This window comes from Streptomyces sp. NPDC107538, assembly GCF_055657445.1.
The window spans coordinates 1-57,671 of the sequence record NZ_JBVKAY010000023.1 but is presented as its reverse complement, the minus strand read 5'-3'; the positions used below and the strand labels follow the sequence as shown (position 1 = coordinate 57,671).

The window sequence follows — 57,671 nt, the reverse complement described above, 5'->3', positions numbered from 1 at the left end:
ACCTATCTGGCTGCCGCGCTCCCGCCCGGAGCCTCACCCGCCACCCGACTGATCGCCCTTCAGTGTGCTTTGCGCATGAACGCCAGCATGAGGGTCAGCCTCCCCCTGGGCCTGTTGCGCAGCCTCCGACTGGGCGGCAACCCGAGCCCCTGGCAGGAACTGGAACAAGCGCGATGGCTGCGCCTCATCCCCGACCACGGGACCGACGAGGTGGCCGCCGTACTGCTGGACGCCGCGCTCCTCGGCCAGGCACCCACCCGCCCCGACCGCTGCCACGCGGCGGACTGGGCACTGCGCGCCAGTTGTCCCAGCCGGGCCGGGCTGCTCGGTCCGCTCCCGCAGTTGATGAGCGTCTACCTCACGGCACACAGTCACCCCGAAACCGGCCACGGACTGAATGAAGTCGACCGGACAGCACACGAGTGCGGTGTCCAGCCTGCAGAACTCCCCCACGTACTGGGGCAGTTGGCGGCGTTGGGGGTGCTGAACTCGTGGCGGATCACCGCTGATGCAGAGGATCTCTACTGGGTGCTGCGGGCTTCGCAGCGGAGGGGGAGTCGAGATCAGGGCGAAGACACGCGGAGGAAGACACAGTGAGGCGCGTTCTTCGCCCATTTCCCGAAAGATGCTCAACTGCCCTCTCGGACCGATGGCTTGTTCGCTCCGCGATGGTCGGGAGGCGTTGCTGATCGTTTCCTCCGCTAGTCCCGCCTCGTTGAAGCTCACGAGCACGTATCCATGCGTAAAAGGGGGCGGCTGTGAGGAGCGGGGAGGTTCTCTCTGTGCTCGGCGTGCTGGACGAAAGAACCCGGGCATCGGTTCACGGCTGGCTGCTGGCTGCGGATGTGCTGCCGTTGAAGCAGAGCGTATGGTCGCTCACGGACCGGGGCCTGGTGGAAATCGCCAGCAAGGAGGACCGGGCGGAGCTTTCGGCCTGGGAGGGTACCCCCGTCCTGTGGGCGGCCCGCGTAGCCCCAGCCGGACACGACCTCCTGCTGTACTCGCGATCTCGCCCCCGCCCCTCGACCACCTCGGAGCAGGAGTCCGTGGGACGGCGACTCGTGAAGTTGAGGCCGTCGCAGATGACAGCACTGCGAATGTTCGTGAGCCTGGCCGACCAGATACGCGTGCCGCTGGCGGAAGGACTGGTCGAGCAGGTGCGCACCGCGCGGTGTGACCATGCGGCGCGGCGGTGGGTGCTGCACCTGACGGACCAGCAGATGATGTCGGTGGCCTACGGCTTCTGGCTGCACCGGATGACCGGCTCGGCGGTGGAGGCCAACCGCTTCGCCCACGACTACGAGATCACCCACCGTCCGGGCCCTCTGCCCCGCCTCACGGAAGCACCTGGCCTGCCCCCATCCGCTGAGAACGGCGGAGGCTGGGGATCGAACGCGGACTCGCTGACGTAGAAGGCCACTTCCTGCTGGATCGGGCAGCGGGATTCCGCCGGAATCGTCCCGGTGCGGTAGAGCCGCAGGTGGCGGCGGACGGTGTTGACGTCTCCACGGTAGCCAAGCTCCTGGATCTCCCGGGTGAGTGCGGCAGCGTTGGTGCAACCCTTCATCCAGCGGTGATGCAGGAAGAGCCGGTAGTCGTCGACCATGCTCGGGCGGTCGGTAGCTGCGCCGAGAAGTTGTTGGACATCGTCGGCGCGGGCGAAGCACAGGACGGTGCCGCGGCTGAGGCAGAGCTCCCGGCGATGCCTCGCAGGCTGTCGCCGCGTTCGATGCGTTCGTCAAACTGCTGGTGGCGCTCGCGGGTGCGGGCCACCAGCGGCCGAAGCCGTCCGTGCCCGTCCAGTTCACCCGGGTTTAGGCTTGGATGCCTGCGGGTTGGTGTATGCCGTTCTGGTCGGCCCGGACCGTGAGGAGTTCGCGCAGATCAGCGCGGTGTTGTCCGACGACGCACTCGACGGCGTCGGCGAGATCGTGCAGCAGGTGCCAGGCGTCGGCCACTTGCCGGGCCTGTGGTGCACCGGCGTGGGCACCGTCGCGGAAGGAGCCGGCACAGTCGCGGCAGACCCCTACCCCAGGGCGTTCGCGAAGCCGGCCGCGAGTGCGGTCCGCGAGGACATCGACGGGCGCCGGGTGTTCATGTCGACGAGGATCGTCGCGTAGGTCCGGCCGCGACGCACGGCGAACTCGTCGACGCACAGACACGGGACAGATACCGGCGCCGGGACGGGCAGGTGCGCGCAGCAGACGAAGCAGAGTGCCTTTGCCGGTGGTCACAGTCAAGCGTCCGCACAGATTGGCTCCCGCACGTCCGCCCAGAAACAAGGCGATGTCCGTGAGCTGAGCGGTGAGGACATACAGCGGCTGCTGAGGACGTCCCGCCGCTGGGGCGTACAAGAAGCCCGGGGAGGCTCCTGGGGCTACCGTGGGTGGTGGGGCCGTTCTTCCCGGAGGGCCGAGCCGTGGCCTTGCGCTCGCACCGCTTCCTGACGCCGGACGATCTCGGACCGCTGCTGCGTATCGCCGCCCATGAGGACAATCGCAGCGTGCGCACCGAAGCCCTCGCGGCGTGCGCCGCGCTCCCGCTGGACGAGGCGGCGGCGGAGGAGGTCGCGGAGCTGGTCCTGAGCCGTTTCCGTGCGGAGCCCCTGGTGCCGGGCTCGCTGGTTGAGGCGGCCGGGCACCTCCCGGTGGTTGAGGTGAGGGCCGTCCTGGAAGGGTGGGCCGCTGACGATGGCTCGGCACATCAGGAGGCGGCGCGGCGGGCGCTGGCCACCCGGTACCGGTCTGCCGTCACACCTTCGGTACGGGGCGGGACGGGCGAGTGGAATTCCGCGCTGGCCGTGGAATCGGCGGTGACCGAACGTCTCCTGGACGGTCGTGGCTTCCCGTCCGATCTGTCCCCGCTCGCCTCCCTCTTCGAACGTGGGAGGCAGCGTCTGCTGTCGGTGCTGATCAGCACCCTCGTAGATGCCGTGGATATGGACGACGACACGCTCCGTGCTGCCACCGAGCGCCTCGGACAGGTCATCGAGGTGCTGCCGGACACGCTCGCGGCGGATCTGCCCGAGCTCCCTCGGGCGGTGCCCGACGGTCGGGCCGACTGGCTCGGCGCGGTGCTGAGCCTCGCGCCGCCGGCCGAGGTGGTCGGCAGTGCCGTCGCACGGCTCAGGGACGGAGATCTGGACGAACGCCTGGCCACGCTGCGGGAACTGTCCAGGGCGGCGCCCCACTTGGGCCGTCCTCCCGTTCGCTGGCCGGAGCCGACCTCCCGCCCCGGCGAACTCGCCCACCTGACACGTCTGCTGGAGCCGACAACCGGATACGAGGCAGCCGACGAGCTGCCCGCAGCCATCCCGCTCCCCGTGTGGGCGCTCGAATCGCCCTCTCTCGAAACGCCCTCACCCCAGCAGCGCAACGAGGCCCCGCAGCCGCCGGCCCCGCCGACCAACCCCCTTGCGCCTCACCCGGCATACGGGGGCGCGGGAGGGAGCGCACGAGCCGAAGGGACAGACCGCCGACCAGTGCGTGGTCACGTCTTGTGGTTGCAGCGTAGGGTCGCCCAGCGTAGGGGGGTTCTCGTCTCAGCCGAGGGGCCTGCGCGAGCGGCTACCGCCCCCACCCGCGAGGCCTACGCCCGTCTCGACGCTCCTCAGCACGTCGTGCCCGACGAAGCCTTCGAGCTGCGCGTAGGGCTGGCCCCGCTACCCACACCTGAGGTCGTCCAGCCCGCTCCCTTCACCATCCCCGCCGATGCATTCACGCTCGACGTCTCCGTACTTGCGCACGGCTTCGCCGTGATCGGCCAGGACCCGCTCACCCTACGCATACGGGTCGGTCCGGACGATGCGTACCCCTACCGGATGCTCAGGCTCCGGGCGGTGGACGATCCGTCCCTGGCCGCGGAGCGGGTGATCACCGCGGTGTACGCGGTCGCCGGCAGCGTCATCGGGGTCGCCCACCGGACCGTACGGGTGGGGGAGGCGCCCGGGGTGCCGGCCGGTGACGAGCCGCGGATGCAGGCGGCCGGAGGCGTATGGGTGCTGCCGGAAGAGGCGGACGCCAGTACCCAGCCGGATCTGGAGATCGTCGTGGCTCCGGGGAACGACGCCGAGGGGCGGCAGCACTGCTGGCTGTACCGCTCGCCGCACCCCGGCGTCGGCGCTTGTGGCAAGCCGCTGGTGACCACGCTCGGAGGTGAGGCCGGCTGGGCCCGTTCCGTCATGCGCGGCGTGCAGGAGCGCAAGGACGCCTACGACCTGGCCCACTACCTCAAGGGAGTCGGCCGTGAGGCGAGCGGCGCAGTGCCGGAGGAGGTGTGGGCCGCCCTGCGCGGCGCAGGGGAATGTGCCGGTTCGCCGAGCGTGCTCCTGGCCACCTGGGACCCGTACATCCCCTGGGAACTGGCCCTGATGTCCGAGCCGTTGGACCCGGCGGCCCCGGCCCACCTCGGTGCTCAGGCGGTCGTCGGCCGCTGGATCTACGGGGACCGGCAGCGCACCCCGGCCCCGCCCGCGCATCTGCAACCCCACACGATGTCCGTGGTGACCGGGGACTACGCCGTCGCCGAACTGAAGGAGGCGAAGGCCGAGGCCAAGCACCTCATCCGGCACTACCGCGCAAACCCCGTCGACGCCACCACCGACCAAGTGCTCATGGCCCTGGAGGGCGAGCGGGGGCCGGACATCCTCCACCTCGCCGTGCACGGGAAGTTCAGCACGGAAGAGTCGGAGGACGGTCTGCAGATGGTGGACGGCACGTACTTGAGCCGACGGTCCGTCAGCGGAGTGGAGGTCAGCGGGGTGCGGCTCGTTTTCCTCAACGCCTGCCAGGTCGGGCAGGGCCGCAGCGAGCTGGGCGCGTACGCGGGCATGGTGCCCGCCTTCCTCGGCATCGGCGCGCAGGCGGCCGTCGCCCCGCTGTGGAACGTCGACGACAAGGTCGCCAAGAACTTTGCCCAGGACTTCTACAAGGCCGTACTCAAGGGCGGCACATCCCCCGCCGAGTACCTGCGCAGGCGGCGTGCCAGAACGTTCGGCGCGGCCGGGGCCGAGCTGTCGACCCCGCTCGCCTACCTCTTCTTCGGCCACCCACGGCTGACCGTCCAGTGGACCGCGGAAGGCGCTCCAGCGCAACGGGAAGGAACCGACGATGCCTGACCTCGAACGGGACGGACGCAGCGAACTCCCCTACGGTCTGGTCCTGCGGTCCACAGAGGTAGGCGGCCGTGTCGGCGAGGTCCGCCGATGGGCCGCGGCCGGAACGCCGGTGCGCGACGCGGCCCCTGGCGCGCTGCCCGAGCAACTCCTCGCCGACCACGTCCCCGAGTCCGCCGCGCGCCTGCTGGGCACCGCGGCGCAGGAGGCTAGGATGCGGCCGGTGCTCACCGTGCCGCTGAGCAACTTGGCCGTGCCACGCCTCCCCGGCGGGACCGATCGGAGCGGCGCTCGTGGCCCGCACCTCCTGATGGAGGCGCCCGAGCCCCCACCGGACGAGGGACAGGTCCTGCTGGAGGCAGATGCGACCGGCGTCCTGCGCTGGGTGTTCCCCGAGACGGCGATGCGGGGCGGCCGCACGGACCGGGCCGCCGGGACGCAGACGTTCCGAGTTCCGCTGCAGCAGTTCGCGCTCCCCACGACAGGGCCGGCGGAGGACCGGGGCATCGTCGGGTTCGGTGTCGGCAAGGTCCTGCACCTGCTGCGGTTCCCGATCGAGCGGGCGGCCGGACTCGCGGCCGACTTCGCGGTCAGCCGGTGGGAGAAGAGGCACCGCCCGTACGGGCTCCGACTGACCACCCCGCAGACATTCCTCGCGACTGGCGAAATGGCGGGTGACGGGGCCGGTGAGGGGTCCGGCATGCAGGTGAGCGCGGGCCGACTCGCCGAGCTCGCCGACCGGCCCTTCCTGCTCTTCGTCCACGGCACGTTCAGCAGGTGCCGCACCGGCTTTCGCGGCATCGCCGACGACGAGCCGCTGCTGCACGACCTCCACCGGCGCTACGACGGCCGCGTCCTGGTCTTCGACCATCCGACCGTCCACCTGGACCCGGTCGACAACGCACGCTGGCTCCTGGAGCACCTGCCCGCCGACCGACGACTCACCCTCGACATCGTCACCCACTCCCGAGGCGGCCTCGTCGCCCGCCACCTGAGCCGGAACGGCCTGGCGGGCGCGGGACGGCCCGCCCCGTCCGTCCGTACGCTCGTCCATGTCGCCACCCCCAACGCGGGCACGGCCCTCGCCGAGAAGCAGCGACTGAGCGATCTGCTAGGGGTCTTCACCAACCTGCTCGGGCTGTTCCCGGAGGAGCTGGTGAGCACCACCCTGGAGGTCGTCCTCGAAGTCGTGAAGCACGGTGCGACTGGTGTCCTCGGCGGGCTGGACGGTCTGGCGGCGATGGACCCCGCGTCGGAGGGGCTCGGTGAACTCAACGCCTCCGCCGTCCCGACCGAGGGTTCGGTGCGCGCGGTGACGTCCGACTTCGAGCCCCCACGGGACGCGGCGTTGACGATGCGCGCGCTCGACGGGCTAGTGGACCGGCTGTTCGGTGTCGGCAACGACCTCGTCGTACCGACCGATGGCGTCCACCACGCCGGTTCGTACGTCGTGCCCGATCCGCTCGTCGTCCCGTCGGCGAGCGCCGTCGTCCACAGCGGCTTCTTCCGGAACGCACAAGTCCGCGCTGGCCTCTCCGAGTGGCTGCCAGGGAGCTGACCGCGCCCCGGACGTGCCGTATGCCGTATGCACCGCTCCGGCCAGCTTTCCTCCGAGCAAGAAGCTCTGGTCGCAGCACTGTTCGACGGCGACTGGACCGACGAGGGCGCGCCTCCAGCGGCCCTGCCGGAGAGGTCTGCGGCTATACGCGGCAGCTGTCGGTGTGGGTGACCTCCCGGAAGTCGGCGATCAGAGGGCTGGCCATCGACTCGCGGTAGACGACGGCGGCGCGACCGTAGGGCCAGGTGATGTCGTCGTGGAAGTCCTGCTGGGCTTCTGCGCAGCTGCCGAACATCAGACCGCGGACGATATCGGTCCAGGCGGCATCGTCCTGGTAGCTCTGCCCTTCGGGGTAGATGCCCGGGCCGAAGGTGACGAACATCGTCTGTGCCGAGGGGTTGAAGGTGACGGTCACCTCGTCGCCCATGTACTGCTGCCCTTGAAGGACGGGAGCAGCGCCCTCGCGCAGGCGCTGCGCGGCGGCTTTCTCCGCCTGTGTGGCCGGTACCCGGGCGGCGGCCCACTCCTCGACGGTGGGCTGGGCGCTGTCGCTGCGGGTGTAGGCGGGGGAGGGGGCAGCCGAGACACGAGGGTTCGGCGATGAGGGCGAAGGTACGTCGGAGGCGGTCAGCGCGGGACCGGCTGCAGGGCTGGCGGACTGCCGGGCCGCAGGCGTGAGGCTGGCGGCCGGTGTTCTCTGACCGGTGGGTGCGGAGGCTGGGCCTCGCGCGCTGGTGGATGACTGCGTGGCGACGAGGATGCCGCCGAGACTTCCCACGAGGGCAGCGGCTGCGACGACCGATAGGTACAGGCGAGTGCGGCTGGCGTGTTTCGAGGGGGAAGGCCAGGTCGGCTCGTCGGACGGCAGATCCCAGTTGAGACCGACCAGGTCGGCTATCAGCGTAGGCTGAGGCAGATCGGCGGGGCCGGTGACGGCTGTGACCTGGCTGGCGAGCAATTCGCCACACGATTCCGCGAGTTCGGATGCTGCCGGCCGGCTGGAGGGTTCCTTCGACAGGGCCTTCGCCACCAGTTGGCGCAGGTCATCGCTCAAGCCGTCGAGGTCGGGCTCGGCGGACAGGACACGAAAGGCCACGGCGTCCGCAGCACCGCTGCCGAAGGGAAGACATCCTGTTGCCGCGTAGGCGATCAGGGCACCCCAGGCGAACACATCGCCCTCTGGGCCGACTGCGCCGGTGCGGTAGTGCTCAGGGCTGATCCAGCCCGGCGTGCCCGTCATCACGCCAGTGCGGGTGACGGAAGTCCCGTCCAAGGCATGAGCGATGCCGAAGTCCAGCACCATCGGGCCCGAAGGCGCCAGGATGACATTCTGGGGCTTCACATCCCGGTGGACGACGCCGACTTCGTGGACCGCGGACAGTGCGGCTGCGGTACCCGCGGCCAAGGCGTACAGGCGGGCCCCGGCCAGGGGCCCGCCGGCGGCCACGTACCGGTCGAGGGTGGGGCCGGGTACGAAAGCGGTGGCAAGCCACGGACTGGGCGCATCGGGGTCGGCCTCGAGCACCGGGACCAGGCAGGGCCCCGCAACACGCTGGGACAGGTAGGCCTCCCGCCGGAACCGAGCACGGAACTCGTCGTCGGCGGCCTGCGCAGGATGCACGACCTTGACAGCCATCCGCTCCCCAGCACCGCTGAGCGCGGCATACACGGTGCCCATGCCGCCGGACCCGAGGCGCCCCACGACGCGGTAGGGGCCGACACGCTGCGGATCACCTTGTTGCAATGACTGAACACGGCTGGACACGGATGCTTCCCCCTGGTGATCAACAGCACGCACACGCCAAAGCGGTGATCAATCGTATCTACTACCTGCACAGCCGGAGGCGGTCCAGACTCCGCCCGCTGATTCACGATCCACGAAGCGGACGGGGACGGTCTTCATCCGGACCAGCGGATCCCGGTTCGAGGACTCCCGGCTCCGCTACTGAAAGCTGGTGGTACCGGCAGGCAACCAGGCTCGGCACGACGGCGACCTGCTCCGCCCTCGATTCGGACCGGGACCTGCGCTGTCACCACGCTTCCTGTTCCTCTTCCTCATCAGGTGTCGTAGGCCCAGGATCGGCCGGTCTGTCGGTACTTCTCAACGGCGATGGGGTCGACGCCGGGCCGCATCCGGTTCAGGTAGAGCAGTCCGTTGAGGTGGTCGATCTCGTGGGCGATGAGCCGGGCGAGGCCTCGCTCGTAGACCGTGGTGACCGTCGTGCCGTCGAGCGCCGTGGTCTCGACCGTCATGCGCAGGGGGCGCGGGACGAGTCCGCGGACGTCGAAGAACGACAGGCATCCTTCGTACTGCTCGTCGGTGCCGTGGGAGGTTTCGGTGACGCGGGGGTTGAACAGCACGATGGCGCCGGCGCCCGCCTCGGGCGGCTGGACGACGGCGGCCGCCCGGCCGATGCCGATCTGCGGGGCCGCGATGCCCATGCCCTTGGCGAAGGGGTGCACCTGGGCGATGCGCTCCATGGCGGTGAACAGAGCGTCCACGGCCTGCTCGGCAGCGTCCCGCTCGGCGGGCAGGACGAAGGTGTGGGCCGCCGCGGTCAGGATCGGGGCGCCGTGCTGGACAACCCCGAGGTTGCGCATCTGCTCACTGGGCCGGACCTCGTCGGTCACCTGAACTCTCCTTGCGTCACGTCCTGTTCGGGCTGGGCCCGGAACCGCCATTCCAGACGATAGCGAGCATGCAGGGCCGGGCGGGCGGTCGACCACGTGAACAGGCGCACCCCGTTCTCCTCGCTCCGTCCGGGCGCGCTGGGCAGCGGGGACGCCTCGGCGGTCATCGAGGTCTCGGTGCCCCACACCACCGGATCGAGCGCGGCAGGGAAGGCCAGCTCGACTTCCAGGTGCTCGGTGGGCAGCCGTACGGCGCGCTGGAACCAGCTGCCCCACTTGCTGTCGCTGACGGTGTAGGCGTACTCGATCCACACCGCATCGCCGGGGTAGAGCGGAAAGCGGCCCTGCTCGTTCTTGAACAGCAGCCAGACCTCCTTGAAGGCGTCCCGGTCGTGCTGGGCCTGCCAGTGCATCGCCTCCCCGCGGCAGGTCGCGGTGAGCGTGAGTTCGTCCCAGGTGAGCGGGTGGGCCCGGTAGTGGGCGTTGGACCGCTCGGGGTCGCCGGGGTAGCGGTCGACGCTGATGCGGATCAGGTAGCGGGTGATCGGGGCGGTGCCGGTGTTGCGCAGCAGCCGGCGCATGGTGAGCCGGTAGCGCCGGCCGTCGTAGTCGAGACGGGCGGCGTCGTGCTCGACGACGATCGCCGAGCCGGTGGCGTAGGGCTGCTCGGTCCGCAGCGGCGCGGGCTTGGCGGCCGCCACGGTGGTCTCGCGGGCACGGGCCGTCTCGTACTCGCCCCACCGGCGCCAGATCGCCTTGCCCGCGTTCAGTGTCTCGTCCGCCCGGCGGGCGAAGTCCTCGGTCGGCTTGGTCCGGCCGGACTCCATGTGGCTGACGTAGGAGGGATGGAATCCCATCTGCGCGGCCAGAGCACGCTTCGACATACCGCGTACCTCGCGCCAGTAGGCGACCTCGGCGGCGAAGTGTTCACCAGCCTGTTCCACGGTGACCGCGTCGTACGCGTCCATCAATGCCCCCGCCCTGCCTGGGTGTTGAGTGCGTGAGTGAACCGTGAGTGAGGACAGTTCACCATTCTGTCGCCATGAACGCTGCCGGTTTGCTCCTCTCACCGGCCCGACCCTCGCGGCCGACGAGAGGAGATACCCCCCATGCCCCGCCTGCTGTACCTGCTCAACGTCTCCAACCCCAACCGACTGTCGGCCGACTCCGGTTTCACCTTCGCCGACCTGCTCACCCCGGCCCTGACCGATGCCGGAGCGGAGGTGACGGTGGCGGCCCCGGTCGCCACGGGGGACGCCCGGGTGGGCTTCGAGCTCACCGCGGCGCCGGCCACGAAGTACCGGGCCCGCTTCGACCCCGGCCTCGGCGACCTGGCGGACCTGATCCGGCGCATCCGGCCGGAGGTGGTGGTGGCCAACCAGATCGAGGCCGCCCCCGCCGTCCGCGCCGCTCTGCTGGAGGCCGGGACGGACGCGCTGATCGCCGGGTACTGCCACTACCTCCCGTTCTCCTTCGCCGACGACGGACGCCTCATAACCGACCCCTCGCTCGACGACCGCGGACTCGGGACCAGCGTCATGCTCGCCTTCGCCGCCGGGCTCGCGGCGTGCGACCGCGTCCTCGTGCACTCCTCGACCGCCGCGTCCTGGACCACGGCGGCCGCCGCCCGGATGGGCGTGGACCTCACGGAGAAGCTGCACATCGTCCCCGCCCCGCGTGACGAGCGCCTGGTCCGCCGCGACCCCGCCGACACCACCGCACCGCAGGGCCAGGCGCGGGCCGTCTACAACCACCGGCTCTACGCCCACTACGGCACCGCCCAGTTCACCGCCCTCGCCCGCCGCCTGGTCGCCGAGACACCGGTGACGCTGACGGTGATGGACCTGTTCGGCACCCGCAGCCCGGAGCGGGTCCGGCTGGACCCCAGCCCCGAGCGGCACCGTGACGAACTCGCCGCCCTCGACGGCGTCACGATCGCCTCCGACCGGGGAGACCGCGTTCGCTACCGCGACCTGCTGGCCGACGCGCACTTCGCCATCGCGCCGTTCCGGGCGGGCTGTCCCTGGTCCATGAGCGTGATCGACTGCCAGGGCATGGGCCTGCCGGTCATCGCCCCGCGCACCGGCTGGCTGGCCGAGCACATCGACGACGACCTCCTCTTCGACATCCCCGACCAGGCCCTGGCCATCGCGACCCGGCTCGCCACCGACAGCGAGTTCTACCGGGTGCACGCCAAACGAGCCCACGCAGCCACCGCCGACTTCGCCCCCGCCGCCGTGGCGGCCCGCTACCTGGAGGCCCTACGATGAACGCCCCCTTCGACGCGGTGATGCTGTCCTACGACGAACCGCTCGCGGACCGGCTCCACGCCCGGCTCCAGCGGATCCTCGGACTGAAGGTCAAACGGCTGCACGGCGTGAACGGGATGCGCCGGGCCTACCGGATGGCCGCCGAGATCGTCGACCAGGAACAGTTCCTCCTCGCCGACGGCGACTTCGTCCTCGCCACCGAGTTCGCCCTCCCCGCCGTCACGCCGCTCGCGGACGGGGTGTCGATGCGGGTGTGGCGGGCCCGCAACCCGCTCAACGGCCTGATCTACGGCTACGGCGGGCTCAAGCTGATCCGCCGCTCGGCACTGCGGCAACTCGGCGACGCCGTCGACGTCCTGGCCGCACTGCCCGGCCGGAGCGAGTTCACCGCCGACATCGCCGGAACCACCCGGATCAACCAGTCCCCCTACCACGCCTGGAAAGCCGGATTCAGGGAGTGCGCCATGCTCTCGCGCGGCAGCGAGTACGGCATGGACGACGCCGAGGCCGCCGAGCGGATCGCCGCGTGGACGGACGGAGGAGAGGGCGAGTTCGCCGAGTTCGCCGTCTCCGGCGCCCGCGAAGGCGTCACCTTCGCCCACGAAGCCGCGCACGTCCCGGCCTGCTTCGACCGGCTCAACGACCCCGGCTGGCTCTACGAGCGGTTCACCGCTCAGCACGGCGAACAGGCCATTGCCGGATGACCGCCGCCTTGGTGCTCGTCGAGCCTGGCGCCCACCGGCCGGGCGGCCACCGCCACCACACCCTGACCGCACTCGCGGCCGCGCACGACAACACGGTCGTGGTGACCCCGTACGGCGTCACCGCCGACACCAGGGCGGCTCTCCGGGCGGCCGGCGCCTACCTGACCGGCCCCACCGGCATAGGACCCACCCTGCTGGCGGCGGCCGGCACCCACACCGAAACACTCGCGGCGACCGCGCGACGCGCGTTCGCCTCCCGCCGCTGGCCCACCCCCGTACGTCGCCTCCCTCACCAGATGACCCTGCTGGCCCGCTGCCTGCTCGAAGCCGCCTGCGTCCGCACCGGCCGCCACCTCACCCAGGGCGCGGGCACGGTGGTGGTCCTCAGCGCGAGTGAGGCCCTGCACGGCGCTGCCGGGCTCCTCGGCGGCCCGCACCGCCGGTTCGTCCACGAACTGGTCACCACCGAGGACGCCCCGCTGCGTGCCCTGGGACGCCTCACCCGCCGCGGCGAGCGGCGGGTGAGGGTGCTCGCCCCGACCGGCTCCGTGCGCGACGACCTCGCCGCCCGCTTCCCCGGCCTGCCGCTGACCGTGCGGTCCTTCGCCGTCGCCGACGAGCGCGACTGGCTCACCGACGACGAACACCGCCGCGCCCGGGCGGCCTTCGCCATCCCCTACGACGAGGCGGCGGTGTGCCTGGTCGGCGGCTGGTGGCCGTACAAGGACCTCGACGTCGTCGACGCCGCCCTCGCCCGGATCGACACCCCCCTGCACGTGCTGGTCGTCGGCGGCCCGGCCATCAACAGGACGCTGAAGCGCTGGGCCGCCCTGGGCCACATCCGCCTGCACACCCGCCCCGGCCCCGTCCCCGAGAACGTGGTCCGCGAGGCGTACGCCGCCGTCGACGCAGCTCTGGTCGCCCGCCTCCCCCGGGTCGCCAAGGAATCCGGCCTGGTGGTCGACGCCGTACGCCTCGGCGTGCCCCTGGTCGTCTCCGACCACGACCCGCACCTCACCAAGACCCTGCAAGGCCAGGACTGGGCGCGCCTCTTCCCCACCGGCGACAGCACCGCCCTGGCCACGGTCCTGCGTGACCTCGCATGGTCCCCACTGCCCCGGCCCGCCCCACGCGCGGCCGCCGACCTCGGCGTGCCCACCGCCGCCGAACAGACCGCCTACCTCACCACCCTGAAGGAGTCGTGCTGATATCCGCCCTGCCTCCGCTGATTGCCGTCGTCGGACCCGTCGAACCTGCGCTGCTCGCCGCCTGGGTGACCCACTACCGCCGGCTCGGCATCGAGCGGTTCCACCTCGCCCTCCACTTCCCTGACCACGTCGACCCCCACCGCCGCGACCTGCTGCACGCCACCTGCCGGGAACTCGGCATCATCCCCGACACGGTGAGCACCGGGCCGTGGCACGAACACACCAACCCCCACCTGCGCGACGCCCTACGCGAACGCGCCGGCACCGGATGGCACCTGCTCGCCGACTCCGACGAACTCCACACCTACCCCGCCCCGCTGCACGAGATCATCGCCGCAGCCGAGAAGTCGGGCACCGGCACCGTGGGCGGGCTGATGCTCGACCGGGTCAGCATCGACGGGTCCCTGACCGGCTGGGACCCGAAGCAGGGCCTCGACCGCGCCTATCCGCTCGGCGGGTTCCTCACCCACCTGCTGCTGCGCGGCGACCCCCGCAAGATCGTCCTCGCGCACTCCAGCGTCGCCGTGGCGTCCGGCAACCACCGCGCCGAGGGACACCGCCCCGCCAACCGGCCGCCCGTCCAGGTCCACCACTTCAAGTGGCGCGACGGCGTACACCGGGACGTCGCCCGACGCGCAGAGCACTCAGCGGACGGCACCTGGAAAACCGCCTCACCGGCCCGGCTGACCGAGGCCCGCCGCCTCCTGGAGCACCTCCAGCGCCACGGCGGGCGGATCGCCGTCGACTCCCCGCAGCTGAACTTCCGGCCCGTCTCCCACGCCACCGTGCCCGACTGGTGGGCGGCGGAGGCCACCAGGCTGGTCACCACATGGCGGCCCCCTGCCCACGGACCGGGTCAGAACGAACCAGCCTCGACGATCTCCTCACCCTCGCCGCAAGGCGGCTCGAACCGCGCATAGAAGTCCTCCAGCGCCTCCGGGGTGACGGTCAGCGCGTTGCCGTCCTCCCGGAGATTGCGCGCCTCCAGACGGCGAAGCAGCTCCTCACGGCCCACCGGGAAGTACAACAGCCGGGGGCGTCCACCCGCCTCGACGACGATCTTCTTCCACTCCTCGCGCGCCGAGTGCAACCACAGACCGTGATCCAGCACAGCGCTCCGCCCGGCCGCGACCAACTTCACCAGCTCCTCGCGGACCTCGGCCACCACCGGGGCCTCCAGTTCGAAGTAGCCCCGCTCCGGGTAGTCGACGCCGTAGCGACCGTGTCTCTCGTGCACCCGCTCGTCCACCGACAGCCGCACCGCCCCGGCCGGCACCAGCCGACGCTCGGCATACGTCGTCTTGCCCGACCCGGTCAGCCCGACGAGCAGGTATACCACCGGACCCGACTCCTGGCCGGACACCGCCTTCATCGAAACTCCTCCGTCGTCTTGAGGCACCCGTTACGTCGGTCCAGCCTGCCACCTCAGCGGCGTCGGCCGTACGCCGGCCGTGCTCGCCGTGGCGCGGCCGCTGGCGGCTGATGTCGGCCACCGGGCTGCCCCGTACGCCCGGTCCATGCCGGGAAGCTTCAAGGGGTGACGTGCGCGCCGTCGAGCCTCTGGTGCACCATCGACAGCGTGGTCAGCAACTCCTCGTCGGTGACCGGGTGGTGGAGCCGCGGCTCGTGGGGAGCAGCCGACGGGCGTCGTTGCAGCTGATCGAGCAGAGCCATCTCCCGACAGGGAAATCGATCACCGTCACCTTTCTGTTGGCGAGGGTCCCGAAAATGCCCCGGCCCTCGCGCCTGCGCGGCCACCGACAGGGGCACGCCCCACGCTGGGCAACGGCCGGCTCACCTCAAAGTGCTGCTCGCAGTCCGTCTTCCTTCAGCAGGACGCACTCCGGCTCTGGGTATCCAGCGTCGCCGACGTCCGCGGGACCGAAGCCGCTTGGACGTGCGCACCCCGGTGCTGGCAGGAAAGCGGACTGGGAACGTCTGGGGGAGTGTCGGGGCAGTTGGAGAGGGGGCCGTGCTGAATTCCGCAGACGGTGAGCGCATGCTGGGCGACACGACCGCAGTGCGTGACGCTCTTGTTTCCGCGCGTCTGGAATCCCCTGCCGGGCACGTGCTGCTGGACTGGCTGGAGGCGCACATCGCGTTGCAGGGCCTCCTGGACCACGACGGCGTGACGGGGTGGGTGTACCGGTCGGTGCACGAGTTCGTGGCCGTGCACGGCCGCTGGTTCACGCCCGCTGTTCTTCCGGCACTGGTGCGGTCGCTGCCGGAGGGGCAGTGTTTCGCCAACGCGGCGGCGACCGAGCGGGAGCACCCGCACCTGGCTTACACCGAGGGCTTCGCCGTCGCGGTCGGCAGCCCCGTACCGACGGCCCACGCCTGGTGCACGGACGCGGACGGCCAGGTGATCGATCCGACCTGGTCGGAGCTTGGAGGCAGCGCGTACCTGGGAATCGTCCTGCCCCCGAACCTGCGTCCGCGTCCGCCCCGCAGGTGGGGCGTCCTGGAAGCACCCGACTCTCTTTACCCGCTGCTACGCGACGGCCTGTGACGCGTTCGCTGCCCCCGCCGCGCCTCGGCAGCCGACCTCCGGGCAGTGGTCGAGCACGACCTTGCGGTGCAGCTTCTCCTCCTCGGTGAGGGTGGCCGGGTGCCGGGTGAGCCAGCCGGTGACCTGCCGCACCGACGGCGGTGGCGGGGCGGGGGTGAAGCCTTCTGGCTGGGGCAGGCTGCGGCGGGCCCAGTCGCGGACGGCGGAGTAGTGGCCGCGGAAGCCGCTCCGATCCGAAAGTCGCGTCATCACCTTCGGGCATGGCGGCCCCCTCCTCCCTCGTGCCGGTGCACACTCCCATCCCTTCAACGACGCACGGACCACGCGGTGGCGCAGCGCGGCGGGACCGCTGCGTGCGCAGAGAGGCACCAGGTCAGAACGGGTTTCCTGGTGTCCAGGCGAGCAGGAAACCCGTAACCCCTTTCGCCGCTGCAGCGCTACACCGAAGCATCTGGCCAGCGGGCACCACCGCCCGCCGCCCTCCCAGGACGCTCCGGCACGGAGCCCTGCCGAGGGCCGGTCTCGTGAGTACGGCCCGGCCGCTCACACCAACCCGAGGAGCACCAGATGACCCCTATCCACCGGCGACCCGCGGCGAGCCGCATCCTGTCCGGCCTCGCCCTGTCAGGCGTACTGCTCGCCGCCACCGCGACTACTGCCGCCGCCGCCCCCAGCCAGCCCGCCGACACCAGCAGCGGCGCCCGTTCTCCCCAGGCGGCGGCCCCCCTGCAGCGCGCCGATTTCCTGATGAACCAGACGTACTGGCAGTTCCCTGCCTACGCCCGGCATCGCGAAGCCCCCTTCGACTGGAACACGGACGGCTGCACCGGCGCTCCGTGGCCCTGGAGCAAGGTCTTCCGGGCCGCCTGCGTGATGCACGACTTCGGCTACCGCAACTACGGCCGACAGGGAACGCCCCGCCTGCAGTTGGATCCCACGGACAACCGGCGCAAGTGGATCGACGACCGTTTCCTGCAGGAGATGAAGCGGATCTGCAATGACGGACGCGTGGGGATCCCCTGCAAGACCGCGGCCGTGACCATCCACCGCGCGGTGCGCATGGGCGGTGGACGCTACTTCTTCTGACCGCGCTCGGTTCCCGCCGGGGCAGGCGACGGAGTGCCTGCCCCGGCGAGACCACCTTAGGAACACCGTTCTCGGCGCAGCTGTCGCTTTGCGGCTCTTGGCGCAGACCAGGCGGCCCCGATCAAGGGCGCGGTGCACGGGGCCGCACCCTGAGCCGAGCCCAGGCGTCATGTCACAGCGAGGGATTCACTGCGCCGGGCTGAGTCCGGAAGCGGGCGGCTTCGCTCATCGCAGGGCGACCACGTTTGATGGAGCCCGCCGCGAATCTGAGGTCTGCCGGCGAGCGGCGGTGCTACGCCATTTCAGTTGGCGAGTCGGCGGTGGCATATGAGGGTCGCGGCGATGGCGGTGAAGGCGAGGAAAAGTTCCGGCTTGCGCTCGTAGCGGCGATGGAGGCGTCGGCAACCGGACAGCCAGGACACTGTCCGCTCCACGACCCAGCGATGCCGGCCCAGACGTCTGGATGACTCGACGCTTTTGCGGGCGAGGCGGTGTCGGATGCCGCGGGAAGAGCCAATGCCGCAGGTGGCGGTAGTCGTAGCCCTTGTCTCCGTGCAGTTTGCCGGGCTTCCGACGCCGGGGGCCGCGGCGTGAGCGGATGGGCGGGATGCCGCGGACCAGCGGGATCAGGGCCTGACTGTCATGGAGATTCGCCGCAGAGACGCCGATCGACAGAGGCAGACCACAGCGGTCCACGATGAGGTGGGTTTTCGATCCCTTCTTGCCGCTGTCGGTCGGATTCGGTCCCGTCAACTGCCCCTTTGAGGACCCGGACGCTGAAGGAGGCGATGGCGCACCGCGACCAGTCCAGGTCGCCTCGGGAGCCGAGTTCGTCCAGGACTAGGCGGTGGAGCTTGGCCCACACACGGGCCTCGCTCCATTCGGTGAACCGGCGGAGGGCGGTCACGCCCGACAGCCCGAAGCCCGGCGACTGTTGGACGGCTACGGGGTCTGGCAGGAGGTTGCTCCCAGCGCCTTCGAACGGTTGACGTCCGGCAGGAGGCGCTGCCATTCCTGCGGGTCCGGAGCCGACGCGGAGCGGCAGGCATGTTTTCGGGCCCAGTCCGCGTTGAGGATCCACCAGCGGGCTGAGCCTGTGTCGCCGACGACGGCGATGCGGTCGCTGCCCGGCGCGAAGTGCAGGGCCCGCACGTGGCCTTGGTGGGTGTTTAGGGTGAGCGTTCGGCTACGGGTGGGGACGTCCCAGAGTTCTACGGTGCCGTCCTTGGTCCCGACGGCCAGTGTCCGGCCCTCATTCCCGTAGGCGAGTGCGCTGACCGGGACGGAGAAGGCCGCGAACCGTTGCACGGTTGCCGCGCTGTCGAGGCGGGCGAGCTCGACCACGCGGTCGGCGCCGATGGCGAGCGTGCGTCGGTCGGGGCTGAAGGTGAGCGCCCTGACGGTCCCGTTCGTGTCCCGGGAGGGCAGAGGGTCGGGACCGCGGGCGGTCATCGCCCAGATTCGGATCTGGTTGCTGTAGCCGCCGACCGCGAGCAGGGCATCGTCTGGGCTCACTGCCACGCCGTATTGGTAGCGATAGCTCTTGGGATCCTGGGGCGGGTCGAGTTTGTATGGCGTCCCGGAACCGCGTTTGGTGTCCCAGACCCGGAAGGTGCCGGCGTCCCCGCCCGCGGCGATGAGTTCTTTGCCGCGGGCCAGGCCGTGTACCGGTCCTGGGTTCATGTGTAGGGTGCGGCACGCGCCGTGGTCGCGGAACGTGATCGCGTCGTTGCGGGCCACGGCCAGGCCACCGGATCCGTGGGCGACTGCCTGTAGTGGCTCAGAGCCGGTTCCGCAGCCGTCGCTCAGCCAGCCCATGGTGTCCCACAGTGCCGCTGTTCGGTCGCTTCCTCCGCTGGCCAGCAGGCCGTTATGGGAGAAGGACACTGAGTGGACGGACGCGCTGTGGCCTCCCAGCGAGGCGAGCCGCCGTCGGGCGTGGACGTCCCACAGGAGGATCTGCTCGTCTTCCCCGGCCGAGGCGAGCACTCTGCCGTCCGCCCGGAAGGCGAGCCGCCAGACCTCGCCGCTGTGTCCTTTCAGATCTCCCGCTCTCTGCCAGTCGGAGGTGCGCCAGAGCCTGACGGTCCCGTTGCGGCCTGCGGCGGCCAGCAGCGCGCCGTCCCGGCTGAAGTCGACATCGAACACGTTCTCCGTTCCGGCGTCGAGCCGGAGTGGGGCGCTGTCGAGCCCATCGGCTGACCGCTGCCACACATGCACCGTCCCGTCCCATCCGGCGCCCGCGACCGTCTTGCCGTCAGGATGGAGTGCCAATCCGGCCAGGCGAGGCGTCGAGGCGGGGGAGTCGGTCTTCTTCAGCCCGTCCGTCAGCCGGAGCTGGACGCCGGCCCCGGCCACGGCCACGACGCTGCCGTCCCTGCTGAACTCCAGTGCGCCCAGAGCCGGGGTTCCGGGTGACCCGGCGGCCGTCTGTGCCAGCTGCCGCCCGGACCGGACGTCCCACATCCATAGGCTGCCCTTCTCGCCGACGCCCGCGAACCGCTTGCCGTCCGGGCTCATGGCGACGGCGTGCAGCTTCTCCGGGAGATCGTCGATGCGGTGCAGCAGCCTGCGGTGGCGCACATCCCAGACCAGGGCACGTCCGGCGACGTCGCTGCTGGCAAGGAATCGCCCGTCGTCGCTGAGGTCGGCCGACCACAGCATGGCCTGATGACCGGGATGCGGCAGGCTCCCCCTGAACCCCTGGGCCTGCGTACTGAGCAGGGCTCCCACCGACTGCGGGGAGCGTTCATGCCCGTCTGCCGCCGTCGCGAGCACCGCAGCCAGCTCCGGCCGGGAGACGGCGAGCCGACGTGCCTCGCTTGACAGCAGCGCGGCCATCGCCCGGTGTTCCTGTCTCCTGGCATGGTCCGTGTGCCGTACGGCCTCACCGGACTTCTGGACGGCCAGCAGCCCGCTCGCCAGCGCGACGATCAGAAGGACGGCGAGCCCTCCGACCAGCTGTCGCAGCCGGCGGTTGCGGCGGCGCTCTGTCGCGCGTTCGGTTTCCTCGTACGTCCGGCAGGCGCGCAGGAACTCGCCCTCCACCGGACGCAGCACGGGAGGTATCCCCGCCTGCTCGCCCAGCCAGTCCGACACCGCGGCGAGCCGCGCTCCGCGCAGCAGCAGCGAGTCGTCCCTGCCCTCCTCGTGCCAGGCGCGGGCCGCTTCCGCGAGCCGCTGGTGGAGCTTGAGCCGGGCACGGTCTGCGTCGATCCACTGGCGCAGCCTCGGCCATGCCCACAGCAGGGCCTCATGGCTGATCTCTACATGATCGGCGCTCGCCGTCAGCAGCCGGGCACCGGTGAAGGCCTCCACGACGGCACGGACGTCCTCGGCCCGCACGCCCGCCACGTCGGCTGTGGTCAGCTCGACCAGTTCGTCCTGGCCGATCCGATTCCGCGAGTCATCCGTACCGTCCCCCACGCGCACGAGGTTCAACAGCAGCCTGCGTGCGATGGCCTGCTCGTCCGGGGACAACTGACCGTGCACGCGCTCGGCCGTCGTGGCGACCGCACCGTGCACGCCCCCGGTCCGTTGGTATCCCGCCACGGTGAGAGTGGCTTCCTTTCGCTGTTGCCAGGTCGCGCGCAGGGCGTGGGACAGTAGAGGCAGCGCTCCGGCCTCGCACGTTCCCGTGCCGCCGACAGCCCCGAGGTCACGCAGCAGCACTTCCACCAGGCCGGGCTCCAATGACAGCCCCGCGGCGGCAGCGGGTTCGGTGATCGCCTGCCGGAGCTCTTCCGTCCCCATCGGACCAAGGGGCAGAGGGCGCGCCCGCAACGCGGCGAGCAGGGGCGGATGGGCGAGACAGTGGCCATAGAAGTCGGCCCGCAGCCCCAGGACGACGGGCAGCCCGTCGGCGGCCCGCGTACACAACTCCTCGGCGAACCTGACACGTTCGGCTTCGTCGGGGCAGAGGGTGAACAGCTCCTCGAACTGGTCGACGATCAGCAGCGCGTACGGGCCCGAAGGCAGCCGTTCGTCCCACGAGCGCAGTTCCTGAAGTGGCCGCGCCGTGGGCGTCATGTACAGCGTGGCCGCAGTGCCGGGCTGCCGCTCGGCCAGCGCGCCACGGGCGACCGCCGTGGCCAGTCCCGCCCGCAGCAGTGAGGACTTGCCGATACCCGAGGGGCCGATCAGTACCGCCGGGTGCCCGGCGGTACGGGGATCATCCAGCAGCCCGAGCAGATCCGTGACGGCCCGATCCCGGCCGAAGAACCAGCGCGCGTCCTCTGTACGAAAGGACGCCAGCCCCGGATACGGGCACAGGCCCCGGCCCGGTTCCAGCGCCAGCAAGGCCCCGCCCGCGCCGAGTGCCTGGTCACACGCCCGCGCGAAAGCCTCACTCGGCCGCTGCAACCCCCGCTCCAAGCGGCTCAGGTAGCCCTTGCTCGTCTTCAACTTCTCGGCGAGCGCCGCCAGGGACAGCCCGTTCGCATGACGCAGCCGACGCAACTCCGAACCGAAAGTGACGTCACCCGGCGGCACAGAGCTTTCCTCGGATTCCACCGCACACCTCTCCAACTGGCGGCTGTACGACGAGCGCCAGTGCTTCTCTCTTCTAAGACGCAGGATCCGAGCGTTCACCCGAGGCCGCAGCCCACGGGTTCACTGCACCCGCGTTCGAACGGCCCCAGAGGCAGGCTCGGGCTCCGCCATCCGAAACACGCCCAGCATGTCGTGCATCCGAGGGCCGCCCTCGGCCTGGCGGTAGGGGTAGAACGACGCCTCGGCTCCGACGTAGCCACGGAACTTGTGGTCGTCGTCGATGACCTGAAGAAGCGGCTTGACGTGGGAGTTCCCCGAGTAGCAGGCTCCGTCGTGCGGCGCCAGGCAGGTACACCAGTGCCACCAGGTGTCTCTGCGGTCCTTGCTGCTCACGCGTGCCAGATAGTACTGAATCGAGGTCATCGGACGGTCGGATCCGCATCCGTCCTTGCAGGTATTGCTGGTCTTCTGGAACTGCGTCATGCACCAACTGGTGGAGTTGCAGTGGCGATACCCCGCTGGCCGGAGCCCCGGTTTGTGCCACACCTCTCCTTTCGCGTCGTTCTTGGTCCAACTCGTGCTCACGTACGGCAGTTCCGGGTTCCGGTGCACTGTCGCCATCTCTCGCCGAACACTGATCGGGGCATTGCTGCCATACGCGTATCCAGCGGTGGCGTTGTTGCTCCGGACCCAGTCCAGCCGGGCGAGGCCGGGCACGGCGTGCACGGACCAAGTCTCGGTGACACCCCGCGGCCAGCGGATGTCCAAATACACGGCGCCTCCCTCAGTCCGAAGGCTGTAGCCGCCCGTACGATGTACGGGCGGCTGCGCCGAGGACCTGGCCGAGTAGCGGGGTGCGGTCATGATCTGGCAACGGGTCACCTGCCCAGTGCCTCCGCTGCAGCCGGGGTCGGGCAGGACGCCCGCTCGGTCGCGAACCAACTCCTCGACGCGGGCGTCCTGCCGCCACACAAAGGTCTCGGCCTCTACCTGCCTACTCGACGCATCGAAGCGATACCAGCCGAGCTGAGCCCAGTTGTTATAGGCGGTGCCGTCATGGAGTTTCGCGGTGGCGACAACGAAGGTGGTCTTCCCACCCGGCAGGTCTGAAGGCGCGGCCTGCACCGGGCTGATGGGCGAAGCGGTCAGCAGGGACAGCCCGGCCAGCAAGGACAGCCAGCGGGCGGGACGTGAGAAGCCGCGGAGCGCGGATGATTTCTGCGTCACGTCAGGAGCATCGGCCGCCTGACCGGATCATGGGAGTGATGAGGCACTGGAATCACCCGGCGTACGAGAGCAGACAACGGCGGGAAGTGCGCCCTTCGCTCCTGGCCGCGCAGGGGGCACGTGCGTGAAGTGCGCGACCCGGCCGGCGGGCGTCCTGATCGTCGTCCGGCAGCAGTTGATGAGCGTCCTCAGCCGGATCCCAGCTCTCGGAGCTTGTCCTTCACGGGTAAAGCCGCATCTCTGGGGGAGAGTTGACTGAACCTCCCAGGTGGTCGGCGGCGCCCGCCAGGATGGGCCGGGTGACTCGCACCGCAGATCTCTGGCATCGCTACGGCCGCACCCGGCACACCACCGACCGTGCCGTGCCCGACCGCTTCTTCTGGAGCTGGGGCCAGGACGGCGGGCCTGGGGCGGAGCTCCTCGGCGACATGACCGGCCGGTGCGTGGGCGATCTCGGCGCCGGGGCGGCCCGGCACGCTGCCCATCTGGCCGTCCACCACCGACCCGCCCGCGTCGTCGCCGTCGACGCCTCGCCCGCCCAGCACGCCATGGCCGGCGACCTGTACGGTCACCTCGCCCCGCGGCTGAGCCTGGCGCATGGCGACGTGCCGGCCCACCTGAGGACCAGCGCCGACACCTACGACGTGCTCTACAGCGTCTTCGGCGCCGTCGACTTCGCCGAGCCGCGCGAACTGCTGCCCGCGGCGGTGAGCGCGCTGCGCCCCGGCGGGCGGCTGGTGTTCGCCACCCTTGCCCACCACCTCGGCGGCGCGCCCGCCCATCCCGGAGTGCGGCACACCGAGATCGGTGCGAAGACGCCTGACGACACGGCGGTCCTCATGCGCCGCTGGGTACTCCAGGAGCCCGTGTGGACCATGCTTCTCGACGAGGCCGGGTTCACCCGGATCAGTACCGAGGTGCTGCCTGGCGGATCCGGGACGCGCGCCGCCGACACGCTCCTGGTGACGGCGTTTCGCACGAGCGGTCAGCAGACCGTCTGACGCGACGGCCGACCGGCCTGGCTTCCCAAGCTGGTCAGGTCAGGTCAGGTCAGGCCGGGGCGTGCAGGCCCCCAGGAACAGGCGCAGCCGCACGCCTGGCTCGCCCCTCCCGAACTGTTCGGGCGGCCGGGCGACGGCACGGTGCGGGGCAGCCGATCCGCGTGAGGGCTGTCGCCACGACTGACCGCCGTAGCCCGCTCTGGCCGACCCCGGATACGAATTCCGACGTTTTTCAGCCGCGGTCTGTTGCTGTGGCTGGTTTGGGTGCATGGTGTGGGTGCGGGTACCGAGCCTCCCCCGGGTGAGGTTTCTCCTCTGCCGGTCCTGCCGTCGCTGACGGCAGGACCCGCCGCTTTTCCCGGCTCTCCGCGGGAGGCATGTGGCTGCCCGCACTACGACCCCACGGGGCCACGAGTGGGCCCGGCTGCCCGGGACATCTGTAGGTTCCGCGGTTCTGTGAGCACTGCGTCCTGCAGAAACGCCGGAATCCGAGCTTCATTAGCACTGCCCCTGTCGGCCGATCATGAGCACCAACGCGGTCACGAAGCTGGGAGCCGGGCCCGTGGATACGGCGAACCCGCAGGTGGTGAGACCGACTGCTCATCGAGCCGCGGATTTGCTACTCCACTGCTAACGAACTCCCTTCATTGCTAACGAAGTCGCGGACCCTACACATCGTCTACGGCTCGTCCTGCTGGCCTCCGGAGCCCCGTGTAGAGTGGCGCCACCGACGCGGGGTGGAGCAGCTCGGTAGCTCGCTGGGCTCATAACCCAGAGGTCGCAGGTTCAAATCCTGTCCCCGCTACGAAGGAGAAGGGGCCCGGCATCAGCCGGGCCCCTTCTCCACATTCCTTGATCAAGCGCGATAGCCGGCCCTGAACCTGCCACCGGGGTGCAGCCGTGCCTGGCCCGAAGTGACTGACTGCTGCAGCTGCCCCCTTTCCCGCCCCTGACCGGGTCACAGCTCGAACTGCAGGTCGAGGACGTCGGTGAGTTTCACTTCGAGGCCGTGGGCGCGGCGGCCGTTGTCGCGGAAGTACACCTCGCCCAGGGCCTCGGCGGCGACCTGACGCAGCTGGTCCTCGTCGACGCCTGCTTCTTGTGCTTGGAGGAGGCGGGCGGCGTGACGGGGCGGCAGGGCGAGAGTGAGGTGACGCACCCGGGCCTGGTCGGTGGTGCCGGGGGCGGCGGTGTAGCCGAACCTCGCCTGCACATCGATCATGATGCCGCTCGTGGTGGCCGCGGCCTCTTTCGCCCTGGCACGGATCTGCGGCTGCCAGCGCGTGCGAACTTCGTGTGCGAGGCGCTCGGCGAGGTGCGGCCGGGGCTGCTTGATCTGGTTGTTCACATAGCGTTCGACGGTGCGCTGGCTGATGCCGAGCAGCTCGGCCACGCGCCGGGTGCTGCGCTGGTGCTGTCTGACCAGGTAGCGCATCTGCGCCCCGGCCGTTTTGGGGACGGGACGCGTGAACGCGCCCTGCACCGCCTTGTCGAGTTCTTCCCCGACCGTGACCATCGCCGTAACGCTCCTTATTCTCCGGTGTCCTTGGCGGTGACCTCGCCGGTCTTGATGTAGCGGGCGAGGTTGGCGACGTGGCCGTCGGCGCCGAGCTGTTCGAGGACGTCCGCGCCCCACAGCACGCTCTGGGTGCCCTCATGTTTGACCATCCCGGGCGAGACCCCCAGCCGGAAGCTGCCCGGTACGGTCTTGCCGTCGGCGTCGTAGGGCAGGACGTCCAGGGGGCTGGGGCCGTCGGCGGCATACACCGCGCAGTCCGAGAGGACCGCGACCGGGTAACGGCCGGTGGCCGCCGCCAGGTTCAGCATCTTGCGGTGCATGTTGATCCGGGCCCGGGAGATGACGGTCGCACGGATGTCGGGGCGCCACGTCGGCCGGGCGAGCGCGGGCCAGGCCTGACCCGGCTTCCAGCCGCCGCCGCGCGCCTTCTCCTGCAGCTTGCCGATGCCGCCCTTGACGGTCATCTTGACCGCGTCCACCACGATCCCCAGCTCCGGATCACGGCTCTTGTAGCCGTCCATCGCCTTCAGGAACTCGGCCGGGGGCAGCTTCTCCGCGACGCCGAGGTCCGCCATGGTGGCGACGTAGGCATCGCGCAGCCGCTTGTACCAGCCGTCCAGGAACCGGCCGCTCTCCCGGCGCACCCAGCCCTCCAGGGGCGCGACGTCGTAGCCGAGTTCGACGGCGTACGCCACGGTGGGCGTGGCGTACCAGGCCGGACTCTCGGGGCGCTTGCCGGTCGGCGTGAACGGACTGGGTAGCAGCGAGGCGTCGAGGTCGCGCCACTGCCTGGCGACCTTCACCCGGGACAGGTCGACGTGGGAGAGGTCGACCAGCCAGGAAGCGGGCACCGCCGCGTCGAAGGCGGGCTTGGTGACGTGGACGGGAGGCGTGGCCAGGCCGACGACGGCGCCGTTGGCGGCCGCGCCGAAGGCGAGGTTCACATCCAGGCCGACCAGGTGCCGCTGCATGCACTCGGCATCGGTCAGATCCCGCGCCCAGTCGTAGGCCTCCTCGAACAGCCTCTCGTCGGGCCCGCGCACGTGGAAGCGGGGCAGATGGGCCAGGACCGGGTGTCCGTCGGTCGCCTCGCACGGCGCGGGGTCCACCGGCTCGGTGCCCAGCGAGCCGGGCCGGAGCTCGCGGTGCCGCCTGCCGCTCTCGTCCGGCTCGCTCGCGCGGGTCGGCGGATTGAGCGCGGTCATCAGCTGCAGCCCCGTCACGGCGGTGGAGCCGACCGGCGTCATCAGCCGGGCCGCGTACACCCCCAGCACCCGGGCCAGCTCCGCAGGATCCAGCTGGGCGGCATGGCCCCAGGCACGGTCGTCCAGGGCCCGCCAGGAGGGGATGCACAGCTGCACGCACTGCCGGCGGCCGCCCTGGGCGGGGCGGTAGATCCGCGCCCACGGCCCCAGCCCCCGCTTGGTCAGCTGCCAGTCGGCGCGCTCCAGCTGCCGGATGACCTTGTGCCCCTCCGGCAGCCGCCCGGCGAGCCGCTCGGACTCCGACAGGACGGCGGGCAGCACGTAGCGTTCGCACGCGGCCTCGGTGAGCACCAGCAGCGGGTCGCCGTCCTTGCCCGAGCCGTGCAGCTTCTCCGCCCCGAGCCGGGCCTCGGTGAGCGTCCACTCCACCAGCGCGGGCAGCGACTTGGCGGGCACGTCCACGATCAGACCGCCGACGCCGTAGCCGGTCACCCGCCGGTCGGCGTCGGCGTCGAGGACGAGCAGCGGACCGTGCGCGTACAGCCCGCCGGACGCGGGGGTGTGCGCAGGAGTGTTCTGCCCGGTGTGCGCCGGGGCGAGCGCCTTCGCAGCACGGTGGCGCGGACCTGAGGGGCGTTCGGCACGCGGCGGCGGCCCGCCGGCGGGTGCGCCGGCCGCCGGGGCAGTGGCCGAAGGTGCGGCGGTGGGCTCCTCGGCCACAGGCGCGGCAGCGGCTTTTGGCGCCTCGCCCGGAGGCTGAGGCCGTGCTGCGGGCGCTGCGGGGGTGACGGTCCGCGCCGCCGGGGTGTCCGTGTCCTCCTGCGGGGCGCCGGTGTTCGCGGGGGCGGGGTAGAGCTGGGCGAGCTGCTTCAGCAGACGCGCGTACGCCTCCCGCTCCGGCGGCCGGGGCTCGGTGCGGCCTGACTCCCAGCCGCCGACGGTCGCCCGCCGCACGTCCAGGGCAGCGGCCACCTCGTCCAGGGTGAGCGCGTGCGCCTGGCGCAGCCGCCTGCGCTCGGCCGGCGGCGGCAGCGGGGAACGGGACGCGACCAGCGCGTCGACCGCGTCGAACAGCTCGGACATCGAGACACCTCCGCCCCCACCTTACCTTGGAACGGCCTTATCGCGTACTAATCGCGTACTGATCACGTACATTCAGCGTGCGGGCGCTGTCCGGGGTGATAAAGTCCGGTCACTGAACCGGGACGGGCGAGAGCGTGACGAAGTAGCGCGAGAGCATGCGACGTGTTCGAGGGGGAGCGGTGGCAGTGAGCGGCGGCTGGGCCGGCATGGGCTGGGACTGGACGGATGCCGACGGCGTCCGCAGGCGCCTCGATGAAGGAGCCGATCCCGACAGCTGGAACGGGAGCCGTCCTCTGCACCGGGCGGCGGTGTTCGGCTCCCCGGAGGCTGTTGCGGAACTGGCCCGCAGGGGTGCCGATGTGGACGCACTGGAGAACGGGGTGACGGCCCTGTGGGAAGCCGTCATGTCCCGGAAGCCGGCCAACGCGCAGGCGCTCGCCGCCGCCGGGGCCGATCCCTGGCGGCCATCGCTCGGGGGCTGGTCAGCGGGGCGGCTGAGCCTGGCCGGACCGACGCCCGGGCTGTTCCCGGTGCCGGAAGGAATAGCCCTGAGCGACACCGAGCGTGCGGCAGCGCGGGAGGCCCGTCGCCTCACCGCGGTGCTGGGTGAGTTCTACTACGACGGCACGGGCCTGGCCTGCGTGGCCGGTATCGATGCGGCCGGGGCGGTGCGCCGTCTTCAGGCGACGCCGGTGGTGGACGGTGACCTCCTCGACGTGCTGCATGAGCTGCTGGAAGATCCCTACGCCTGCGACATGGACGAGAGCCTGCACATCGTCGGCGTGACGTCCGTGCCGGGCGGCTGTGTCGTCACCCAGCCCTGGGGCTATGCGCCGCAGATGCCGGGCGTGCTGACCCGGTTGTCCGCCGGCGCCCTCTGCTACGGCCTGTACGCCAATCCCAAGAGCGGCAACCAGGGCAGCATCGCCCGCTGCGGAAGTATCGAAGGCTCGGACCTGCATCCCGGCGGAGACCCGGACGAGGACGACACCTCCGCGCAGGTGCTGGCCGCCTACCTCTACCAGCACAACGCTGTCGCCTATGCCTGTGCCTTCGCAGGACTGCGCCTCACCGACCGGCGTGCCGTCGTCGGACCGCCCGATGTGTGGGTCGAACTGCCCCGCCGCGACTACTGGAGTCACTGACTCGGCAAGGAGCTGTCATGACGGTGGTGGACCTGCCGCGTCCCGGCCGCCCCGGGCGTGCGCGGCTCTTCCCTGACCAGGTGGAGGCGGTGGAGCGGCTGGTGCGGCATCTGCGGCGGGCGGGGACGCGGGGTCTGTTCGTGTCGGCGACGGGCACCGGCAAGACGCTGGTGTCGATCCGCACAGCGGACGGACTCGGCGCGCGGCTGGTGCTGTTCGTGGTCCCCACCCTGGACCTGGCCGCGCAGACGGCGCTGGCGTGGCGGCGGGACGGTCACCTGGAGCATCTGGTGATCGTCTCCTCCATGGACACCAGCGGCCGTGACGACCTGGTCGCGGCCCGTGTCATGTCGACCACCGACCCCCACGCGCTGGGCGGACTGATGTCGGTGGTGGGGGAGGGGGAGGACCAGATCCGTGCGTTGACGGTGATCTGCACCTACGACTCCTTGGACAAGATCAAGGAAACGCAGAACACCGGGTACGCGGTGCCGCCGTTCGACCTCGCGGTCATGGACGAGGCACACCGGATCGCCGGCCGGGCCGACAAGAAGTGGGCCGTCGTCAACGACGCCCAACGCATCCGCGCCGACCGCCGCCTCTACATGACCGCCACCCCCCGCACCTTCGCCGCCCCCGAGCTTGCCGAGTCCGCCGACACCACCCGCCCCCGCCGCCGTAACACCGGGCCGAACCCGGACGCGGACGTGGACGTGTTCGCCAACTCCATGGACAACGAGCAGGTGTACGGGAAGAAGGTCTTCGAGTACCCCCTCGCCCAGGCGGTGGAGGACGGCCGGGCGGCGGACTACCGCATCGTGGTGCCCACCCTGACCGACACCGACCTGCGCCGCCGCCTGAACATGCCCGCCCCGGGCACGACCGCGAACACCGCCGCCGGTTCCGGCGAACAGGGGGACGACGGTGCGCTGCGCACTACCGCCCTGCACCTGTCCGTCCTGCGCGCGATGACCGAACACGGGCTGAAGAAAGTCCTGGTCTACTTCAACCTCGTCTCCGACGCCCGCCGCTTCGCCCGCGAACTCCCGCACACGCTGCGCCTGCTGGCTCGCACCGACCGCGGCCTCGTCCCGGACATCACCCCCGAGCTGTTCTTCGCGCACGGCGAGCACACTCCCGCCCAGCGCGCCGGCACCTTCGCCGCGTTCGCTGCCGCCGACTGCGCGATCCTCGCCAACTCCCGCCTGATCGCCGAGGGCGTCGACATCCCCAGCGTGGACGCGATCGTCTTCGCCGACCCCACCCGCAGCGTCATCCGCTGCGTCCAGGCCCTGGGCCGCGCCCTGCGCCTCGATGCGAGCGGCAAGACCGCCTCACTGATCGTCCCCGTGTACGTCCCGCCCGGCGCCGACGGCGAGAACATCCTCGGCACTCCTTACGAACCCGTCTGGGCGATCGCCTGCGCGCTGGCCGGCCACGACCACCGCATCCTCGAGCGCCTGCCCGACAAGGCCAACCGCCTTCCGCGCGAGACCAGCGAGGTCATCAAGCGCCGCTGGCACTTCGACTTCACCGTCCACCCCGAACGCATCGCCCAGGCGATGGACCTGGTCTCCTTCGACCCCCGCGACCAGGCTGTCTCCCGCTCCCGCCGCCTGGGCCTGGCAGCCGCCCAGTCCTACTGCGGCCAGTTCGGCCACCTCGACGTCCCTGCCGACTACACCGACCCCACCGGCTACCGGCTGGGCACGTTCGTCACCACCATGCGCGACGCCCGGACCGCCGGCCGCCTCGAAGCCGACTGGATCGCCGAACTCGACGCGCTAGGCATGATCTGGGACAAGCACGCCGCCGCCTGGCGCTCCCGCCTCACCGCCGCTGCTGACTACCACCGCGCGCACGGCCACCTCGCCGCCCCGGCCGCTACCCCCGTCGGCTCCTGGCTCGCCGAGCAACGCCATCTCGCCGCCAAGAACACCCTCGATGCCGCCCGCGCCGACGCCCTCACCGCACTCGCTGCCGACTGGCGCCTGCCCCACGGCGCGGACTGGCACCGCAAATACCACCTGCTCCGCGCCCACCTCGCCTCCGGCGCCGACCCGGCCGCCCTCACCCGCGACACCCTCCTGGCAGGGGTGAAGATCGGCTCCTGGCTCCACCGCCAACTGACCACCTGGGCCGCCCTCCACCCCGGCCAGCAGCACCTGCTCACCACCCTCGGCCTCACCCCCGACACCAACCCCCTCACCCCGGCCCGCCGCACCCGCCGCACCTTCGAACAGACCGTCCAGCTCCTTGAACTCTTCCTCCACCGCGAAAGCCGCGCCCCCACAGCCCGCGAGACCATCCGTATCGACGGCGACACCGTCAAGATCGGAGCCTGGCTCGCCAAAGCCCGCACCAAGCACCGCACCGGCCAGCTCCCCGAGACCCATGCCTGCCTGGTTGCCGCCCTCTTCGACGGCGACTGGACAACCGAGGACGCCGTCCCCGCCGTCCTGGCCTGAACGCCCCCTGCCGACAGGCGGGTCCGGGGGCCCGTACGCTGCGCCGGTCCGGCGTACCGCCCGCTGAAGGGAAACTGCCCCACCGTGTTCCAGCAGACCCCTGTCTACGACCGCCTCGTCGCCGAACGCGGCGATGTCCCCGTCCAGGTCCGCGGGGAAGCCGACCGGATACACCGCGACCTGGCCCAGGTCCTGCGCCAGGCTCCCGCCCCCCAGCCGAGCACCCCGCCAAGCGTCTTCGAGCCGAAGCAGACTCCCAGAACCCTGTAGGCATGCGGCCGTGTATCGGCCGCGACCGTCAGCCGTCGGGCTCGCCCGCCGCCGAGGGCGTCTGCGGCGGCGCGCAAGCTGCTCCACGCCCCAAGAACCCCAGCGACAAGCCCTGACGGCCTTGATCTATCGCGGGCAGGAGCGCCGATGCGGCTGGCCAGCAGCTCGCTGGCGCTCCTGCCTCGTTGTCCTTGCCGCGTGAGAGGCTGCCCGGCGGCACCAGGACATGGTTGGGGAGCTGGCGGGATGGGTTTCGAGGGCGAAGTCTGGCGACTGATGCGGCAGGAGGATCTGCTCGGCGAGATCGTGATCGACCAGGCCGACTTCCCATGGCTGAACGGTCGCTTCGTTCCAACGCCGACGTTCGGAGAGGTGAAGCCGTGGTTCGACGAGTCGCTGGCTCTGATGGAGGCGGAGGAGTACGAGCGGTTCGACGACTCCTACGACCGGATCGCGGACACCTTGTCTCTGGTGGCCCCGTCAGGTCCGGTCGCAGAGTTTCTTCTGCACATCAGTGACGGTCGTGCTTGGTTCAGGTGGAGTGACGAACCATTCGATGATGTCTGAGCCCGCCAGGCCTTGGGGAATTGCGTGACCACAGCCCCTGGGGAATTACGCCGTCGTCGACAGCTCGTCCCGCGGACGCTCCATGGCGGGCAGTGGGGACCGCCTCCTGTAGGCAGCCGGTACGCGGTATGCACGCTCGGGGATTTCCGAGCCCGCACCCCCGCTGCCGACTGGTGCTCACCACGCCTGCACCCTGATGCGTTTCACGTCAGCGTCGCGGTCCGGGGGCCGATGCGTTCGTAGGCGCAGTGCTTGGTGACCGGGTTCAGGACGGCGACTTTCAGCGGGCTCTGGGCGGCTTCCTCGATACGCAACAGCCAGGTCCGGTGGGGGACCAGGATGGTCAGGTCCGCAGGCCACCGGGCGAGCGCCGAGGGGTCCGGGCACACCACGCCGGCCGGCTGGTACGCGGCCCCTTTGCGCGGCCTGCTGTAGAGGAGCAGCCCGTTGCCATGGGCAGGGCTCTGGTTGCCGCACACGACGTCCTTGCCAGCAGCGGAGCGGACCAACTGCATGAACACGGGCCACAGCCCGGCCTTGATGCCCGCGTGCTCGAAGAAGTCCGTCAGCCGCTCCTGCTCCGCCTGCTGTTCCTCGTGCGCCTCTTCCAACATCGCCAGCCGACGGTCCTCGGCAGCCAGTCTGCGCTGCTCGGCGGCCAGTCGGGCCCGCGCGGTGGCAGCGGCCTGCTCCTGTGCGGCCCGTCGGCGTTGCTCGGCGGCAGCCGCCTGTAGGACGGCTTCGGCATCGGCCTCCAGCCGGGCCCGGGCGATGGCCAGGCGGACGTAGGAGCGGGCGGTCCACCACACCGTGCCGTCCGGGCCGGTATGGGTGTGGACCGGTCCCTGGAGAATCCACCGGACCGCCTCGTCCAGGGAGCAGCTGATGTGAGTCCACGCCGCCTTCGTCTTCACCGTGCGTGGCGCGGCCCAGGTGTAGCGCGCCATGCCATGGCGCACCGTCCATGCGTCCCCGCGGTTCCTGGGGGGCGCTACCCGCAGGGAGGGGACGCCGCGTTCCCACGGCCGCTTCTCCATCGAGATCCAGCACACCGCCATACCGTCCGCCGCGTAGCGGTCCGTCCGCATCCGCGCGTCCCTTGGCGTCATCGGCGACAGCTGTGCCTCCAGCGCCATGAACGGCCGGTCCTCCCGGTCGAAGACCAGCACGTCGGCACGCCAGGTCCGGGCCTCGTTGCCGACCTCCAGCTCAGCTCTGAAGCCCGCTGCCCGGGCGGCGGTGGCCAGCTCCAGCTTCAGCAGGTGATGCTCCGGCGACTCGTTCGCCAGCGCGCAGTCGTCGGGCCGCACTTGGTGGTAGAAGTGCCTGGCACGGTGCGGGGAGAGGCGCGCGAACACCCTTCCCCGGCACTCCGGACACGCCAGCTCCAGGCCCTTCACACGGTGGACGTCCGCCCAGGACCGGCCACAACCCAGATCGTCCAGCGACGCATCCAGCCGGCCCCAGCCCGTGTGCAGGGCGGTGTACCCCATCGGCCCCCCAACGTGTTCCCCGAGAAGGCCAGCATTCCCGTGCCGTAACGGCGATACACCCGGTCTCCAGAGCACGGCAGCTTGGACAGCCCCTTGCCGTTCCGCGTAGCCATCCGCAGGTGCCGCGCCAGCTGCGTATGAGGGACCCATGGCATCTGCCCTCCTGCGGCGGGCCAGGCAGAGGCCGGGGCACCGGTACTGGGTCGGGGTGCCGAAGCCGGACACGGGCGGATAACCCTCTCTCGTTCTGTCGCTGGCATGTCATACGCTGCTTCTGGCAGTCGCGCCCCGCAGGTCACCGTGAACACTGTCGCGGTCACGTCCGGGTGCAGCGCGGCGCCCTCGATTCCCCGGTGCAGCACCGGGTTTCCTTGTGGGGGTTTCAGCACTGTGCGTAGGCGCAGCATCTCGACCGCGACGGCGCTCGCGGTTGTCTTCAGCTCGGTGGCCTTGAGCGCCGTTACGGCAGGGCCCGCCGCGGCCGCCACCATCGGCTCGCCCGCCGGCATCGTCGTGCACAGCGCGCTGAAGCGGGTCTTCATCGGCGACGATGCCACCGATTCCATCATCGCCGCCGACTACAACGGCAACCGCGTCGACTCGGTGCGCGGTATCGACGGAGTCTTCGATCTGGCGCTGTCCGACGACGGTGCCACGCTGTACGCGGCAGCGCGCGGCAGCCACGAGATCGTGGCCCTGGACGCGGCCACCCTGGACGTCAAGGCCCGCTACCCCGTGGCCGCCAGCATCGGCCCGCTGTACCTGGAGTTCACCAGCCAGAAGGTCTGGTTCACCTACGAGGACCCGTCCGACGGCTACAGCAACCTGGGCGCGGTCGACCCGGCGGCGACCCCGGCCGACGGAAGCGAGGCGGTGGCACTCAGACAGCTCCCGCACGCCAGTCCCGCGATCAACGGCGGCGCACGGATCGACAGTGACCCGTCCGCGCCCGGCCTCCTGGCCCTCGGTGCGACCGACTTCGACGACACGGCCAGGGACATGATGGCCGTCGTCGATGTCTCCGGCGCCACACCGCAGCTGACGGCCTGGCACGACGGCGGCTACCCACTGAACTACGTCAACGACATCGACCTCGTGCCCGGCACGGGGGAGGTGCTGGTCGACGGCACCGAGCGGCACACCTACGCGGACGGAAAGTTCACCGCCGCCGGCAGCTACGACCCGGCGGGGCAGCGCGCGGACATCGCCCCCGACGGCCTGGTCGCCCAGGTGCGCGGCACGGAGGTGGCGGTCTACCGCCCGGGTGCGAAAACACCGGTCCGCACCTACGCCGCCGACACGGACGCCCTCGCCTGGGCCCCGGACTCCTCCCGGATCTTCGCTCTCGTCTCCTCCTCCGGCGGCTACGTCCTCAGAACGCTCACCGACCCGGCGAAGAGCGTTCCAACGCTGACGATCAACGCACCCGCGACCGCCACCCGCGCCAAGAAGCTCACCGTCACCGGCAAGGTGTCCGCCACGCTTCCCCTTCCCGCCGGCACCGAACTGACCGTCACCCGTACCGACATGGAGAACCCCGGCGGCAAGGCGCTGCCGGCCGCCGCGGTGAAACCGGACGGCACCTACTCCTTCACCGACACCCCGCCGGCCGGAGGCACGGTCACCTACAAGGTCGCCTACGCCGGCGACACCGACCGTACCCTGGCCGCCGCCACCGACCAGGTCACGGTCTCCCGCGCGGCCACCTCACTGACCCTGGACAAGCACGGCAACCGGTACAACTACGGCACTGACGTCTCCTTCACCGCGCACCTCGGCACCACCTACAAGAACCGCACCGTCGAGATCTGGGCCAACCCCTACGGCGCCGACAAGCCCAACAAGCTCCTCAAGAGCGCTAAGGCCAACTCCAGCGGCAACATCTCCGCAACCGTCGACATGACCCGGAACACCGTCGTCTCCGCGGTCTTCAAGGGCGACGCCCGCTACAAGCCGAAGACGGTCACCTCCACCGCCTACGCCCGGGTGAAGGTCGCCACCGCCGTCTCCAAGCACTACAAGACGGCCAAGATCGGCTCGACGTCGTACTCCTGGTTCCACAAGAACACCGACCCGCTGCTCACGACGACCATGACCTACTACCCGGGCCGCAAGCAGCGCTTCGACCTGCAGGTCTACTACAACGGCGCCTGGCGCTCCAGCGGCTCGGAGTACTTCGCGCTCGGCACGAACGGAAAATCGGCCGTCGCCCTGGAAGCGCCCGGCCAGTCCGGAATTCGGGCGCGGATGCGGTCCGTCTACATCAAGGGTTCGTCCGGCGACAACGTCAACTCGACCACCTACGGGGCCTGGAAGTACCTGTACTTCTCCAAGTAGCCCGGCGGGTCCGGGCAGGGGAGCGCGCCGACCGGGCCAGCGGGCCGCCGGAACGCATCAAGTTCGATGGCCGCCGCGGGCAGAACCGCCGGCACGTCCGACTGCTCGTTGCCGATCACTCCTTCAGCCGAACACGGCGCTGGTCAGCCGGGCGACGGTCTCCCCGCGGTCGTTGTCGAGGGTGCGGCCCCATTTCAGGTTGGAGTACCACACCGGCCGTCCGGTGGCCGGGTCCCGGAAGTCGACGGTGCAGCTGACCGAGGCGTGGCTGTGATCGCACATGCAGGTGCACACCTTGTTCTCGACCTCCCAGCCAAGTCCGCAGGGTCCGTCGGTCAGCAGCCGGATGAGGGCGGGGCAGGGCGGGCCGTCCGTCGTCTCCAGGCGGACACCGTTGCCGCTGGTCCAGGTGTCGGTGCTGTTGACCGTGCCGGGGCCGGCGGTCGCACGGATACGGCGGAGCAGAGGTGACAGGAACGCGGAAGCCTCGCGCGGGCAGGCCGCTTGGGCGTCGTAGGCCGCCCGCTCGACATCCGTCCAGTCCGTGTGCCGCAGCAAGGGACCGTAGAGGTCCTCGCGCCGGTCGGCGATCCGTTCCCACCAGCGCGGGTTGAACCCGGACAGGAGAATGGCGGCCGCCATGCCTGGCCGATAGAGGCGGATGCCGCCTGCCTCGCGGGCACTGCGCAGCCCCGGCACGCCGGCGACCCGGTCGCGCGGGTCATCGCCCGCGTGCCCGCTGACCTTGGGATACAGGAAGTCGATCCAGTGGCTGATGACGGACGGCTCGTCGACGAGCTGGAGGGTGACCCGGTCCGCCTGCGGGCGGACCCGGACGATGCCCAGCGGATGCTCGCTCAGACCGCCCATCGCACACACCCGTTGAAAGACCGCAGCCTCCAGCCGGGCCTGCTCGGTGTGGCGCGCGGCCGGAATGGACAGCGGGCGCCCAGCCCCGGTCAGCAGGGTGCACAGGGCCTGGTGGGACTCACCGGTGCTGCGCCGCCGGTCGGCGGTCAGAAGCAGGGCGGCCGGAGCGTTCATGAGGGGTTCTTCCGCGCGGGACCGGCCCCCGGCGGTACGCGCTGCGTGAAGAGGCAGACGATGGTGCGCATCGGACAGTGAGGCTTCTGGCCGGTCCTCGGCGACGGAAGGCTTGGGGGCTTCGTCCGTCGCGCGGCCGGGCGCTCACGGGCCCGTCCCCATCGAAGCCGCCGGGTGCAGCCACGGTCAAACAGGCGCGCGGGCAGCCGGTACAGGTGGGCCTGTACCGCAATGGCACGGGCCCGCCCACGAGTTTCCCAGACCGTGCACCACGGAACTGGCCCTGATTCGCATACCGGCCCCAACGTTGCGCCCCGGCCTGACGAGGCTCGCTGAAACCGGTCACCCCTTGCGCCTGCACCGCCGCGAAGATCGCAGCCCTGCTGCGAAGCTGGCCCACCGCCACCGGGCCCCCGCAGCCCCGGCACCGACTCACCTAAATCCCCACCGGCCACCCAAGGCAGCCCGCTGACAGGCGTCGGGGCACCTCCTGTTGGAGGCGCCGCTCGCCTACAGCAGGTCCGCCTCCGCGTCGATGTACCCGAACTCGCGTGCCATGTACGCCAGTGCCTCCCGCAGCAGGCTCTGGCGTGTCTCGTGGCCCATGGCCGGTGCGGCGATGACGGTGACGGCCAGCTGCGGTCTGGGACCGCGGTCGCTGGTGCCGAGCACGGTGAGGTCGACGAGCGTGTCCAGGCCGGGAAGGACGCCGTTGTCGGCGGGCTGTTCGCACGTGATGCGCAGTTCGGTGGTGGGCGGGGCGGCCCACGACAGCCCCGCTGAGGCGCCGACGGCTTCGGGCAGCAGCTCCGCGGCTGTCTCCCACGCACTCAGCAGGAGGGCCTGGACCTCATCGAGGCCCAGCTGCGTGTCCCAGCCGGGGTCAAGAGCTGCCGCCCACGCCGAGGTGCTCTCGATCCGGACGTCCGCGCAGGCGACCACGGTGGACTGCATCGGGGTGGGCAGGGTGAGCATGACAGAGGCTGTCACGGCCGGTCTGCCGTCCGGTGCGGTGATCGTGCAGGTGTAGGCGAGGGAACGGGTCGAGTTGTTGAACGGCCCCCGTGCCCAGAGAGCGGCGGGCAGGTCCGTGCCCCGTCGCCTGGACAGTAGCGTCGCCGCCCCGGCCACCGCGCTGTACGGAAGCTGCTGTTCGAGCAGCGTGCGCCGGGGCTTGCTGATCTCCAGGGTGCCTGTCTCGTCCCAGGGCAGGTTCACCACCGCGCGCACGCGCAGCGCCGGTGTCTGGCCGGCGGTCCCGATCTCGGCGGAGCGGCCCTGGGCGAGGCTGAAGCGGGGGATCGGCTGCCACCCCCACATGCCGCTCTCTGAACACGTCAGGTGGCCCGCGCCCCATGATCCGCCGTCGAGGTCCACGCTCCGGGAGCCGGCCGGGATCACCCACGGCGTGTCCGTGCCCTTGGCCGGGGTCGGAAAGCCGATGGCCGCGAGCGGGTCTGGGCCCGGTGCATGCCGGCCGGCGTCGACGATCGCCTGCCAGACGGGCGCGGCGATGGCGGCCGCAGGCCGACCGGGCACCAGGCACAGCGTCCAGCCCGGCTCGCCGTCCCGCTCGTGGTGCAGGTCCTGCAGAGCGGCCCGGCCGTGAGCCCATGCCTCGGCGGCGGCCTGCCCCAGCCCCGCTTCGGCCAACTGCTGGTAGGCGACTCGCATCTCCCGCTCGCGGTCGGGCAGGCCCTGCCCGACCCGCAGCCCGCCGCCCGATCCGGCTCCGGACACGGCCTGCCGCACCGGTACGGCGACCGTGTCCGTGCTGGTGCGTACTGCCTGGCGTATACGGGAGTCGGCGGTGCGGTCGTCGGCGATGTGGCTGAAGTGCTGGGCGGATTCCGGGTGTTCGCGCAGGACGGCGGCCATGACGGATGCGGCTTCGCTCTTCAGAGCCCGCAGCCAGGGAACGATCTTGTCCTGGGCGCTCCACTGGTCCCAGGCGCCGTCCCAGGTGCACATGGTGTGGGCGGCCTCCTCTAGCAGATCCCAGTCGGACTGGCCGGCGGCGTGGGCGCACACGCCGTGGAGCCAGATCACGACCGCTGCGGCGTCACCGAACTGCACCATGTGGGTGTCGTCTCCGTGTACGTGCTCGGCCAGGGCACGCAGGAGGCCGTGAGCTCGTACGGGCTCCCGTTCGAGGGCCGCTCCCGCCTGCTGGATGTCGAGGCGGGCGAGCACACCGACGTGGAGTTCGTAGTCCTCGGGGTGATCACCGGCCAAGGCCAGCAGCGCGTCCGCGGCGGCCGCGTCGCCGGTGCCCGCAGCTTCGAGCAGCGCCTGGGCGCTCTCGAAAGGGTCTTCGGGGATGTCCGCGTGCTCGCGGTCGATCAGGGCGAGCAGCTCGCCGACACTCTGAGGACGACGCTGCGGATCCAGATGCGTGGTGGCGCGGACGATGGAGCGCCACGGGCCGGGAGGGGGCGTCAGCGGCAGGTTGGTCTCCGGCAGCTTTCCGGTGAGGGCCCAGGCGACGACTCTGCCGATGCTGTAGATGTCGCTGGACGCCGTGGCCTCATGAGGTGCCACGGACAGTTCGGGGGCGGCGAAGCCCTCGGTGCCGATGTAGCGGCCGGTGCGGCCCACCTTGGTGGTCTGGCCGCGCGGCCGGCGGACGATGCCCCAGTCGGCGAGAGTCCAGCGGCCGTCGAAGTAGAGGATGTTCGACGGTTTGATGTCACGGTGCAGCCAGCCGTCCTTGTGCGCGACGGCCAGCACCGATACCAGAGCGTCGACCAGGGCGCGCAGCTCGGCCGGCTCCCGCAGCAGCTCTTGGCGTTGGGCGGCGGTCGCGTCCGCCCACGGCATCACGAACCAGGTGTGGTCGGCGCCGAAGTCGAGAACCGGCATGGCGTGCGGATGATCCTCCAGCTGCTGGCCGACCTCGATCTCCCGCTTCATCCGGGCCACTTGGCGTTCGGCCGGGTACTTGCTGTGCAGCTTCTTCAACGCCACGGTCGTGCGGGTGGGCTTGTGTATGGCCTCGAACACGTCCGCCTGGGCCCCGTCCGGTACTGGTTTGCGCGGGCATGCGTAATCCTTGCGCTCGCCGCGAGCGGCGTGGCGCACCGCGGCGTAGGCGCCCTGTCCGGGTACGGACGTCGCGGCGGCCGGGGGAGCGGCGGGTGCGGTGCGGGGGCGTGCAGGTATCCGGCGGGCCCCGTACACCGGGTAGCCGCTGACGGTGCGGGTCTCGGCGAGCTCGTAGCCGTCGGGGGCCAGCATGCCGTTGAGCAGTGCCAGCAGCCGCTCGACCTCACCGGAATCCGTCCGCACGGCAGGGTGGATCATCTCCGCGAGGAAGCGCAGCAGGACCTCGTCGGCGCCGTCCGCGAGCCCAAAACGGTCGTCGCCGAAGACCCAGTCGTCCTCCCAGTCCCCGGGGTTGTTGAAGCGGTGCTGGACGATGTCGCCCTCGGCCGTTGCGAACCGCGGGTCATGACTTGTCAGCCGGTCCAGGTCGTACAGCCGGCGTAGGAAGGTGACTTCGCCCACGCTGCCCGACCAGCTCGCCCCCGTGCTGCGCAGCGCGTCGAACAGGTGCCGTCGGGTGACGTCGGTGATGGCCGCCGATGGTCCTGCGGGGATGGTACTGCCCCTGAAGCGGCCGATGACGGTGTCGGGGGTAACGGTGCGGAGCAGGGACGTGCCCGTCACATCCTCGGTGCGGGCGCGGGAGAAGAGGTCCAGATCGAAGGAGATGTCGTTGAGAGCCCGCAGGACGGTGCGCTGCAGCTCGGGACCCAGCTCGCGAAGCCGTTCGTAGTAGGCGTCCCTCAGCCCGAGCGAGAAGAAGTCTCCCTCCAGGGTCTCGAAGTCCTCCGGCAGCGGCGTCCTGGCCGGTGCTGTCATGCCGAACCGGCCGATCTTGACCGCGCCGATCTCCCTGACCTCGCCGCGTGGATCGACACAGAGCAGCTGGAACGTCGTCTTGAAGCTGTAGTCATCCCAGTTGTCCCGAACCAGGAAGGCTTGCCCCGGCACAGGGGAGACAGGCCGCCCGCGGACAGGCAGGACAGTGAACTGCACGGTTCCTCCGGAGAACACCTCGGCCCACGGCCGGGCACATCACAACAGACAACACAACCGCCCTGCTCAAGCGGCGCTCCTCCCGCTCCGACCGCTGCGGCGAAGGCCGTGTCACTCGCTGTGCCAGGACTCCAGGCGCTGTGCGACAGTACGCAGATCGGCTTCCTGTCCGCGGATGGCCCGGGCGAGTTCGTACAGGTCATCGTCCTTGGGCTGGAGAGGCCGGCCGGAGAGATGCATGTACTGGCTGGTGCAGGCCCAGCCGATGACCAGGTTGTAGTCGGTGAACGGCCTCAGCAGCAGTGCGGTGTGCAGGAAGGTCGCGGCCCGGGAGGCGACCTCCTCGTAGTACAGGACGCCGAGCTCCCGCTCGAACTTGTGCCGGTCGGCCATGTACCCCAGGCTGCCCCAGTCCGAGATGGGCACGTTCAGCGGGGAGATCGCCGACTGGATCTGCAGGACCCAGCCGACATCGACGCGGATGATCGGGCTCATCGCTGTCCCGCAGGGAAGCGGGCCTCGACGCCGGGCAGCACCCGGGCGGCTTCGGCGACCGCACCCTCCACGAAGGCGAGCCGGTCGGCTTCCTCCACGGTCACGTCGTGGACGTGCTGCTTCAGGCTGCGGCCCGCCAGAGCCGCCCGTTCGCGCAGCCGCGCCATCTCGTCCTCGCTGAATTCCACATTGAGTGCAGGCATGGGTTCAAGGTACCTCGCTTGGTACCGGACGTGGTACCAAACTGCGCGGCCGTGCGCGACGGCGCGGCTGCCAGCACGCACGAGGACCGGACGCTCCGAGGACCCGCTCGCCGTGAGCGTCGCGGATCTTGCGCGAGGCGGCCTTCCCACGACTACGACGCCGGGTGTCGCACACCCTCCACACCAGACGGCCGGTGGCGTAGCCGTCCCGATCGGACACCCGCAGGTTCTGGTACCCGGTCGGCTGCAGGGGCGGCGAGTACAGGACCGGCACCTCGCGGTGCCGGTCCGCCCACCGAGCGCATGGTGCGGCCCACAGCACCTCCAGCTCCGACGACATCACCCTGAGGAGTCGTATCTCAACCGATCATGGAACATGCAGGTCGAACAGGGTCCTCGCCGGGTGTTCTTCTGGCGGTCAGCGAATGAAGTCACAGGCTACGACCAGGGTGTTGGACGCCGAGGACCTGGCCGAGGTGACCGCCGCCGGCGGGCTGGCGGCGGCCGTCGCTGCTCTGCCCGCTGCCGAGGACGTCGACGGCTACGCGATGGTCCTGCACGCCGCCGACCCGGCCGCCTGGACGGCCGGCGTGCCCGCTGTCCTGGCGGCCCTGTAGCTGCCGGAGCCCGGCGCGTTCTACCTCGCCGCGGCCGCCGTTCTCGCCGACCGCCCCGACCGTCCCCGCTTGAGAGGCCGTATGGCTGCCGTCGTGACCGTGCGGCTCAGACGCGGGAGCGCAGGTAGCAGGGCAGGTACTTGTCGCGGCAGGACCACTTCGCGCCGGACTTGTCGGTGACGGCGTATTTGTGCGTCTCGGTGCAGGGCTTGGCTACCCGGAAGTCCGGGCGCTGGGCTGCCTGTTGGAGTACGCCGTCCATCAGGCCCGGACCACCGGCGAGATGCCCGAGGAGGTCCTGGACACGGCCGCCGGCGTCCTCGTCCCGCACGCCGGCCAGGAAGCGGTGGCCACCGCGATCGGGGTGCACCTGCCGCCCTGCACCACCACGCGCCCGCGTTCGCCGCCGCCCACCGCACCGCCCTGTACGGTCTCGTGCCCGGCCGGCCCTCGCCGGCCGCCTCATGGCTGCGCTGGGGCGGCCCCGACGGGCAGCTGCTCGCCGCCCTGGACCGGGCCGAGCTCCTCGCCGCGCTGCGCGCCGGCATGCCCGGCGCCGCCGAGCACCTCGCACACACCCTCCTGGACGACCCCGCCCTCCTCGGCGAACCCGCCGCATGGTGGGCCGAGTTGGCGGACGGCACCGGCGAGGGCGTGGCCGCGGTCTCCCGCCTGCTGGAGGCGATCGCCGCCCGCACCCCGCACACCGGCGCCGACGGCCCGCTCCCGCCGGCCGAGCAGGCGCGGGTGCAGGCGGCTGTGGGCCTGTGGCGGGCCGCGCTCGCAGCCCCCGGTCTGCCGGCGGGTGCGCTCGCCGGCGCGGGCGCCTTCGCGGACGCGGCCATAGGGCAGACGGTGTGGCTGGAGCTGATGCGAGCGAGCGCCGAGCACTCCCGGCCCTGACCGACGCCGACCTCGTCGTCGAACGCGCCGCCGCCCACCCCGACCGTGCCGACGCCCTGCTGCTGGCCGCTCTGCTGGTCACCCACGCCCCCGGGACATGGCGGGAGACGGCCGTGCGACACCACGCCCGCGCCCTGCTGGACGCCGCCACCGCCCTGCCCCAGACCGAACTCCCGGCTGCACTGGAAGAGTTGAGGGCGGTGCTTGTCAACGCCGACGACGTTGACGCCGCCGCCCGCCGGTGAACCGCCCCACGCCGCACCCGGCCCGCCGCGGCGCCGGCCGCAGCCGCTCACGAGCCTGAAAGGGGCCGCCACGCTGGGAAGCTCCGCCCACATCGGGAGGACATGACGATGCCCCCGGTCCCGGCGGGGCGGGGGCATCTGGAGGCGGCCGCGGCGTGGGGTGTGTAGGGGTCAGGTGCGTTGACGCGCGTGGAGGGTCTTGCGGGCGATGTCGTAGGCCATGGTGGCGATGACCAGCGCGACCAGGGCGATGATGTGGACAGGCTCGGTGGGCGCGTGGCCGGAGACGATGCCGGTGGCGAGCGCGCTGCTGCCCGTGAAGGCCGTTGCCCCGGACAGAGTGGTGCGCTCGGGGATCGGCACGGACAGGGTGACCCGCCGGTCCGGACGGATGGCGCTCTGGGCGGTCTTGCGCGGCTGCCGCTGGGGACGCTTGCGGTTCTCCGACACGGTGTTCTCCTCGGTGCTGTGATCTCGGGGGCGCGGAACGGACCCGCTGCCTTGCTGCCTCGTATGGAGGTAGGGCAACGGGCCGTTCGCGTTACACCCCTTCTCGTCACGTCCGCTGATCGTCCTTGTTCGGAGCAAGCTGCTGGTCGATGCCGGGCTCGTGAAGATCCTCACCGAGGTAGTGCCACCAGGAGGCGGCGGCGAGCCCCAGCAGCACCCAAGAGCCGGTGCTGAGCCACGCGGGCACGCTGAAGGCCACATATCCCGTCAGGACCACCGAGCCGTACAGCATGCAGAACCAGCGGGCCAGGTCCGCCTTGTACCGCACGACCATGCGCCGCACGCGCTCGCTCGCTGTGTACGGCGCACCGAGCACTTGTTCCATGCGCCGCACGCGCTCGCTGTACCGCGTCGCACCGAGCACCTGCTCCGTCATGGATGCATAAGAGGCTGCGAAGTTCGACGCCGGACTGGGTTCCAAGATCGACGTCAGATCGGCTTCGAGGCGTCCGAGCCGAGCACGTCGCCAGGGAAGCTTCGTGCGGGCCCGGTCGACGCGTACCTGGGCCAAGGCGAAGCGGAGAACGTCCAGTCCGAGGACTGCGCCGTCGGCATGTTCCGCGAACAATTCGTCCCACACCCCGGCAGGACTGGCGCAGGGCGGCATGTCAGCGGACGAGAACCCGGGCAGGCCCAGCTCGGTGCGCAGGACATCGCCTTCACGCATCAGCCGGCCGACGAGTTCGTCATGCTCCTGCTCATCGAACGCGGATTCGCCGACGTAGCCGATGAACTGGCTGAAGTCGTCGTCGAGATCATCGAGCGGAACCCGCTCGCCCTGTGAGGAAGTCCCGAGGCCAGGGATGCCCCTGAACCAGTCCCTGTGCATGCCGTCCTGGTCGTTTCCGTTGACCGGGGTGTCCCCGTCGTGGTGCGTCACTGGTTCTCTCCTCCCTCGTGCTTCATGATCTGCTGGATTCTGCGCCGTGCCCGGTGGGTCGCCACGCGCTCCGCCTCCTCGGTGACGCCCTTGGCTTGAGCACGTTCCCTCGTGCACTGGCCGGCGTCGACGCCGCGCAGACTGTCGCGGTAGTTGCCGTTCAACTTCGGATGGTTGAGAAAATGTTCGAGTTCCTGCTCGCTCTGAGCGTCCTCGGCAGCCTGGTGCGGGATGTCCGCGCGTGAGGTGGTGACGATCTCGCCGCCGACGACGACCAGGTCGGGATCCGTCCGTGCCAGGCGCTCCATCAGCTTCCTGCGGAGTTCCTCGCCGCGGATGTGCCCGACCACCAGGTTCCTCACGATGCCGTTGAGGTATCCGGCCTGTCTGCCCGGCTCCCAGTGCATCAGCTGGGGCCAGCGCACCCAGACGATCTCAAGGGCGGCCTGTGCCACCTCCTCGGCCTCTGCTCCGGTCAAGCCGAGGACGCCGCTCAGCCGGACCGCGCGACGCAGATGGCCGCGTACGAAATCGGAGTAGGCGCGGACCGCTTCCGGTGGAGGAGAAGACGTCTCCTCACCTCCGCGAGCGGTGTCGTCACCCTCTGGACGCCCGGTGTGCGTGCTCACGCGCACCTGCTCTCTGCAGGGGCCATCAGCCGTCCTTGCTCTGCCGGTTGCGGGGCGTACAACACCCCCTTACACAAGGAGGTAGCGCGAACCCGCCAGCCCGTTACACCTCTCACCCGAAAAAGTTGTGAGGCCCTGGGCTGCCGACAACCTCTCCCGCTCCGGGGCCAGCGGCCCCGGGCCCGCACCCGACCGACCAGGGACCCGACCCCCACCCCCACGCGGCCCCCGCCAGGGGGGCACGCCCCACCGCCGGCCAACGGCCGGCCCCGTCCCTTCAAGGGACGGTCTGCTGCGCGCTGCCGTACGAAGGCCCTCGCCCCCGGGGCTGACCAGTTATTATGACTGAGTTTGAGGGATGATGAGGGGTATGTGAGCCTCTCGATGACGTACAGAACGCCGCAACGCGCCGACGCGTGTCGCCGCTGCGCCCGGGCGGGGCCAGGTCTGCCCTGCGGAGCCGCGATGACCGGGCGCCCCATGGTGTACGACTGTGCGACTTCCTGCGTGCCCGGACCGCCGAGGAGCAGCGGGAGGTCGAGGGCGCCGGGTCCGGCCCCGACGGAACCCACGCGCACCCGTGGGAACTCACCGAAGCGGGAGCCACCGAGCTCGGCGTACGGGCCGGCGACGACGTCCTTCTCCCCGTCCGCACCGGCCGCGGCCTCTGGGCCGACCTCGTCGTCGTCGAGCACCTCGTACGCACCCAGCCGGCCCGCGCACGCCGACCTTGCCGCATGGCCCAACCTCGTCGACCTGCCGGATCGCGGGGCCAACCAGGGCTGGCCCGCCGCAGACGAACTCCTCCCCGTCGTCGTACAGTTCGCCGACTGCTACCGCCTTCGGCGTAAGCGTTTTTTGGCGCTGCGGCCTCTGTAGGACATCGAGCAGGTTCGGTGGCCGAGGAGGATGATCGGTGGTCACATGGTCGGCCCTGGGCGCCGCACTGGCGGCGGCGGGTGGCGCCGGGATGGTTGCGGTGTTACGGGCTTTGGCGTTTCAGCTGCGTGAGCGCAGCCGGCGCAAGACAATGACGGCTGTACTGCGCAGATTGCCGGGGCGAGGTGGCAGCGTTCAGGTGACGGATGAGAACGGGATCACCTGGGTGGTGCGATCCCGTGGCCGAGACGGGAACGGGGCCGGGGCCGGGTGAGCGAGGACGTCTTCGACTCCCTGTACCGGCAGTGGCACCCGGCTTTGATGCGCAAGGCGTATGTGGTCGCAGCGGGCCAATTCGGCGCGGCGGATGACGCGGTGCAGGAGGCTTTCATACAGTGCTGGCTCCGGATGGGCGATCACACGAAGCCGCCTGTCAAGAACTGGGGCGGATGGCTGGCGGTCACGGTGGTCCGTGCAGCCCTGCGGCACCGCAGCCCCGATGTTCCCTTGGATCTCGGGCGTCACGACGGCCCAGCCGGCACGCCCGACCTGGCTGCTGAGGTCCACCTCAGGGACGTCTACCGCAAGGTGTGCGAGGAGATGGCACGCTTGAAGGAACGGCCCCGCCAGGCCATGGCCTTGCGCTGTATCGCGGGGTTGAGCCCCGCCGAGGTCGCTGAAGAGATGGGCATAACGCAGTCGACGGTGCGGGTTCATATTGCTGAAGCCCGCCGGGCGCTGGAGCTGTTCCGGCCGGAACTACTGGGCATCTTGGACGATGAGGAGGGAGGACACCATGGCTGAGTCGTCTGCTGGACTTCCTGAACGTTCTGACTCCGAACTGCTGGATGCCAGGGGCGCCCCGCTCAGGACCAGGCGGTCTACACCTCCCCCGTCCGCACAGCCTGCCGATCCTATGGTTTCTGCGAGGCCCCCGTCGTCCGCGGTGCCGCTCACCGAGGATGAGAAGGCGCTGATGTCGGTAACGCAGGCAACCGAAGCCGCCGTTGCCGAAGCACTGGAGCCGGTCCTGGATGTCGAGGCTTCTCTCGCCGCACTCAAGCGGCGACTTCCTGCACGTCCTCGGGTGCGGCCCGTAACTGAGGGTGGCTTTGCTCAGCAGGGTGTCGAAGAGGCCATCCGTCGCGGCCACACACTGCCCGGGCGGTCCACGCCGATGTGGCGGGATGGGGACCGGCTGCGCTTCGTAGGCGCCGCGACCCGGCGGATCGCCCGCGGCATCGACCTCGACGAGATCGTGCTGGGGCTGTGCCGGGCCGCCGTGCCGGCGTTCTCCGACGCGATCCTGGTCTATCTGCGCGACCCGTTGCCGGTCGGCGACCAGAGGCCCACGGGACCGCTGCGGCTGCGCCGCACCGACCGGATACCGGAGGAGCAGGACACCGAGGGCGGCTTCGCTTTTTCCGCGCTGCGGCCGGAGCCGACGGAGCTGACCGAACTGGCGGCCGTCACCGCCGAGCTGTGCGAGGTGCGCACGGGCGGTGCGCTCGCCGAGGTGCTGCGTGGCGTGCGTCCGGTCTTCACGGACTCCCCCGCGTCCCAAGCCGCGCTGCCGGAACTTCTCGGCGAGGGGAGCGAGTTGGCCGTCCCGGGCGGGCAACGTGCCATCCTGGCCCCGCTGCGCGGCCGCCGCCGCGTCATCGGCGCCGCAGTCTTCCTGCGCGGCACCGACAGCATTCCCTTCGAGCCCGACGACCTCCTGGTCGCCGCCCAGCTCGCCACGCACAGCGCGCTCGGCATCGACAAGGCGGTGCTGTACGGCCGCGAGGCGTACATCGCCGACGAGCTCCAGCGCACCATGCTGCCGGAGACCCTCCCGCGGCCCACGGGTGTCCGGCTGGCCTCGCGCTATCTGCCGGCCGCCGAGACGGCGCGAGTCGGCGGCGACTGGTACGACGCGATCCCTCTGCCGGGCAGCCGTGTGGCGCTGGTCGTCGGTGACGTCATGGGCCACTCCATGGCCTCCGCCGCGATCATGGGGCAGCTGCGGACGACGGCCCAGACCCTCGCGGGCATGGACCTTCCACCGCAGGAGGTGCTCCACCATCTCGACGAGCAGGCCCAGCGGCTCGGCACCGATCGCATGGCGACGTGTCTGTACGCCGTCTACGACCCGGTATCGCACCGGATCACCATGGCCAGCGCCGGTCATCCGCCGCCCGTCCTGCTTCACCTGGGTGGCCGGGCCGAGGTCCTCCGGGTGCCCCCAGGCGCCCCGATCGGCGTCGGCGGCGTGGACTTCGAGGCCGTGGAACTGGACGCGCCCGCCGGAGCGACACTGCTCCTGTACACCGACGGGCTCGTCGAGTCCCGCCTGCGCGACGTGACGACCGGCATAGAACAGCTCCGTGAGAAGCTCGCCGCGACCGCGCGGCTGACCGGGCCGGACCATCCGCCGCCGCTGGAGGCGCTCTGCGACGAGGTGCTCGACATGCTCGGTCCGGGCGACCGGGACGACGACATCGCGCTGCTCGCCGCCCGCTTCGACGGGATCGCGCCGAGCGACGTGGCGTACTGGTTCCTGGAGCCGGACGACACAGCACCCGCCCGTTCCCGGCGGCTCGCGCGGCAGGCGCTGGCCCGTTGGGGCCTGGAGGAACTCACCGACCTGGCCGAACTGCTGGTCAGCGAGGTCGTGACGAACGCCGTGCGGTATGCGACGCGGCCGGTCACCCTGCGGTTGCTGCGCACCGACGTCCTGCGCTGCGAGGTCGGCGACGACGTACCGCAGTTGCCACGGGTGCGGCAGGCTCGCGCCACCGATGAGGACGGGCGCGGACTGTATCTGGTGAACCGGCTGGCCCGGCGGTGGGGGGCGACGCGGTTGAGTACCGGGAAGGTGGTCTGGTTCGAGTTGAATCGGGACTAAGGCATGGGACAGCCGGTGACAGGTGACGCTGACTGGACGGGGGCGGGATGGACCGTCGCGGTGTGCTGATCACGGGGGCGGTGCCGGGGGCCGCGGTGGCCGTACGGCCCGCGCCGGCGCGGGCCGCCGGGAGCCCGGGGACGGCGGTGCCGGACTCCGAACTCGCCGTGGCCCGCAGACTGTTCGCGGCCAGCGCCTACGGCCGGCTCGACGAGATGCTGGTGCCGCTGCTGGCCGGCGCCGAGCACGAGGTGCGCACGGGGCCGGCGGGCGCCGCCCGGGCGGCCGGGGTGTGGGTGCTCGCCTCGCAGCTGGCCGTCAAGCAGTCCCGCACCGGGCCGGCCGGAGGATACGCGGGCCTGGCCGGCGCGGCGGCCCGCCGCTCGGGGAACGCGGTGGTGCTCGCCGCGGCGGCCCGCGCGGGCGCGACCCCGCTGCGCCGCACCGGACGCACCGCCGAGGCCCTCGCCCTGCTTCAGGAGGCGCGCGCCCACCTGACGGCCGGCCCACGGCCCACCGGCGCCGAGCTGGACGCGGCGGGCATGACGGCGCTCACCGCCGCCCAGGCCCACCAGCCCTCAGCCGCACGGGAGTTCGCCGCCGAAGCCGAGGAGACGCTCTCCGTCTCGCTTCTATGCCGGGCATGAGGGTGGCGAGTGCGTCGACGAGGTCGTCGCCGCCGAGTTCGCCGACGCCCATGGCGGCGGCCGCGGCCAGCCGTACCGCTCCGCGCCGTCGGCGGCGGTCCTCGTCCTGGTGGTCGAGCTCGGCGTGAGGGTCCTCCAGGACGCACCGCATCGCGTCGGGGTGTGCGGGTGTCCGGCGTGCCCGCGGCCGAGTACCTGTCCGGCCTGGGTGTAGAAGCCGTCCTGTTCCGGCTCGCCCCCGCGGGCCGCCGTACGGGCGGCCTCAACCAGGCGCTGCGCCGTGGAGCGCCGCATCGCCCACACCAGGGCCTCCCGTACGGCCGGCCACGGCGGCTCCGGTACCTCCAACTCGCCGGGCAGCGCCGGGCCTCCGGCCTCGGCGTACCAGGCGATCACCGTCCAGCGCACGTCCCGCCCCGGCCTCGCGTGCCGGCCGAGCGCCGCGGCGACGGCGACGGCGACGGTCTCCTCGGCGAGGACGGACACCGAGCCGCGCCCGCGCCCCAGCCACGCCCGCGTGTGCCCGGGCAGCAGCCCGAGCCCCCGCCACCGCTCCAGCTGCGCCGCCGCCACCACGATGTCGAGCGCCGCCAGGCGCCCGATCAGCTCCACATCCGCCGGACTCGGCTCTCCTCTTGCTACCCGCCCCCTTTAGAACCCCGCGAGATACCCGGGAACAGTCGTCCCCGCACCCGCTGAACTGGGAAAACCACCAGGCCCCGACAGGAGCCCGGGAAACCGCCCGTATGCCCGTACGCCTCCGGAAGGAGCCGCTCGCCCATGCCCGCGCGCCCTCGCCGTCCCTGCCCCGCCCCATCCTGCCGTGCCCGCAACCTGCCCGCCCGTACGGCCCCCGCGGCTGCCGCAGTGCTCCTCCCCACCGCCGGGGGCCGCACCGCACTCGCGTACGCCGGCGCCGGCCTCCTGCTCCTGGCCCTTACCGCCGTCCTCGCACTCGGCGCCACCTACGCCTCCACCTCCACCCACCGCACCGCCGCGCGCCGCACCTTCCACCTCTGCTGCGCCTCGCCACCTGGTATCCCGACCGCCCATAAAACGAAACGCCGTCCGACCTCACTTTCGCCGCTCGCATGGCTGCCGTACGCGCGCCGCTTCACGGCCGAGAAATGGACGCCCACACGTCGAAGGGCTCTGCCCGCCGGTACTGCAGCACTGCAGACGTTTTCGAAGGCCGCTATCACCGACGGGGCCCAGTACACGTCAGCAGTCGCCTGGCGAACGGCCGCCCCGGCAAGAAGTGGACCGACCCCACAACCAGCGCGCTGCGCCCCGACATCGTCCACCGAGCCGTATGGCTCGCCGCCCTCTCCAAGCCAGCCAGGCCGCGGCGTCAGCTGGATCGGCTGGACTGTCTGGGCGATCGACGGCACCGAACAGACCGCCGCCCTGCTGCGCCAAACCCTGATCCGGCCCGTCCAATTGCCCTGCGTCAGGCGGGCATCGGGCCGGTCTTGCCGCACATCCATCTGTGTTTGTCTTCTCCCCGCCGGGTACTTCTTGCGCGGCAGGATGGGGCTTGCTGGGAGGGCGGGTACGGACCTTCCTCCGCCTGTCCCGTCGCCTGCTCGCCTGTGGAGCGGTTCACTCCTCTTGGGCTTCGTTGACGTCTCGGTAGACCAGCGTTTCCAGTTCGTCGCGGAACGCATCGAAGTCGCTGATCGCGTCGTTGGGGTCGTCGTCCAGTTCGAAGCGGCGCCGCACGCGGCGGATCTCGCTCTTGAGGTCTTCTGCGTCCACGGAGTCGTCCAGGACCGCGTCGACGTCTTCAAGAAGCAGCGTCGCATCAGCCCGCGTCGCACCGGCTGGGTGATCGAGAAGGAAGGATCGCTTCAGCCGCTTGATCTTGGCACGGGTCTTCTCGCTGGTGATCTCCCGAGTGGCCCGCCGCTGTCTGGTGTTCAGCTCACGGAAGAGTGCACGGAAGTTGGCGTCCATGGTCCGCAGGGCCTCATCGAGACCGGTGCCCTGCCGGACCGAGTCGATGATGCTTCGGGCCAGCCCGACCTTGTCGAGATGCAGACCAGGAACCTTGGCTTGGGCGGCCTTGGCAAGGGCCTCCTGCGTGCCGTTGCAGCCGGAGAAGTCCACGTCGCCGGCGTCCAGCGTCTGCACGAGCTGGGACTCATCGGGCTCAAGGAAGTCGGTCGCATAGCGCTTGACCGCGGCGACGCCGATCTCCAGGGGAACAAGGTCTTCGATGGCGAGCACACCGTCAGGCGCTGCGCTACCGACCTTGTCAGAGGGAAGGTCGCCCAGTTGCAGGATCAGAGCGGGATCGATCAGTCTTTTTCCCTGGGGCCCGCGCTGCAGACCCTTGCGGGCTTTGTCACCCGCCTCGTCGCTGTCGAGGAGGACGATGACCGCGGGCCGGTCCGCATCGCGTCCCCGGGCGAGATACACCATGTACGGGATGTGGGATGCCGAGCCCGCGGGAACGAGTGTCAGCGCGTTCAGGTCGATGTTGTCCAGAGCCGGCGCCTTCTGCTGCCGCAGCCGCGCGGACATACCGGCGAGCAGGATCTGGTCGGACATGCCCTCGAGCATCAGATTGCAGTTGCTGATGAAGGTGGTCTCGCCGACGAAACCGCCGAACGCCGAGCGGAGCGGCTCGTAGTGGTTGCGGGCTGCGTTGCGCACGACACGGGTGCCCTCGTCCCCTTCGCCCTTCTCCAGTACCCGGATGCGCTCACCGTGGTTCTTGTCGATGAGGAATGGCGAGTGCGTCACGTACACGACCTGGCAGGCAGGACGCTCCGGGGCCTGAGGGTGGGCGAAGTCCTCGAAGATGCGCAGCAGATCTTGCTGGCCCGTGCTGGACAGGTAGGCGTCCGGCTCATCCATCAGCAGGATTTCCGGCACCCCGGAAGCCGGTGGCTCGTGAGAAAGGTACTGCACGAAGTAGCTGAGGAAGTACTTGAGCCCACCGCTGCGCTCGTCGGCTGAGTACTCCGTTCCGGTCCGGTCCCGGATCGTGAACACGAGATCCTGGTCCCGCAGGGTCAGCAGCAGTTCGAACTGGTGGTCCTGCGACCACCACCTGGGGAAATTCAGGGAACCGGCGAGCTCCTGGTTCATCTGGGCGACGATGCCGTTGGCGTAGCCGTCCTTGCTGGCATCCACGGCATTGAGCAATTCCTGGAACGCACTCCTGTCGATTCCTGCCACCTTCAGCAGTAGATCTTCAACGAGGAGAAGTTGATCTCTATGATTTCCGGTGCCCGTGCTGGCGGACGTGAACGCGGATACGACGTTGGGTGCTGCCGCGGTGATCTGTTCGGCGGTGCTGAACCATGAAGAAGCGTTCTCCATCAGCGTGTTCATGAACACCTGGCGTTCTTTGCGCGGGCTGGTGCGCAGTGAGGCGGTCCCGCTGCCCGCCAGGTATTTAAGTGGGACACTCTCCGGGAGCGCGACCGTAGCGTCGATCTCGAACCAGCTCGGCAGGAGGCTGGCGAGAGCGTTCCTGTCCTTGAGGGCGTGCGTGGCCCACTCCTCGCCCTGGCGCAGATAGACCAGGGGGTCCTTGCCTCCGATGCGGAACAAGTGGAAGCTTTCGAACCCGTCGTCACTGACGCGTCCCTTGCACGCCTTGACCAGCGCCTGCCGCTCGCTGGCCGACAGGTTCTTGAACTCAAGCCCGAAGTCCGGGTAAGCCATTGACCTGTTCACGGCGAAGAATTGCGAGTACCGGCAGAAGTCGCCGCGCTCGATACCGTCCCCGCTGAGCGCATGCTTGATAGCCGACAGCAACTGGCTCTTGCCGGACTCATTGGCGCCCACGACCGTCGTCACGCTCTCCTCGAGCGGCACCTTCACAAACGGATACTGCAGATCGCTGGACTCCAGCAGATCCCACGGATCTGGGACAAAGGACTTATGTGCCTTGCGGAGGTAGTCGAAGTTGAACGAGCGGAAGAAGCGGATGTAAACGGCCGCAACGAACATCCATGGCCTCATTCCGGGCAGCGGTTGCCTAACAAGCAGCAATGCTACTGAACTTGATCAGGTGATGTCGCGTGATTGCCTGACAGGTAAGGGATAGGTCCGGCAGATGTGTGCGGGTGAATGACTCCACGCCCAGCGAGCCCACCTCCTTCGCCGAGGCAGCGAAGAACCTGCTCACGAAGCACAAGGCGAAGATCGTTGTCGTCGGCGCCGTGGGCCTGGCCGTTGGCCGCCTCCGCCCTGTGCGCGCAGATCACTGCCGCAGGAGAGGCGCTGGAGAAGCTCGACGCTCATCCTGGATGTGATGGCCGAGCGCGGTGCCATCGCCATGCCCGGCATGGACCGAGCCGGTCCGTGGGATATACGGTCTCCACCGCCGTGCTGCCCGCCGCCGAGGAGGTCCTGCGCGGTCTGTCCGCGGCACAGCACACGGCGCCGCTGCCCACCAGCGCACACGTCGGGGATCTGCGCTGGTAGGTCGGCCCCTGGGGGCAGGGCCCCGAGGTGTGGGCGGTGATTTACCGGGCCGTCGGGAAAGCGTCGGTCACCTGCCAGACCTGCCCGTCCCCAGGCCGCAAGCACGTCATATGGGGCGGCATGCCGTGGGTGAAGACTTGCTGCGACGCCTGCTGATACGTGCCGCCACACGCGCGCTCCGACCGGGTGTACCTGTGGCTCGTCGAGCAGTACGAGGAACGCGGCTGACAGGGACGGCCGTATAGAGGTGGGCCAGGCGGGCGGCTCCGCCTGGCCCGGGATGCGACAGCTGTGGTGAGCGTGGAGGGTAGCCACATGGAGATCGGTGCGGCGCGAACTGCGCTCGAACCAGAGGGTGCGGTGCCCTGTTTCGGGGGGATAGACCTGCGTGTTCGGGGTCAACTCGCTGGGCCGCCAGGCCGTGGCCCGCTGGCGGGTGTAGGCCGTCGCGCTGGCCCGAGCGTGGTGCGGTCACTGCCCTCCGGGCCTGGACGCGCGCAGATCGGCGGTCCCGGCTGGCCATACAGCGCCGACCACCCAGGGCTTTACCACGTCCGCCAGTTCTTCCGAGAACCGGTCACCGCCACCGACTGCCAAGTGGGCGGCCCATTGCCGTACCGCACCTGCTGTCCAGTCCGCAATCTGGAGCTGGGGATGGGAGGTGCTGTCCGCGAAGTCGATCTGCACGGCCGGGAGCGGGTCGTTGAAGCGGCCGGGGCGGGCGAGGTCCGGGAGGAGATGCACCATGCGCAGAAGCGTCGCGTTCCGGTCGATCACCTTTGAGGTGTCATGGACGAGACGGAACCGCCCGACACCTTCACCGAAGCTGGTGCAGAGGCAGTACAGCGCTGGCACCGCCGGGTCGAGGATGTCGCGCTGTTCGCCGGTCGCGAGGTCGGCGGCGGTCGCGTCGGCCACTCCCCGGCAGCATTCCAGCAACTCGATCCATCCGGCAAAGTCCGCGTGCTCCTCCGGGATCGACGCCTTGTAGGCGGCTATGGCGGTGAAAAAGTCGTCGGTCGCCACCCGCTGACGCACCCAGTCGACGAAGGCCTGGAGCATCTGGTGAAAGGCCGCAGCGTCGCCGAGGACCGGGCCGGCCATGTGCAGCAACTCGGCCAAGGCCAGACCGCTCTGGTCCTCATACAGGTTGAGACCGTCCGCATCGGCCAGCGGCTCCACCAGAACGTCGACCAGCTTTGTGACCACCATGAACCGCTTGTCCATCAGATAACTGCGAACGCTTCCCTCGGGCATGCTCTCAAAGACCCGCTTCAAAGCCCTCCGGCCCCCCGACGACCGGGCGAGAGAACTGTACTTGGGCTCACCCTGGGTGGGAGGAAGCTGGGACCGGACCTCATCTACGATCGACGCGGCCAGCTCATCGGGCAGATGCACCCCAGCCAGCGTGAACACCGGCTGATGGGGATCGAGAAGGTTCTGCCCGGAGTTCGAGGACTCGTCGGCGTAGACGACAGGGAGCAGGTCGGAGGGAGTACTCATCCTCGGAGCATGCCGGGCAGACGGGCGGACGGCCACCAGAATTGCCTTCCCGAGCCCGTTCCGCCGTTGTCGGTGCCTCCCCGGACATGGACCAGAACTACGCCTGGCGCCAGGCTCAGCCCATGCGTGTGCGGCGGTGAACCAGGTGCATGCCGAGGACGAGCAGCAGTAGCTGGCCAGCCTGGTCGAACCGCTCCTGGAGGGTGGGCTCACGGAAGAGGTGGGCCAGTTGCCCGGCCTCGGCGGCGAGGTCACCGTGCTCGGCGAGGTAGCCGGCCGTAGAGGTACGTTGGACGGCCCGGCCCCGCTCCAGTAGCGCGCCGTCCACCTTCCCGTCCAGGGTGCAGCCCAGCGCGGCGCACAGAGCCTCGATACGGGCTACGACCGCCTCGACGGTTATCGGGGTCTGCGCGGGCCCGAGCGCGCGTACGAGCCCGCTGGCGGCGAACACCGATTCGGGCTCCATCACGTCCCGCACGGCGTCCACCAGTTCGGCCCGCCCGCGCACTGTCAGCGCCTTGCCGTTGCCCAGCTCGGTGATCACCCGCACGAACCGGGTACGAGCCGTCTCGGTCGCCAGCTGATGCCCGACCTGCCGCAGCAGACCCACGGCGCCCTCGCGCGCCACCTCCTGGCTGCGCCGGCCACGCCCCACCCACGTCACCCAGGCCCGCTGCGCCTGCCGCGTGGGCACGTAGCCGTCCCACCACAGCCACATGGCCAGCGGCACCTGCGCGAGCGCGCTCAGGTGTGCCACCTGCTGCCGCTTGTCCAGGAGGAACAGCAGCAGCCGGCGCTGGTTGGCGCTGTGCTCGGCCTTGTCCGAGCCACGCCGTCGGGTACGACGACGCGGCTGGTCCAGCAGCCCCTTCGCAATCCAGTCGTGAACCCGCCGCACGTTCATCTCCGGATAGCCGGCGGCATGGGCATCCGCCACCAGATCGTCGATGGTGCCAGGCCCGCTGATGCTCTCCCAGGTGTACACGGGGTGGAAATTACATCGTTCTCTCGTCAACCGGACCCCTGTTGAGGATGCAGCACCCACCTTCCGGCTGCCACGATCAATCCCAGCAGCACAACTACCCGGCGGCCCCGCGAACCGCCCGCTGCACCACCCCCACACCCCGCACAGTGCGCCGCCGCGCCCTGCCCAAACGAAGGACACCCACCATGCTGAAGAAGAACCGCGCTTCCTCCACTACCACGCACCCGGATGATGTGGCGCCCGCCCCCGCCTCATGGCGGCGCCTCGTCTCTGGAGCGCTCCTCACCGGAGCCCTCCGCCATATCGGAGCCCTCCTGGCGGGCCTCGCAGTGACCTGGTGGCAGCACGACTGAACCTGCCCGGGCAGGAAGGGAAACTCAACACCTGGGTAACCGAGCCCAACTGACATCGCCTCACCCGCCCGGACACACCACAACAGCCCGGCCACCGAAATCTCCAACACAAGGGAGGCACCCACCCCGAATCCGGATTCGCCAAAACTTCCGGAGCGAAGGAAACAGCTGTCCACCCCCAGGCCACCTGCCTTGTAGCCAGCCGCCCGCGAATGCGGGCTGGGCCGGGAGCGCAGCGGACGGCCCCCAAGGCTCCTTCCAAGGAGCGAAGCGACGAAGGAGCCGCCGGCTCGGAGCGTAAGCGGAGAGCCGGAAGGGCACCAGCCCAACCTCCGGATTCAGCGAAAGTTCTGACAGAAGGAAACACGGCTCGGAGCGCAGCGCAGAGCCAACTCCTCACACCGCGAGGAGTTCCACTCTCGTCACCCGCGCGCAGCGCGGGGCTTCACTCCCAACTGCCGCGCGCAGCGCGGCAGTTCGCTGGGAGCCTGCGAAGCAGGCTCTTACCCGCTCCGCGGG

At 70.4% G+C, this 57,671-nt stretch carries 47 protein-coding genes, 1 tRNA gene and 1 pseudogene; 25 read left to right on the top strand and 24 right to left on the bottom strand.

The window, feature by feature from the left end; genetic code table 11:
* Window positions 1–75 precede the first annotated feature (75 nt).
* The 5 genes from ACZ7MG_RS41600 (at window position 76) to ACZ7MG_RS41580 (ending at window position 6,671) form a co-directional block, all read left to right on the top strand.
* The gene (locus tag ACZ7MG_RS41600; protein WP_471395904.1) at window positions 76–597 is read left to right on the top strand and encodes a hypothetical protein; all 522 of its coding nucleotides are present in this window, start codon (window positions 76–78) and stop codon (window positions 595–597) included.
* Window positions 598–782: 185 nt separating this feature from the next.
* A complete protein-coding gene (locus tag ACZ7MG_RS41595; RefSeq protein WP_471395902.1) occupies window positions 783–1,412 on the top strand; it encodes a DUF6417 family protein in 630 nt (209 codons plus the stop codon).
* A 423-nt stretch (window positions 1,413–1,835) separates the two neighbouring features.
* Window positions 1,836–2,120: a hypothetical protein gene (locus ACZ7MG_RS41590; protein WP_471395900.1), complete on the top strand. Its 285-nt coding sequence runs from the start codon at window positions 1,836–1,838 to the stop codon at window positions 2,118–2,120.
* A gap of 299 nt (window positions 2,121–2,419) precedes the next feature.
* Window positions 2,420–5,116, top strand: a complete 2,697-nt coding sequence (locus tag ACZ7MG_RS41585) for a CHAT domain-containing protein (RefSeq protein WP_471395899.1) — start codon at window positions 2,420–2,422, stop codon at window positions 5,114–5,116.
* Window positions 5,109–6,671 (top strand): esterase/lipase family protein, encoded by a 1,563-nt coding sequence (locus tag ACZ7MG_RS41580; protein ID WP_471395898.1) that lies wholly within the window; start codon window positions 5,109–5,111, stop codon window positions 6,669–6,671. Before ACZ7MG_RS41585 ends, ACZ7MG_RS41580 begins: the two co-directional genes overlap by 8 nt.
* Before the next feature lie 142 nt (window positions 6,672–6,813).
* On the opposite strand, the gene ACZ7MG_RS41575 is transcribed toward ACZ7MG_RS41580, so the two are convergent.
* The 3 genes from ACZ7MG_RS41575 to ACZ7MG_RS41565 all read right to left on the bottom strand — a co-directional run bounded on the left by ACZ7MG_RS41575 (window position 6,814) and on the right by ACZ7MG_RS41565 (window position 10,270).
* Window positions 6,814–8,436 (bottom strand): serine/threonine protein kinase, encoded by a 1,623-nt coding sequence (locus ACZ7MG_RS41575; RefSeq protein ID WP_471395897.1) that lies wholly within the window; start codon window positions 8,434–8,436, stop codon window positions 6,814–6,816.
* Window positions 8,437–8,729: 293 nt separating this feature from the next.
* Window positions 8,730–9,302, bottom strand: coding sequence for a peptide deformylase (locus ACZ7MG_RS41570; RefSeq protein ID WP_471395896.1), 573 nt, complete (start codon window positions 9,300–9,302; stop codon window positions 8,730–8,732).
* Window positions 9,299–10,270, bottom strand: a complete 972-nt coding sequence (locus ACZ7MG_RS41565) for a helix-turn-helix domain-containing protein (RefSeq protein ID WP_471395895.1) — start codon at window positions 10,268–10,270, stop codon at window positions 9,299–9,301. The genes ACZ7MG_RS41570 and ACZ7MG_RS41565 overlap by 4 nt, the downstream gene beginning before the upstream one ends.
* A gap of 141 nt (window positions 10,271–10,411) precedes the next feature.
* Here ACZ7MG_RS41565 and ACZ7MG_RS41560 point away from each other — a divergent pair, with 141 nt between their 5' ends.
* From ACZ7MG_RS41560 to ACZ7MG_RS41545, 4 genes are read left to right on the top strand one after another with little or no spacing between them, the layout of a single operon-like run.
* A complete protein-coding gene (locus tag ACZ7MG_RS41560) occupies window positions 10,412–11,572 on the top strand; it encodes a glycosyltransferase family protein (protein WP_471395894.1) in 1,161 nt (386 codons plus the stop codon).
* Window positions 11,569–12,276: a hypothetical protein gene (locus ACZ7MG_RS41555; RefSeq protein ID WP_471395893.1), complete on the top strand. Its 708-nt coding sequence runs from the start codon at window positions 11,569–11,571 to the stop codon at window positions 12,274–12,276. The genes ACZ7MG_RS41560 and ACZ7MG_RS41555 overlap by 4 nt, the downstream gene beginning before the upstream one ends.
* Window positions 12,273–13,484, top strand: a complete 1,212-nt coding sequence (locus tag ACZ7MG_RS41550; protein WP_471395892.1) for a glycosyltransferase family protein — start codon at window positions 12,273–12,275, stop codon at window positions 13,482–13,484. Before ACZ7MG_RS41555 ends, ACZ7MG_RS41550 begins: the two co-directional genes overlap by 4 nt.
* Window positions 13,478–14,404, top strand: coding sequence for a glycosyltransferase family protein (locus tag ACZ7MG_RS41545; protein ID WP_471395891.1), 927 nt, complete (start codon window positions 13,478–13,480; stop codon window positions 14,402–14,404). The genes ACZ7MG_RS41550 and ACZ7MG_RS41545 overlap by 7 nt, the downstream gene beginning before the upstream one ends.
* On the opposite strand, the gene ACZ7MG_RS41540 is transcribed toward ACZ7MG_RS41545, so the two are convergent.
* Both ACZ7MG_RS41540 and ACZ7MG_RS41535 read right to left on the bottom strand, forming a co-directional pair.
* A complete protein-coding gene (locus tag ACZ7MG_RS41540; protein ID WP_467341464.1) occupies window positions 14,341–14,856 on the bottom strand; it encodes an ATP-binding protein in 516 nt (171 codons plus the stop codon). The genes ACZ7MG_RS41545 and ACZ7MG_RS41540 overlap by 64 nt on opposite strands.
* A gap of 158 nt (window positions 14,857–15,014) precedes the next feature.
* On the bottom strand, window positions 15,015–15,158 hold the full coding sequence (locus ACZ7MG_RS41535; protein ID WP_467341462.1) for a hypothetical protein: 144 nt from the start codon (window positions 15,156–15,158) through the stop codon (window positions 15,015–15,017).
* 298 nt (window positions 15,159–15,456) lie between these two features.
* Here ACZ7MG_RS41535 and ACZ7MG_RS41530 point away from each other — a divergent pair, with 298 nt between their 5' ends.
* Window positions 15,457–15,993 (top strand): hypothetical protein, encoded by a 537-nt coding sequence (locus ACZ7MG_RS41530; RefSeq protein WP_471395890.1) that lies wholly within the window; start codon window positions 15,457–15,459, stop codon window positions 15,991–15,993.
* Here ACZ7MG_RS41530 and ACZ7MG_RS41525 read toward each other — a convergent pair.
* On the bottom strand, window positions 15,976–16,242 hold the full coding sequence (locus ACZ7MG_RS41525) for a hypothetical protein (RefSeq protein WP_467341458.1): 267 nt from the start codon (window positions 16,240–16,242) through the stop codon (window positions 15,976–15,978). The two genes, ACZ7MG_RS41530 and ACZ7MG_RS41525, sit on opposite strands and share 18 nt — an antisense overlap.
* 318 nt (window positions 16,243–16,560) lie before the next feature.
* Here ACZ7MG_RS41525 and ACZ7MG_RS41520 point away from each other — a divergent pair, with 318 nt between their 5' ends.
* Window positions 16,561–17,079, top strand: coding sequence for a phospholipase A2 (locus ACZ7MG_RS41520; protein WP_471395889.1), 519 nt, complete (start codon window positions 16,561–16,563; stop codon window positions 17,077–17,079).
* Window positions 17,080–17,381: 302 nt separating this feature from the next.
* On the opposite strand, the pseudogene ACZ7MG_RS41515 reads toward ACZ7MG_RS41520, so the two are convergent.
* The 3 genes and pseudogenes from ACZ7MG_RS41515 to ACZ7MG_RS41505 all read right to left on the bottom strand — a co-directional run.
* Window positions 17,382–18,016: pseudogene (locus ACZ7MG_RS41515) on the bottom strand (IS5 family transposase); the annotation flags it as partial.
* Window positions 18,017–18,021: 5 nt separating this feature from the next.
* Entirely contained in the window at window positions 18,022–21,591 is a 3,570-nt protein-coding gene (locus ACZ7MG_RS41510; RefSeq protein ID WP_471395888.1) for an nSTAND1 domain-containing NTPase, read from the bottom strand.
* Window positions 21,592–21,690: 99 nt separating this feature from the next.
* Complete coding sequence (locus tag ACZ7MG_RS41505; RefSeq protein WP_471395887.1) at window positions 21,691–22,797, bottom strand: hypothetical protein; 1,107 nt, start codon at window positions 22,795–22,797, stop codon at window positions 21,691–21,693.
* A gap of 299 nt (window positions 22,798–23,096) precedes the next feature.
* On the opposite strand from ACZ7MG_RS41505, the gene ACZ7MG_RS41500 reads away from it, so the two are divergent.
* Window positions 23,097–23,798 (top strand): class I SAM-dependent methyltransferase, encoded by a 702-nt coding sequence (locus ACZ7MG_RS41500; RefSeq protein ID WP_471395886.1) that lies wholly within the window; start codon window positions 23,097–23,099, stop codon window positions 23,796–23,798.
* Window positions 23,799–24,529: 731 nt separating this feature from the next.
* Window positions 24,530–24,603 (top strand) — tRNA-Met (locus ACZ7MG_RS41495).
* A 153-nt stretch (window positions 24,604–24,756) separates the two neighbouring features.
* On the opposite strand, the gene tpg is transcribed toward ACZ7MG_RS41495, so the two are convergent.
* Entirely contained in the window at window positions 24,757–25,314 is a 558-nt protein-coding gene (tpg, locus tag ACZ7MG_RS41490; RefSeq protein ID WP_471396528.1) for a telomere-protecting terminal protein Tpg, read from the bottom strand.
* Between the two features lie 14 nt (window positions 25,315–25,328).
* On the bottom strand, window positions 25,329–27,605 hold the full coding sequence (tap, locus tag ACZ7MG_RS41485; protein WP_471396526.1) for a telomere-associated protein Tap: 2,277 nt from the start codon (window positions 27,603–27,605) through the stop codon (window positions 25,329–25,331).
* Window positions 27,606–27,760: 155 nt separating this feature from the next.
* On the opposite strand from tap, the gene ACZ7MG_RS41480 reads away from it, so the two are divergent.
* The 4 genes from ACZ7MG_RS41480 (at window position 27,761) to ACZ7MG_RS41465 (ending at window position 32,055) form a co-directional block, all read left to right on the top strand.
* The gene (locus ACZ7MG_RS41480; protein WP_471396524.1) at window positions 27,761–28,750 is read left to right on the top strand and encodes an ankyrin repeat domain-containing protein; all 990 of its coding nucleotides are present in this window, start codon (window positions 27,761–27,763) and stop codon (window positions 28,748–28,750) included.
* Window positions 28,751–28,767: 17 nt separating this feature from the next.
* A complete protein-coding gene (locus tag ACZ7MG_RS41475) occupies window positions 28,768–31,218 on the top strand; it encodes a helicase associated domain-containing protein (protein ID WP_471396521.1) in 2,451 nt (816 codons plus the stop codon).
* 84 nt (window positions 31,219–31,302) lie between these two features.
* On the top strand, window positions 31,303–31,488 hold the full coding sequence (locus tag ACZ7MG_RS41470; RefSeq protein WP_060905170.1) for a hypothetical protein: 186 nt from the start codon (window positions 31,303–31,305) through the stop codon (window positions 31,486–31,488).
* A 246-nt stretch (window positions 31,489–31,734) separates the two neighbouring features.
* Window positions 31,735–32,055 carry a hypothetical protein gene (locus ACZ7MG_RS41465; protein ID WP_471396518.1) on the top strand — a complete coding sequence of 107 codons (321 nt, stop codon included), beginning with the start codon at window positions 31,735–31,737 and terminating at the stop codon, window positions 32,053–32,055.
* A gap of 203 nt (window positions 32,056–32,258) precedes the next feature.
* On the opposite strand, the gene ACZ7MG_RS41460 is transcribed toward ACZ7MG_RS41465, so the two are convergent.
* Window positions 32,259–33,548, bottom strand: a complete 1,290-nt coding sequence (locus tag ACZ7MG_RS41460; RefSeq protein WP_471396516.1) for a competence protein CoiA — start codon at window positions 33,546–33,548, stop codon at window positions 32,259–32,261.
* A 444-nt stretch (window positions 33,549–33,992) separates the two neighbouring features.
* On the opposite strand from ACZ7MG_RS41460, the gene ACZ7MG_RS41455 reads away from it, so the two are divergent.
* Window positions 33,993–35,885: a YncE family protein gene (locus ACZ7MG_RS41455; RefSeq protein WP_471396539.1), complete on the top strand. Its 1,893-nt coding sequence runs from the start codon at window positions 33,993–33,995 to the stop codon at window positions 35,883–35,885.
* Between the two features lie 123 nt (window positions 35,886–36,008).
* Here the strand turns inward: ACZ7MG_RS41455 and ACZ7MG_RS41450 are convergent, their stop codons facing one another.
* The 4 genes from ACZ7MG_RS41450 to ACZ7MG_RS41435 form a co-directional block, all read right to left on the bottom strand.
* Window positions 36,009–36,929, bottom strand: a complete 921-nt coding sequence (locus ACZ7MG_RS41450; protein WP_471396513.1) for a hypothetical protein — start codon at window positions 36,927–36,929, stop codon at window positions 36,009–36,011.
* Window positions 36,930–37,439: 510 nt separating this feature from the next.
* Entirely contained in the window at window positions 37,440–40,925 is a 3,486-nt protein-coding gene (locus tag ACZ7MG_RS41445; RefSeq protein WP_471396511.1) for an AbiJ-related protein, read from the bottom strand.
* 156 nt (window positions 40,926–41,081) lie between these two features.
* Window positions 41,082–41,465, bottom strand: a complete 384-nt coding sequence (locus ACZ7MG_RS41440; protein ID WP_471396509.1) for a hypothetical protein — start codon at window positions 41,463–41,465, stop codon at window positions 41,082–41,084.
* Entirely contained in the window at window positions 41,462–41,668 is a 207-nt protein-coding gene (locus ACZ7MG_RS41435) for a hypothetical protein (RefSeq protein WP_334661266.1), read from the bottom strand. The genes ACZ7MG_RS41440 and ACZ7MG_RS41435 overlap by 4 nt, the downstream gene beginning before the upstream one ends.
* Before the next feature lie 425 nt (window positions 41,669–42,093).
* On the opposite strand from ACZ7MG_RS41435, the gene ACZ7MG_RS41430 reads away from it, so the two are divergent.
* Window positions 42,094–42,285: a hypothetical protein gene (locus ACZ7MG_RS41430; protein WP_471396506.1), complete on the top strand. Its 192-nt coding sequence runs from the start codon at window positions 42,094–42,096 to the stop codon at window positions 42,283–42,285.
* Between the two features lie 106 nt (window positions 42,286–42,391).
* Here ACZ7MG_RS41430 and ACZ7MG_RS41425 read toward each other — a convergent pair whose 3' ends face one another.
* The gene (locus ACZ7MG_RS41425; RefSeq protein ID WP_471396504.1) at window positions 42,392–42,655 is read right to left on the bottom strand and encodes a hypothetical protein; all 264 of its coding nucleotides are present in this window, start codon (window positions 42,653–42,655) and stop codon (window positions 42,392–42,394) included.
* 65 nt (window positions 42,656–42,720) lie between these two features.
* Between ACZ7MG_RS41425 and ACZ7MG_RS41420 the strand changes: the two genes are divergently transcribed.
* Window positions 42,721–43,188 carry a hypothetical protein gene (locus tag ACZ7MG_RS41420; RefSeq protein WP_471396503.1) on the top strand — a complete coding sequence of 156 codons (468 nt, stop codon included), beginning with the start codon at window positions 42,721–42,723 and terminating at the stop codon, window positions 43,186–43,188.
* On the top strand, window positions 43,143–43,433 hold the full coding sequence (locus ACZ7MG_RS41415; protein ID WP_471396501.1) for a hypothetical protein: 291 nt from the start codon (window positions 43,143–43,145) through the stop codon (window positions 43,431–43,433). Before ACZ7MG_RS41420 ends, ACZ7MG_RS41415 begins: the two co-directional genes overlap by 46 nt.
* A 171-nt stretch (window positions 43,434–43,604) precedes the next feature.
* Here the strand turns inward: ACZ7MG_RS41415 and ACZ7MG_RS41410 are convergent, their stop codons facing one another.
* The 3 genes from ACZ7MG_RS41410 to ACZ7MG_RS41400 all read right to left on the bottom strand — a co-directional run bounded on the left by ACZ7MG_RS41410 (window position 43,605) and on the right by ACZ7MG_RS41400 (window position 45,452).
* Entirely contained in the window at window positions 43,605–43,883 is a 279-nt protein-coding gene (locus ACZ7MG_RS41410; protein ID WP_471396498.1) for a hypothetical protein, read from the bottom strand.
* A gap of 106 nt (window positions 43,884–43,989) precedes the next feature.
* The gene (locus ACZ7MG_RS41405) at window positions 43,990–44,823 is read right to left on the bottom strand and encodes a hypothetical protein (protein WP_471396495.1); all 834 of its coding nucleotides are present in this window, start codon (window positions 44,821–44,823) and stop codon (window positions 43,990–43,992) included.
* Entirely contained in the window at window positions 44,820–45,452 is a 633-nt protein-coding gene (locus ACZ7MG_RS41400; RefSeq protein WP_471396494.1) for an RNA polymerase sigma factor, read from the bottom strand. Before ACZ7MG_RS41400 ends, ACZ7MG_RS41405 begins: the two co-directional genes overlap by 4 nt.
* A 1,149-nt stretch (window positions 45,453–46,601) precedes the next feature.
* On the opposite strand from ACZ7MG_RS41400, the gene ACZ7MG_RS41395 reads away from it, so the two are divergent.
* From ACZ7MG_RS41395 to ACZ7MG_RS41385, 3 genes are all read left to right on the top strand, one after another.
* Window positions 46,602–47,135 carry an RNA polymerase sigma factor gene (locus tag ACZ7MG_RS41395; RefSeq protein ID WP_471396491.1) on the top strand — a complete coding sequence of 178 codons (534 nt, stop codon included), beginning with the start codon at window positions 46,602–46,604 and terminating at the stop codon, window positions 47,133–47,135.
* 172 nt (window positions 47,136–47,307) lie between these two features.
* Window positions 47,308–49,221, top strand: a complete 1,914-nt coding sequence (locus ACZ7MG_RS41390; RefSeq protein WP_471396488.1) for an ATP-binding SpoIIE family protein phosphatase — start codon at window positions 47,308–47,310, stop codon at window positions 49,219–49,221.
* 47 nt (window positions 49,222–49,268) lie between these two features.
* Complete coding sequence (locus tag ACZ7MG_RS41385) at window positions 49,269–49,868, top strand: hypothetical protein (RefSeq protein WP_471396485.1); 600 nt, start codon at window positions 49,269–49,271, stop codon at window positions 49,866–49,868.
* Here the strand turns inward: ACZ7MG_RS41385 and ACZ7MG_RS41380 are convergent.
* The gene (locus tag ACZ7MG_RS41380) at window positions 49,854–50,480 is read right to left on the bottom strand and encodes a hypothetical protein (RefSeq protein WP_471396482.1); all 627 of its coding nucleotides are present in this window, start codon (window positions 50,478–50,480) and stop codon (window positions 49,854–49,856) included. The two genes, ACZ7MG_RS41385 and ACZ7MG_RS41380, sit on opposite strands and share 15 nt — an antisense overlap.
* A gap of 990 nt (window positions 50,481–51,470) precedes the next feature.
* The gene (locus tag ACZ7MG_RS41375) at window positions 51,471–53,834 is read right to left on the bottom strand and encodes an AAA family ATPase (protein WP_471396480.1); all 2,364 of its coding nucleotides are present in this window, start codon (window positions 53,832–53,834) and stop codon (window positions 51,471–51,473) included.
* A gap of 354 nt (window positions 53,835–54,188) precedes the next feature.
* Here ACZ7MG_RS41375 and ACZ7MG_RS41370 point away from each other — a divergent pair, with 354 nt between their 5' ends.
* Window positions 54,189–54,311, top strand: a complete 123-nt coding sequence (locus tag ACZ7MG_RS41370; RefSeq protein WP_471396477.1) for a hypothetical protein — start codon at window positions 54,189–54,191, stop codon at window positions 54,309–54,311.
* 471 nt (window positions 54,312–54,782) lie between these two features.
* On the opposite strand, the gene ACZ7MG_RS41365 is transcribed toward ACZ7MG_RS41370, so the two are convergent.
* Window positions 54,783–55,814 carry a DUF3800 domain-containing protein gene (locus ACZ7MG_RS41365; RefSeq protein ID WP_471396475.1) on the bottom strand — a complete coding sequence of 344 codons (1,032 nt, stop codon included), beginning with the start codon at window positions 55,812–55,814 and terminating at the stop codon, window positions 54,783–54,785.
* A gap of 115 nt (window positions 55,815–55,929) precedes the next feature.
* Window positions 55,930–56,799 carry a hypothetical protein gene (locus tag ACZ7MG_RS41360; RefSeq protein WP_471396473.1) on the bottom strand — a complete coding sequence of 290 codons (870 nt, stop codon included), beginning with the start codon at window positions 56,797–56,799 and terminating at the stop codon, window positions 55,930–55,932.
* Window positions 56,800–57,671 lie beyond the last annotated feature (872 nt).

Coding starts and splice junctions, on each gene's coding strand:
- ACZ7MG_RS41600 (WP_471395904.1), top strand. CDS start 76: ATGAACGCCAGCATGAGGGTCAGCCTCCCCCTGGGCCTGTTGCGCAGC.
- ACZ7MG_RS41580 (WP_471395898.1), top strand. CDS start 5,109: ATGCCTGACCTCGAACGGGACGGACGCAGCGAACTCCCCTACGGTCTG.
- ACZ7MG_RS41565 (WP_471395895.1), bottom strand. CDS start 10,270: ATGGACGCGTACGACGCGGTCACCGTGGAACAGGCTGGTGAACACTTC.
- ACZ7MG_RS41560 (WP_471395894.1), top strand. CDS start 10,412: ATGCCCCGCCTGCTGTACCTGCTCAACGTCTCCAACCCCAACCGACTG.
- ACZ7MG_RS41555 (WP_471395893.1), top strand. CDS start 11,569: ATGAACGCCCCCTTCGACGCGGTGATGCTGTCCTACGACGAACCGCTC.
- ACZ7MG_RS41550 (WP_471395892.1), top strand. CDS start 12,273: ATGACCGCCGCCTTGGTGCTCGTCGAGCCTGGCGCCCACCGGCCGGGC.
- ACZ7MG_RS41540 (WP_467341464.1), bottom strand. CDS start 14,856: ATGAAGGCGGTGTCCGGCCAGGAGTCGGGTCCGGTGGTATACCTGCTC.
- ACZ7MG_RS41535 (WP_467341462.1), bottom strand. CDS start 15,158: ATGGCTCTGCTCGATCAGCTGCAACGACGCCCGTCGGCTGCTCCCCAC.
- ACZ7MG_RS41525 (WP_467341458.1), bottom strand. CDS start 16,242: ATGACGCGACTTTCGGATCGGAGCGGCTTCCGCGGCCACTACTCCGCC.
- ACZ7MG_RS41520 (WP_471395889.1), top strand. CDS start 16,561: ATGACCCCTATCCACCGGCGACCCGCGGCGAGCCGCATCCTGTCCGGC.
- tpg (WP_471396528.1), bottom strand. CDS start 25,314: ATGGTCACGGTCGGGGAAGAACTCGACAAGGCGGTGCAGGGCGCGTTC.
- tap (WP_471396526.1), bottom strand. CDS start 27,605: ATGTCCGAGCTGTTCGACGCGGTCGACGCGCTGGTCGCGTCCCGTTCC.
- ACZ7MG_RS41480 (WP_471396524.1), top strand. CDS start 27,761: ATGCGACGTGTTCGAGGGGGAGCGGTGGCAGTGAGCGGCGGCTGGGCC.
- ACZ7MG_RS41475 (WP_471396521.1), top strand. CDS start 28,768: ATGACGGTGGTGGACCTGCCGCGTCCCGGCCGCCCCGGGCGTGCGCGG.
- ACZ7MG_RS41465 (WP_471396518.1), top strand. CDS start 31,735: ATGGGTTTCGAGGGCGAAGTCTGGCGACTGATGCGGCAGGAGGATCTG.
- ACZ7MG_RS41460 (WP_471396516.1), bottom strand. CDS start 33,548: ATGGGGTACACCGCCCTGCACACGGGCTGGGGCCGGCTGGATGCGTCG.
- ACZ7MG_RS41450 (WP_471396513.1), bottom strand. CDS start 36,929: ATGAACGCTCCGGCCGCCCTGCTTCTGACCGCCGACCGGCGGCGCAGC.
- ACZ7MG_RS41440 (WP_471396509.1), bottom strand. CDS start 41,465: ATGAGCCCGATCATCCGCGTCGATGTCGGCTGGGTCCTGCAGATCCAG.
- ACZ7MG_RS41435 (WP_334661266.1), bottom strand. CDS start 41,668: ATGCCTGCACTCAATGTGGAATTCAGCGAGGACGAGATGGCGCGGCTG.
- ACZ7MG_RS41430 (WP_471396506.1), top strand. CDS start 42,094: ATGAAGTCACAGGCTACGACCAGGGTGTTGGACGCCGAGGACCTGGCC.
- ACZ7MG_RS41390 (WP_471396488.1), top strand. CDS start 47,308: ATGTCGGTAACGCAGGCAACCGAAGCCGCCGTTGCCGAAGCACTGGAG.
- ACZ7MG_RS41385 (WP_471396485.1), top strand. CDS start 49,269: ATGGACCGTCGCGGTGTGCTGATCACGGGGGCGGTGCCGGGGGCCGCG.
- ACZ7MG_RS41375 (WP_471396480.1), bottom strand. CDS start 53,834: ATGTTCGTTGCGGCCGTTTACATCCGCTTCTTCCGCTCGTTCAACTTC.
- ACZ7MG_RS41365 (WP_471396475.1), bottom strand. CDS start 55,814: ATGAGTACTCCCTCCGACCTGCTCCCTGTCGTCTACGCCGACGAGTCC.